Below are 57,671 nucleotides of genomic sequence, written 5' to 3' on the forward strand. Positions count from 1 at the left end.
CATCTCATCTTCAAACTCTACAACTTTGCCACACTTCAAACATACTAAATGATCGTGGTGTGTGCTTCCTGAAAGTTCAAATACTGATTTGCCACCTTCAAAGTGATGACGGCTTACAATACCCGCATCATCAAATTGGTTAAGTACGCGGTATACAGTTGCAAGACCAATTTCTTCACCTAGATCCAAAAGAATTTTGTAAACATCTTCAGCACTGATGTGTTGGTTATCTGGAGATTGTAAAATCTCTAATATTTTAATACGCGGTAAAGTTACTTTTAAACCGGCTTTTTTAAGTTCCAAGTTATGATCAGTCATTAAATCTGTCTCAATTTTATTTGGTTATACTAGACATCTTGCAAAGATGTACACGACACATTAGCAACAAACAGGATAACGTGCCTAAGCGTTAAGTGCAAAGAACAATTGATTTATATTGCCACTAAAGCTTAAAACGCTAACTGTTTGATAATTATTTAAACAGCTAGCGATATATGCAGTAAATTAGTCAGCTAATTCACTTAAACACATCTCTTCATATACTTGAGCAGACCATGCTTTAACACGTTGTTCTGTAAGCTCTGGTTGACGGTCTTCGTCGATACCCAAACCTACAAAATGCTTATCATCAGCCATGCCTTTAGATGCTTCAAAGTCATAGCTTTCGCTCGGCCAATGACCAACAACAATAGCGCCACGCTCAGTAACGATATCGTTGATCATGCCCATCGCATCTAAAAAGTACTCAGCGTAATCTTCTTGGTCTCCACAACCAAAAATAGCAACAAGTTTACCTTCAAAGTCTACTTCTTCAAGTTCTGGAAAAAAGTCATCCCAGTCACATTGTGCTTCACCGTAGTACCAAGTAGGGATACCGAATAAGATTAAATCAAATTCAGCAATCTCTTCTTTAGAGCTTTTTGCAATATCATGAACAGCCACTAGCTTCTTACCCAATTCTTTTTGGATCATTTTTGCTACGTGTTCTGTGTTACCTGTGTCACTTCCGAAAAAAATGCCTACACTTGCCATGGATTTAAAACCTTTTATGTATCAATAGCCAATCTTTCTTGTAAAATCGTTTCAATCAGCGCACTGCGGCTAATATTTTGTGCATCTGCCATATCACTCAATGCTTGATATAACTGCGATGAAACTTTAAATTCAACACGCTTTAAGCCACGTGCTTTATCTCTTTTTATTTGATTACGTTTATTTACCTTTAACTGCATATCCCGTGAAAGGGGATTGGTTTTAGGTCTGCCTGGGCGTTTTTCGTATTCAAATAAATCGAGTGTAGTTCTATCTGTTTCTGACTTCGCCATGCTTAACCTACACCTGCGCCTTGCCAAAATACTTGAATAAGACCTTTAGCAATAAAGCCTGAACAACCTAAAAAGAGCACACCCCAGACAATGTATTGTCCGAACTTAGGCACATTGCCACTTTTTAGTACGTCTTTAATTGCCATGCCGATGAATATGAAAATACCGGCTAAGCCAAAATACAACCCTAGGGTATCAAATTCGTTAATTAACTGACTGACCATCAACGTATAACCTTTAAATTAAACGGCGCGTACTATAGCATATAATTATTCATATATTTAGTGCGCAAAATCAAAAACACGCGATTAAAATTGCTTTAAACCGCAGTTAAAAAGTCGTTTATCGCTTTATTTACGGCAAGTGGCTTTTGAGCATGAAGCCAATGGCCTGCGCCATGAATTATTTTAGCCTTGGTATTTTTAAAGCGAGCTTTAATTGCAGTACGATGCTCGGGCAAAATATAGTCAGAATCATTACCTTTAATGAAAAGAGTATCGCATAAACAAGAATTGTTTTCATTAACATTGGATGTAATTGTAGAATATTTTTCGTCAAGCACATTTAAATTAAATCGCCATGCAAAATGACCTTCCTCATTTTTAGCGAGGCTTTTAAGTAGAAACTGTCGAACTCCCAGCTCTTCTATGTAAGGCTGCATTAGAGCATCAGCTTGTTTTCTATCGTCAATTGATTGTGCTGAAACCGCTTTTAATGCCTGTAATATTTTTGTGTGCCGAGCAGGGTAACTAACAGGTGCTATATCAAGTACAACAAGCTTATTTACAAGTTCAGGATGTGTAAGCGCTAATTCCATTGCCACTTTACCACCCATAGAGTGCCCAACTAAATGTGCTTTATCTATGTTCAAATGTGCTAATAACTCAACAATATCTTGTGCCATTGCTGGGTAGTTCATTTCATCACTATGAGGAGAAAGCCCGTGGTTACGTAAATCAACGTTAATAACAGTAAAGTGTTCACTTAATGGTTTTGCTATTACATTTAGGTTTTCTAATGATCCAAAAAGCCCATGTATCAAAATAACATTAGGACCTTGCCCTTGTTGCTTGTAATTTAACTGCATACCCGCCTCCTGAAAATTTCGCCATAGTTTGCCGAGCATTGCTCTAAAAAGCAAAAAATACAGCGACTATTTATTAAATTGGGCTTTTGTTTGTTAAATCAACAACAATGAGGTAAATATTAATATGTTTACGGGAGTGCTTGTTGTAACTCGCATTTCTGATTGGTTTGGGTATAATCACACGGGAGAAAAAAATGTGACCCGTAATGACAGGAAGAACATGAAACAAATCGACATAGACGACGAGTTATATCAATATATTGCTAGCAATACGCAAAGTATTGGTGAAAGTGCATCCACTATTTTACGTCGTTTATTAAATCTGAGCGGCGAAAAAATTCAAACCGCAAACGTAGAACTAACTCAAAATAATCAAACTGCGACTACGTCTACCGCCACATTAAAAAGCTCAGAGCCATCTGCTGCTGAGACTTCAAAAAAACAAACGCCTGTAGCTCACGCACCCGTGAAGCAAAAAAGCGATAATGTTTTTAATGTATTAAATAAAGAAGAGCTGGCAATGCAAAAAGGTGTTGTTGGACGCTTTTTGTTTATTTTAAGTGCATTTTACCGCACACATAAAACTGATTTTTCTGCGGTATTAGACATAAAAGGGCGTGACCGTGTTTACTTTGCTACTAGTAAAGAAGCTTTAGTAAATAGCGGTAGTAGTATGAATCCTAAAAACATAACCGATAGTGAATATTGGGTTATGACTAATTCTAATACAACGCGTAAAAAAATGATGCTTCATGAAGTTGCTCTTTGCCTTGGATATAGTGCAGAGCAAGCTGAAAAAATTCGCGATTACCTGTAAGGAAATATAATGGCTATTCACTCAGGCGCAGGCAAAACTGCTCCACAATCGGCACTGGTTAACGTACCTAAATTAGTATCTGCGTATTACTTAAATGAACCTGATCTTGAACAAAATCCAGAGCATTGTGTTGCCTTTGGTACCTCAGGCCACCGTGGTTGTTCTTACGATGTTAAATTTAACGAGTCACACATTCTAGCGATTACTCAGGCTATTTGTGATTACAGAAAACAAAATGACATATTTGGTCCGTTATTTTTAGGCAAAGACACACACGCATTGAGTGAAGCCGCATTTAACTCTGCAATAGAAGTACTTGTTGCGAATGAAGTGCAAGTGATCACACAAGAAGATGGTGATTTTACGCCAACACCAGTGATTAGCCATGCAATCGTTAGCCACAATAAGCTACACCCAAATGAATTAGCAGACGGGATTGTTGTTACGCCTTCGCATAACCCTCCTGAAGATGGTGGCTTTAAATACAACCCACCTAATGGCGGACCAGCAGATACCGACGTCACTAAATGGATTGAAGACAGAGCTAATCAACTTTTACTAGAAGATTTAGTTGAAGTTGAGTTATTCCCATTCGCTAAGGCATCGCGTTCTGGCTTTATCCGCTACGAAGATTTAATGACTCCTTATATTGATGACTTAGCAAATATCGTTAATTTAAAAGCAATTAGCGATGCAGGTATTAAAATTGGTATCGATCCACTAGGTGGTTCAGGTATTAATTTTTGGCCAGTCATTGCAAAAAAATATAATTTAGATTTAACCGTAGTTAATGATGTTGTTGATCCACGTTTTGCTTTTATGCCACTTGATAAAGACGGCAAAATTCGTATGGATTGTTCATCACCTTATTCAATGGCAAATCTTATTGCACTAAAAGATGATTTTGATGTGTCTATTGGTAACGACCCTGACTACGATCGTCACGGTATTGTAACGCCAGACGGCTTAATGAATCCAAACCACTTTTTAGCAGTGGCAATCGATTACTTACTTAAACACCGTGATTGGAATGAAACCGTAGAAATTGGTAAAACATTGGTTTCTAGCTCTATGATCGACAAAGTAGCTGCTCGTAACAACCGTAAGGTTAAAGAAGTACCAGTAGGCTTTAAATGGTTTGTTGAAGGCTTAAGCAAAGGCAAGCTTGCCTTTGGTGGCGAAGAAAGCGCAGGTGCTGCATTCTTACGTTTTGATGGCTCTGTATGGTGTACAGATAAAGACGGCTTCATTATGGGTCTACTCGCTGCAGAAATACTTGCTGTGACAGGTAAAACGCCATCAGTCCTTTATAAAGAATTAGAACAAGAGTTTGGTTCTCCAATTTATAAACGCCTAGATGCACCAGCCACAAGCGGTCAAAAATCACGTTTACAAGCATTGAGTGCTTCTGATGTAAAAGCAGATACACTTGCTGGCGAGCCTATTTTGCAAAAATTGACTCATGCACCAGGTAACGATGCTGCCATTGGTGGTTTAAAAGTGGTTACTGAAAATGGCTGGTTTGCAGCGCGTCCATCAGGTACTGAAGATATTTATAAAATATACCTTGAATCATTTAAAGGTGAAGAGCATTTAGCGTTACTTGAAAAAGAAGCTAAAAAGCTTGTAGATTCAGTTATAAGCTAACTTAATCTAATAATTTTAAAACGGCTGATTTATTCAGCCGTTTTCGTTTCTATACCTTGTGTATTTATAAAAATATATGCATAAGAGTCTACTCTCACATTATTTTTAAAGGGCTTATTATATGTCAGCCAATCCATCTTACTTAAATGAATTAAAACAAACAGGCGATTTTTTAACGCTTAGTCGTGACAACGAATGGCATTTAGATGCAGGTGAGTTTGTTTTAGATAATGGGACTCGTGTAAATATACACGATACCGGAGTCATTGAGTTTCAACCTGCTGTTATAACGTCAAAAGATGTAGTTTATTCAAGCGCTGTACACGGTAACGAAACTGCGCCAATTGAAATTTGTGATGCACTTATTAAACAAATTATAAAAGGCGAGCTGATACTTAAGCAGCGTGTTTTGTTTATTTACGGTAATCCACAATCAATTAATATTGGCCTGCGTTTTGTAGAAGAAAACTTAAATAGATTATTTAATGGTCACCATACAATTGAAGGTGTACCAATGAATAATGAGCGAAACCGCGCTGCAAAGCTTGAGCAGTACGTAAGCGATTTTTATACACGTGGCGAGCAAGGCAGTACGCGATGTCATTACGACTTACACACTGCAATTAGAGGCTCTAAAAACGAAAAATTTGCTGTGTATCCATTTTTACATGGTAAGCCATGGAAAAAGTCGCAGCTACAATTTTTATTGAGTTGTGGTGTAAATACCGTGCTTATGATGAAATCTCCTGCAACAACATTTAGCTATTATTCGTCATTTATACACGGTGCTGATTCTTTTACGGTAGAGCTGGGTCAAGTTAAGCCATTTGGTCAAAACGATATGGCTCGCTTTGAAAAAACAAAGCAAACCTTAACTGCATTAATTAGTCAAAATGAAGTTAAATATCCTGAATTTAATGCAAACGATTTTGAATTGTTTGCTGTCCATCGCACAATAAATAGAACGCAGAACGATTTTAGCTTTCCTTTTTCTGACGATGCCGAGAACTTTACTGGCTTTGCGAAAGGTGCACTACTTGCAACCGACGGTGATACAGCGATTTACGCTGACGTTGAAGGAGAGGCTATTATTTTTCCAAATGCGAGCGTAGCATTAGGGCAAAGAGCACTCCTTACTGTTATTCCAATGGATATTGATAGCAATTTCGTCTAATTTAACTCATCAGACCACTAGTAACTTAAAGTTAACTATATGATTACTATTAATTAAAGTAACCGTATCGTTAACTTGCCACTTATTTAACCAGTATTTGCTTTTGTTTCGTCCCAGATCTGTTGAATAACACTTTACGTTAACGTAAAGTGTTGGCAGCTTTAATTAAAGATAGTGCAGATGTTGCAAAGTTTAACCAGCAACAATCACCCACAATAATAATTTAAAGGGGCACTGTTTTACCGACAACAAAAGAAGGTAGGTTATGAGTAATCCAAATAACGTATCGCTGAATATTAACCACGAGCTTGAATTTATTGATGGTCAAGCGCTTAATATTCCAACCCTTAGTATTTTAACTGAGGACGGCGACATTCATCCTAGTGCAACCGCACCTGACATTTCAAAACATACCGCTATTAAGTTATATGAAACAATGCGTTTTATACGTTTGTTAGATGAACGTATGCAAGGCGCGCAGCGCCAAGGCCGTGTTAGTTTTTATATGCAATGCCTAGGCGAAGAAGCCGCAGTTACAGCCTCTGCTGCTGCACTGGATCAAGACGATATGATCATGGCTCAATATCGTGAACAGGCAGCCCTGCATTATCGTGGCTTTACTCTTGATCAATTTATGAACCAAATGTTTTCAAATGAATTGGATTTAGGCAAAGGCCGTCAAATGCCAATTCATTATGGGTCTAAAGCGCTAAACTACATGACGATTTCATCGCCATTGGGTACGCAAATACCACAGGCAACGGGTTATGCATATGGCCAAAAAATAAAGCACATCGACGCTAAAACAGGCGAGCTTGCCAGCACAATTGATAATGTGACTATTTGTTACTTTGGTGAAGGTGCTGCATCTGAAGGTGACTTTCATGCCGGTTTAAATATGGCCGCTGTTCACAAAGCGCCGGTTATATTTTTTGCACGTAATAACGGCTATGCCATATCTACCCCTGCTGATGAGCAGTTTAAAGGCGACGGTATTGCGTCGCGTGGTGTGGGTTATGGCATTAAAACAATTCGTGTTGATGGCACAGATGCACTTGCTGTTTATGCGGCAACTAAAAAAGCACGCGAAATAGCCTCAACACAAGGTGAACCTGTACTTATTGAATCGATTGCTTATCGTTTGGGTGCGCACTCTACGTCAGACGATCCAAGTGGTTATCGCTCTAAAGATGAAGAAGCGAATCATCAAACGTGTCCTATTGATAAATTTAGAAAATGGCTGGTCAAGCAAGACTGGTTAAACGAAGAAGACGATATAAAAGCAAAAGAGTCGATTCGTGAAGAAATTTTAGCAGCGCTTAAACGTGCTGAAGTTGTTGCAAAGCCCGCTTTAGAAGAACTGGTATCTGACGTTTACGATACACCAATTCCATTACTGCAACGCCAGTACGAGCAACTAAAAGAACATATAAAACAGCATCCAGATGCTTACCCAGTAACCGCAGGGAGAATTAAGTAATGGCTAAAATGAACATGCTCCACGCAATTAACTCTGCTCTCGATATTACGATGAATGAACACCCTCAAGCCTGTATTTTTGGTGAAGATGTTGGTTACTTCGGTGGTGTATTTAGAGCAACATCGGGCTTGCAAGAGAAGTACGGTAAACATCGTGTTTTTAATACGCCTTTAACCGAGCAAGGTATTTTAGGTTTTGCTAATGGTTTAGCTGCTTTTGGTGCGCCTGCATTGGCAGAAATTCAATTTGCTGATTATATTTTCCCAGCGTTTGATCAAATAGTAAATGAAGCCGCTAAATTTCGTTATCGCAGTGGTAATGAATTTAATGTCGGTAACTTAACTATTCGTACACCTTATGGTGGCGGTATTGCCGGTGGTTTATACCATTCACAATCACCCGAGGCGTATTTTGCGCACACACCTGGTTTGAAAGTAGTTGTACCGCGTAACCCTTATCAAGCTAAAGGTTTATTACGTGCATCAATTAAAGATGATAACCCGGTCATATTTTTTGAGCCTAAGCGTTTATATCGTGCATCAATTGGCGAAGTGCCAGAAGAAGATTATAGTATTGAATTAGGCACGGCTGAAGTAGTACAAGAGGGGGCCGATATTACGCTTTTAGCGTGGGGTGCTCAAATGGAGATTATTGAAGATGCAGCAAAGCAAGCAAGTGAGCAAGGTATAAGCTGTGAAGTTATTGATCTTCGTAGTATTTTACCATGGGATGTTGAAACGATTGCTAAATCGGTTATTAAAACCGGCCGTTTAATCGTGAGTCATGAAGCGCCTATAACCAATGGCTTTGGTGCAGAGATAGCCGCGACAATACAACAAGAGTGTTTCTTGCATTTAGAGTCGCCAATTTTACGTGTATGTGGTCTAGATACGCCATACCCGCTGGCACTTGAAAAAGAATACGTACCGGATGCACTAAAAGTGTTGGCTGCAATTAAACAATCAATGGATTTTTAGGGGTTACCATGGCTAAAGATTTTATATTACCCGATATTGGTGAAGGCATTGTTGAATGCGAAGTAGTTGAATGGCTAATACAAGAAGGCGATACCGTATCTGAAGATCAGCCAATTTGCGATGTTATGACAGACAAAGCATTAGTACAAATTCCGGCAGTGCATGATGGCGTTATTTCAAAGCTATATTATCTAAAAGGTGAGATTGCTAAAGTACATGCCCCTTTATTCGCTATGGATGTAGCAGGTGAAAGCATTAGCAATGAAGTAGTACAAGAGCCAGTACAAGCTGAAAATAAAACTAATGATGCAGCTGATGTGGTTGAGGACTTTATATTACCGGATATTGGTGAAGGTATTGTTGAGTGTGAGATTGTTGATTGGTTAGTTGCTGAAGGCGACGAAATAGAAGAAGACCAAGCGGTTTGTGACGTAATGACCGACAAAGCATTAGTACAAATTCCGGCAAAATATACAGGCACAGTAAAAAAACTATATTACCAGAAAGGTGAAATAGCAAAAGTACATAGCCCGTTGTTTCAAATGACAATTGCAGGCAGTGCAGCAAAACCAAATGTTGATATAAACCAAGCGGTCGTAAAGGCTCAAACTAATGCCGTCGCTGAAAAAGTTGCCCCTGTTAAAACACAGCAAACTGCTAAAGTTATCAATCAAAAAGCGGTTGCATCACCTGCGGTTCGTCGTAAAGCACGTGAGCTAGATGTTGATTTAACCTGTGTACCAGGTAGTGGTAAAAATGGACGTATTTACAAGCAAGATATTGAAGAGTTTGTAAAAGGCGAAGTGCCAAATACTATTGATACTTCACCGCTTAATAGCGATGCTTCTCAAAGTGCAGTACAAAACCAAACACAGAATCAAAGCGGTGGCGTACGAGTAGAGCAAATTAAAGGTATTAAAGCGGCCATGGCCAAGCAAATGGTAGCTTCGGTTTCAACTATTCCGCACTTTACGTTTAGTGATGAAATAGACTTAACACAGCTTATAGCTTTGCGTAGCGCTTTAAAAGAGCAGTATAAAGCACAAGGCGTTAAGCTCACCATGATGCCATTTTTTGTAAAAGCACTCTCGCTAGCAATGAAAGAGTACCCTGTACTTAATTCAAAAGTGAACGATGAATGCTCAGAGCTTACCTATTATAACGATCATAATATCGGTATAGCGGTTGATTCTAAAATTGGCTTGTTAGTGCCTAATATTAAATCGTGCCAGAGTAAAAGCATTGTTGATGTGGCAAATGATTTAACCCGTTTAACTCATTCTGCGCGAGAAGGCCGTGTTGCACCCGATGATTTAAAAGGTGGGACAATTAGCATCTCTAACATTGGTGCTATTGGCGGCACTATCGCGTCCCCTATAATTAATAAACCAGAAGTGGCTATTGTTGCGCTAGGTAAACTGCAGCATCTACCGCGTTTTGATGAAAGTGGGCAGGTTGTGAGTAAAGCTATTATGCAAGTGAGCTGGTCTGGCGATCATCGCGTTATTGATGGCGGCACTATTGCTCGCTTTAATAACCTATGGAAATCGTACTTAGAAAACCCATCGGCAATGATGATGGCTATGAGTTAATAGCTAAATTGTTAATATGTAATAAAAACCAGCTTTTAGCTGGTTTTTTGTTTTAATGTCAGCTGTTTTTAATTAAGATACAAATGTTACTAAAAAGTAATAAAGTTAACCCCGTTAGGGAATATAAAAAATAACACTAAGGAAATTTCATGGAACATTATATGAACGCGTTGCGTAGCTACGCAGATTTTTCAGGCCGTAATCGTCGTAAAGCATTTTGGATGTTTATGCTAATTAATATTATTTTTTCGCTTTTAACAAGTGTTATAGATGGTATTACAAACACAATGTTCGTAAGCTCAATATATAGCTTAGCTTTATTGATCCCTCAATTGAGTGCGGGTGCACGTCGTTTACACGATACAGGCCGTTCAGGATGGTGGCAGCTACTTTGGTTAGTGCCAGTAATCGGCTGGATTGTTTTAATTGTTTTCCTTGCTCAAGATTCACACGAAGGCGAAAATGATTTTGGTCCAAATCCAAAAGAATTAGCAGTAGAACCTGCAACTTTATAAGTAAGAATAACTTAACATGTTAAAAGCTCAGCAATTGCTGAGCTTTTTTGTGTTTTTTAAATCTCATTTTTTAAATTTCAGCAAAAAAATACAACCCATAACCAACTATTAATGCGGGAATAGATGTATAAAGTGTAGCTATAACTGCAGCTTTGGGCGCCATTGCTATTGCTGGAAATAACGCATCACCATCGTTAGAAATTGCGTTTCCTGCTAAAGCACTAAAGGGAATAATGCCTTGAATATAAAGCGTTGTAACAATTATTTGCGGGCCACAGCCGGGTAAAAATCCAATAAGCACTGCAATTAATGGGGCTAAATAGGCGTAATGTACAAACCACGTTTTTAAATCAAGTCCTGCAATATTAACCAAAATCTCAAATAGCATAAAAGAGGCTACAACCCATGCCGTTACAAAATGGGTATCTTGTAATACTTTTATTATTTTAGAAGGGGGGTTACATGCATCGTCTTCTGACGTTACTTCTTGATAGCTTTCACCTCTTGACGAAAGTGCCCAAATACTAACAATAAATAAAGCCATTAATGCACCAAATAGCGTAATTACAGTACTTGTGCTTGAACCAAACTGTGAAAAATCAACATTAAACGCAATCAAAAAGGCAATTATAAGGCTTGGGATAATTGCTGCCATCCAAACCGGTTTGCTGATTTTAATAATGTTAGTTGAGAGTATTTTAATTTGGTGGTTTTGTTCTTGCGCTGTTGGGCGTAAAAAGTCTTTTTTGTGTATTGTATTAACCAGTAAACCACTGAATGTACCCACAACTAACCCTATTCCCATAATTAACAAGCCTTCAGTAGGGCGGGTAGCAAGTAATAAAAATGCTGCATCTCCCATTGTAGCTGTTAGCACAGCAACAATAGCACCAAAGCTTGCTTGGCCTTTTGTAAATTGAGTAACCACAATAATAGCGCCACCACAGCCAGGTAATGCACCTAAAACCGCTGCAAAGCTAATTTCTAAAATAGGGGACTTGGCACTTAAATAACTAAGCTCTAATTGAGGTAAGTGTTCTATAGCGTAGTAATAAATTAAAAGGGTAGCAGCAACAAACACACTCACTTGAAAAAATGCATCACTCAGTGCGGTCATTGTTATTTCGCGTAATTGCGGTATTGCAAGGCAAGTTAAAATAAATAAAGGCAGCAGTAAGCGTTTATTTTGGCTCAAAAATCGTTTTGAGGCAGGAGTAATAAAACCAATGTGAGGGAGTGAAATCATACAATGCGACCTAATAAATTAACTAGGTCACACTGTATATTTTAATTAAATGATAATCAATATCATTTACATCTATTTAAATCGATTACTCACTTTGAATTTTTCGATAAGTAAACTCAAATAAGGCTACTTACGCTGAAATTCAGAGTTTGTATTCCATGTTGGCCACTGTTCTGTTTCAGAAATATCAAAACCTACTTTATAAAATAATTGTAAGTCTTGAACAGCACCCGATAAATCCCATTCATCACGGTAGCGGTCGCACGGTTGATGGTAACAACCGCGAAGTACTAAGCTCATGCGTTTACGATAATTAGCTGTTTCTTCATCAGCAGCCACAGTTCCACCGCCTGCATACATTGCCGGAATACCCATATTTGCAAATGCAAAGTGATCAGAGCGGTAGTAACCACCCGATGATGGTTTAGGATCGCCAGATATTGTTCTGCCTTGCTCTTTAGCTGCATTAGTTAAAAACTCATCCATTTGAGATTTACCAATACCAACCACGTTCATATCTTTTACTTTGCCTAATAAATTTAAGCTATCCATGTTTATGTTAGCGACTGTTTTATTCGCTGCAATCACAGGATTTGCCGCATAGTATTTAGACCCTAATAAGCCTTGCTCTTCAGCAGTTACCGCTAAAAAGGTCATCGAGCGGCTAGGATGCTTAGGTAATTTAGTAAAAGCTTCAGCTACTTCAATAAGACCCGCTGTACCCGTTGCATTATCGTGAGCACCGTTATAAATTTGATCGCCTTTACGTGTTTTATCTGTGCCTAAGTGATCCCAATGAGCTGAGTAAATAACATGCTCATCTGGTTTTTCACTACCAGGTAAAGTGGCGATAAAGTTATATGACACCGATTTTTTAATCGTGTTTTTAATAGTAACAGAAGCAGTTAAATCGCCCATATCAACATGGTAAGCACCTTTGGCAGCATTCGTTTTAACGGTATCAAAATCTAAACCTGCTTTAGTAAAGAGCTCTTTTGCTACGTCAGTTGTAACCCAGCCTTCAACAGCTACACGGTCCATGTTGTTGTTTTCTTTTTGAAAACCAAACTGCTCGCCGCTCCACGAGTTTTCAACAACCGACCACGGATAAGATGCAGGTGCTGTTTCATGAATGATAATTGCACCTGCGGCACCACGGCGACTCGCTTCTTCGTATTTATATGTCCAACGCCCATAATAGGTCATCGCGTCGCCAGTAAATAAAGCAGGGTCTTTTGTTGCAAAACCCGGATCGTTAACCAGCATTACAACCGTTTTGCCCTTAACGTTTAAACCTTCGTAATCATTCCAATTGTATTCAGGTGCATTAACGCCGTAGCCCACAAATACAAGTTCAGAGTTTTCTATGCTTTCTTGAGCACTTATCCGACTGCTACCCATAACCATGTCTTTTTTGTATTGGTAGTCTTTACCGCCAATACTAAGCACCATGTTCGAATCAGCTTCTAAAGAAACTAATGGCACTTCTTGTAAGTAACTGTCGCCATTACCTGGTTTTAAACCTAAAGCTTTAAACTGCGCAGTTAAATAATCAAGCGTTAGCTTTTCGCCTGGTGATGAAGGAGCACGACCACCAAATTCGTCCGATGCAAGTACTTTTACATGTTTAGCCAGTTCATCAGCTTGGATACTGTTATAACCATTTGTTACATCAGTAGGTGTAATACTTGTTGTTGCGCAACCTGCTAAAACAGCGGTAGCGAGGAGTGTGAGAGAGAAATAATGTTTCATGTCAGCTCTTTTTTTGTTTTAAGTTGTGATTAGTATATTAACTTCTATTAAGTAGAACCAGTTTTTGCGGTAAACTTCTCGTAAATTATAGGCATAAATTGTTAAAGGTTTAAATGAAGCGTTTTACTCCCCCCGAGCAGTGGCAAATCAGTAGTTTAGAAACAGGTGCATTTGCGCATTTACGTGAGCTGTTTAAAGTTAACGAACTAACAGATTGGCCGGCGCCGCAGTGGTTTTCTCCATTTTTAACCGCTATTAATGCGAATAATATTCCTATTACTTTTGAAGATGATGCAAAGGTAGATTTTGGCGATCGTTATTACGAACAAGTTATTTTTGAAACGGGTGTTGTACCTACACGCAGTGAGAACTGGCATGACTTATTTGGTGGCTTTATTTGGTGTTTATTTCCTAAAACTAAAGCACTTATAAACCAGCGGCATGTACAAGATATAGCTGAACATGGATTACAACAGCGTACCAAACATCGTAATGCATTAACGCTCTTTGATGAATGTGGTGTTGTATTAGCTATAAGTGAGAGTAAATGGCAGCAGTGGCTTTGCGATCATCAATGGAAAACAGCATTTGTTGAACACAAACATGAGTGGGGTAAAACAATAAAACCTTTTATGTTTGGCCATGCTAATTATGAAATGCTCACCAAACCTTATATAGGTTTAACGGGTAAAGCATTGTTTGTTTGTGTACCGGATGAAATATTTTGTAAAGATTTAGTTACTCAATATCAGTACCTAGACCAAGCCCTTTATGAGATGATTAATACAGATAACTGCTTAGCCGATAACAAACAGCTTTCACCACTGCCTTTATTAGGTGTGCCAGGCTGGCATGACGAAAACAAAGACGACTCTTTTTACAACAATACAGATTATTTTAGAGCGAAACGAAGGATACGAACATGATAGAAGTTGCTGGGCTTAAAAAGAAATTTAAGCTAACTAAAGATCACAAAAAAAATAAAATAGACGACATCGACCCTCGTGAAGATAAAGATTATTTTCACTCAGTACGAGATGTGAGTTTTAGCTGCGCAAAGGGTGAAGTACTTGGATTGCTAGGCCCAAATGGTGCGGGTAAAACAACTACACTTAGAATGATTTCAACCGCGTTAAAGCCCGATGAAGGCTCAATAACAATTGCCGGAAACGACATTGTAAAAAAACCGCTACTGGGGCGTAAGTCTATCGGTTTTTTATCGGGCTCTACCGGTTTGTATGGCCGCTTAACTGTAAAAGAAAACATAGAGTATTTTGCAAAGCTCCACGGTATGAGCAAAAGCGATATTGCATCGCGTTGTGATGAGCTATTTACATTGCTTGATATGCATAAGTTTGTAGATAAACGCGCAGAAAACCTATCAACAGGTATGAAGCAAAAAGCAAATATAGCGCGTGCTGTTGTGCATCGCCCAGCAGTTGTTGTGCTTGATGAGCCAACAACGGGTCTCGATATAATGACCACGCAAACCGTTATTCAATTTATTAAGGGTTTAAAGGCGCAAGGTACTCCTGTTATTTTTTCTACCCATCATTTAGATGAAGTTGCACTTTTATGTGACCGAGTAGCTGTAATTAACGAAGGTATTAGCTGCTTTGACGGAACAGTAGATGAATTTAAACAAGCAGGTAATAGTGATGAGCTTAATCAAGCGTTTATGAACATATTAACGGAGAAACATGATGTTTGAGGTATTTAAAAAGGAATTAAGAGAGTTATTACGCGACAAAAAAACGCTATTATTTGTTGTTGCGCTTCCTGTCGCTATATTTCCGTTATTGTTTGCCGTAATGGCATTTATAAGCTCACAAGCAGCAATGGACGCAGAACAAAAAGTAAATACGTATGCCATTATTAATGGTGAATATGCACAAGAATTTACTGATAAAGTGTTTTATCACAAAAGTTTTGAGCTTTATAAAGGGGCTAAAACCTTTAATAACATTGAAGAGCTTAAAGCTGGTGTTATAGCTGGCGATATTGATATGGGTATTTATTTACCAAGCCATGCTGAGCAAACACTAGATAATGGTGAACAAAGTCAGTGGCAGGTTGTTTTTAACGATTCAAAATCTATTAACTTTTTATTCGAACGCGTCAAAGAGCTAGCAAAAGAATACAGTGACGTACTGCAAACTCAAAAGCTAATCAGTTTTGGTATTGAAGAGTCTGTTCAAAAATCTATTCTTAACCCAATTGAAGTAATTAAGGTGGATACAGCCGATAAACGTGAAAACCTTGGCGAAAAAATTGGCGGTTTTTTACCTTACTTACTTATACCATTAGTACTAATGGGGGCTACTTATCCCGCTATTGATTTAGGCGCTGGCGAAAAAGAACGCGGCACGCTAGAAACACTCCTACTTACACCTATTACGCGTACAGAGCTGGTGCTTGGTAAATTTATAACTTTGTTAACTACATCCATTGCCTCCACAACCATAACGGTCTTAAGTATGGGCTGCTGGATAGCACTGGCGTTAGCATTTGCCGATCTAGATTTTATTAAAGCGGCATTTAGTACATTAGCGGTAACCGATTTACTGATGATATTTGTATTGCTACTGCCTGTGGCTGCTATATTTTCGGCTTTGGCACTGGCTATATCTATTTATGCACGTACGTTTAAAGAAGCACAAAACTATATGGCCCCCTTAAGTATGGGCGTGTTTTTCCCTATTATTATTTCAATAATGCCAAATATGGAGCTTACTGCTAAAACAGCATTCATTCCTGTTACAAACGTGGCTTTAGCAATTAAAGAAATAGTAAAAGGGACTGTTGATTACACATTTGTAGGCTTAATATTTTTAGCAACTGCAATCATTGCAGCCGGACTACTGGCATTTTGCGTTAAATGGTTTAACAGAGAAGATGTGCTGTTTAGATAATAATATAGATTTAGCACTCTAAAAATATATAAAAGGTAGCATTGGCTACCTTTTATATTTTAAAGGAATGATTGCTTGAAAAAACTATTTTATAAGCTGCGTGAGTCGATATGGGTACTCTCATTCATTTATAATTCATATAGAGAGAGTGCTCTAAATAAAACTAATGATTTAGTCTTTTTATTATAAAAATTATAACGATAACCGATTAGTTAGGTGGTCCAATTCTTTCGTTAATGCTCTATACTAATAACAATAAAAATTTATGGTGAAGGTAAATGTTGAAAAAGAATAATTTTTTGAATGTGACAAAAAATAATAGACTAATGCTCGTTGCAACAATAATATTTGTTCTTATAGCTTTACCATCTCTGTATTTGTTTGACCAAAAAGTAAGAAGTGATGTTTATAATTCAGCCCAAATAGAATTAAAACGTGAGCTTGAAACAAAAAGCCTTTCACTAAAAAACCATCTTAAAGATAGTGTTACCGCTATTCGCTTTTTAGACGCAACGCCCCCGATTAAAGGCATTACTCGCGCCACTGAAAACAAGAAAATAGATCCCCTGTTAGGCACGCACATCGACGTTTGGGAAGAGCGCTTAGCGAGTATTTTTAGTGGTTTTATGCGCACAGACGACAGCATACTTCAGGCTCGCTATATTATTCTCGCAGATGGTGGGCAAGAAGTTGTCAGGGTTGATAGAAACCAACTCGGAGAAATTAATCGACTGCAAGGTCTGCAATTACAAAAGAAAGGCCAACGCGATTACATGATAAAAGCGAGTATGCTCGATAATAAAAGTGTTTATATTTCTCCAATTAACTACAACCGTGAAAATGGGCAGATACAAGAACCTTATATAAGTACTTTTCGTGTAGCTAAGCCTGTTTTTGATGAAAAAAATAAAATTTTTGCAATATTAGTCACTAACTACTTTGCTGATAAATTAATAAAAAGTTTAACGGTTGAATCTCCACAAGGAACACAAATTTACCTAATGAATAATGAAGGTGAATTTTTATATCATCCAAACTCTCAATTACGCTTCGGTTTTGAATTTAATAAAGCAAAAACATGGACTGAAGAATTTTCCACTGCAAGCACAATGGCAGAGCAAGGCACTTTACCGCTAAGTAATTACCCAATTGCTTACACGTTAAAAAAACGTATTTCGTTTGATGGTGATATTGCGATGTTACCTTTAGAGCTTGGTGTAAGTGTTGATACTAAAACGTTGTTTGCAAAGGTGAACGAAAGGCGTCAAAACTTTATTGCAATGCTAGTGGTATTCTTTAGCGTATTTTTAGTTATTGCCTTTTTATACCAACGTTTTATAAACCGTAAGTTGTTAATTAATTCTCTAAAAGAGCAAAACAATAAAGTAATAGAAAATTCTTTGGATGCTATTTTTACAATTGAGCAAAACGGCGAAATTGTTCACTTTAATAATACAGCTAAAGAGGTTTTCGGTAATTCAATCTCAGGCACTAGCCCTGACTTTGTTTCTTTATTTAACTTAAATGAAGCCGATAATAACTGTATAGAAGAGACTATTTCAAACGGATCAAAAATGCCGTTTGAAGCTATCTACACAGATGGTTATGGCAACAAACAATACTTTTCAATTACACTCAGTAGTATTTTTGATGTCTACAATAACCGTTATCAGGTAGCGGCTATTTTAAGAAATATTAGCTCATTAAAAAATACTCAATCAGAGCTTGAAGGCTTAAACAGTACTTTAGAGCTAAAAGTATCACAAAGGACTGTTGAGCTAGAGCGAGCAATTGATCAAGCATTAGCAGCGAGCCAAGCAAAAAGTGACTTTGTAGCAAATATATCTCACGAAATACGCACACCGATGAATGGCGTTTTGGGTATGCTTGAAATGCTCAAAGAAGATGGCTTAAGTGAACAACAATACCATTACTTAAAATTAGCTAATAGTAGTGCTAACTCTCTGATGAATTTGATTAACGATATTCTCGATTTTTCTAAAATAGAAGCGGGTAAGCTTGATATTGATAATCATACATTTGATGTTGTTACAGTATGTAGCGATATGATTAGCTCTTTAGCGTTACAGGGCCAGCGCAAAGGTCTTGAAGTGTTTTTAGATACAAAAGATGTAGTAGATAGAATGGTTATTGGCGACAGCCATCGACTTAAACAAATTTTAATTAACTTAGTTAATAATGCATTTAAATTTACTCACCGAGGTGAAGTAAGTTTAACTGTCGGCTCTAAGTACATTACCGACTCAAAGTTATTAATGAGCTTTACAATAAAAGACACGGGAATTGGTATAGCGCCAGAGAACATAGACAAACTATTTGAAGTGTTTACACAAGAAGATTCAAGTACAACCCGCCATTTTGGTGGTACAGGCTTAGGCTTATCTATATGTAAAAAACTTGCTCAGTTAATGGGTGGTAATATTACGGTTATAAGTGAAAAGGGTGCTGGTAGTACCTTTACCGCAACAGTTGAGCTACATGTAGCACAAGAGAAAAAATTAAACACAGGTATTGAGCTTGCTACAAGTATTAACGTAGCGGCATTAATAGCGCGCGATAACGTTTATAAAAACGTGTGCGATTTATTGCTACTAACCTGTAAAGTAAATGCAGAAAACATTGTAAGACTCGACTACTTTAGTGAGCATAAAGAGTTTGAAGCTGACTTATTATTGATTGACGATGAGCATCCTCAAATTGATGCGTTAATTGATTACTGTAAGCAGTTTAATAAAAAGTACGTCTTAATTTTACGCGACATGGTGACCGATAAACCGACTAAAATGATATTACCTGAGGGTAGCCACATTCTAAATAAACCGCTTACCCAAGATCAATTTAGCTATAAGTTAGCCAGCTTATTTGGTGCCAGTAATGATTGTATTATAGCGCCACCAAAAGGCTTAACAGAAGAACAAGTAGAGCCTGATTTGTCTGCTTATCATATATTATTAGTAGACGATAATATGATTAATATTGAAGTTGCTAAGGCGATTTTAAAACGCACTAAAGTAAAAATCACCTGTGCATCAGACGGTGTAGAAGCATTAGAAGCATTGAGAGAAAACACAGAGCAAGCTTTTGATGTTATTTTAATGGATTGCCAAATGCCTAATTTAAATGGCTACGATACAACAAGTGAAATCAGAAATAGTAAGGCCGGGGTAGACTACACTTACATACCTATTATTGCTATGACAGCAAGCGCAATGGAAGGTGATAGAGAACGTTGTTTAACTGCAGGCATGAACGACTATATTACTAAACCAATCAAACCAAGAACGCTGAAAGATAAGTTAATCACCTGGCTAAGTTAATCGTTATTAGATGAGAATCAGCTGCTTATGCAGCTGATTTTTTTGGTTTAGCATCCGTTGATATATTTAACCTTGTTATGTCGGCGCTATCGAGTACGGTTTGTGTGTCTGACCAATGTAGTAATTCAATTTTTCCATCTTGCTGCTCTACCAGCGCCGTACAACTCTCAATCCAGTCTCCATCGTTACAATACATAATTCCGTCATCTACTTTTATTTTGGGATGATGAATGTGTCCACAAATAATACCGTCTACGTTTTGCTTTTTAGCTTCATGAATTGCGGCATCTTCGAAGGCTTTAATTGCTTCACGTGCTTTGTGTACGCGAGCTTTTATCCATGATGCAAGCGAGTAGTAATTACCACCAAATAGCTTTCGAATACGATTGGTCCAGCGGTTTAAAAATAATAAAAAGTCGTACCCTGCATCACCTGCGATACTAATAAGTTTGTTATAGCGTGTCGCGGAATCAAAGTCATCACCGTGTACGAGTAAAAAACGTTTATTAGCTTTAGTGGTGTGAATAAATTGCTGGTGGATTTCAATACCAAATAACGTTTGATTTATATAGTTTCTAAACGTTTCGTCATGATTACCGGGAATATAAATGACGCGTGTACCGCTAGCTGCTTTTTTTTGTATAGAGTTTAATACTTGATAATGCGAAGGGTGCCAATAAAACTGACGTTTCATTGACCATAAATCAATAATATCACCCACTAAATAAAGTGTGTCGGATTCTACCGAGTTTAAAAAATCGAGTAAGTAATCTGCTTTACAGTCTTTGTAACCTAAATGAACATCAGATATCCAAATAGCAGGGTAGTGTTGCTTCTTAGTGTTTGCGCCATTACTCATTTTCATTCCCTAAAGTATCGAGTGTAATAGTTAAATAACCTGAACTCTGGTTAAGAGATTTACTAAGGTATTGAATCATGGTGATATTTAAATTTATTTTCTCTAGCCAGAGATTTTCAGTGAAAACAAGGCGAATTTACGCGTCAATAGCGAGCCTATTGCAAGTAAATTCAACGCAGTTAGCGCTGAAAATAGCTGCTCGAGATAGATTTATTATCCAGAGTTCAGGTTAAATACTTTAGGGAATAAAAATGACAATTATACGACAGTAATACTAAAGCTAAATGACACATGTAAAATTTAGATATAAAAAAACCGCTTTTAAAAAGCGGTTTTAAAATTACTTATAAGTATTTTTAGCTTAACCTTTAACGGCTGCTTTAATTGCATCAATTGCTGTATCGATATCAATCATTAGCTTTTCACCTGTACGGCGGTTTTTAAGCTCAATTTTGTTTTCGTCAAGGTTACGCTCACCAATTACTAGCGTAAATGGCACACCAATGAGTTCCATATCGTTAAACATAACACCAGGGCGCTCTTTACGGTCATCAAATAACACATCAAGACCTGCATCTTTTAAACCTTGGTAAAGGTTATTTGCAATATCAGGAATACGATGCGATTTGTGCATGTTCATTGGAACAATTGCTAAATCGAATGGCGCGATTGATTTTGGCCAAATGATCCCGTATTGATCGTTGTTCTGCTCAATAGCAGCAGCAACAATACGTGAAACACCAATACCGTAACAACCCATAGTCATGGTTTGGTTTTTACCACCTTCGTTTAATACACCCGCTTTCATCGCTTCTGAGTATTTAGTGCCAAGTTGAAAAATATGACCTACTTCAATACCACGTTTAATTTGTAAAACGCCTTGGCCACATGGGCTCATATCGCCTTCAACAATATTACGAATATCAGCAACTTCGTAATCAGTTACGTCACGATCCCAGTTAATACCGCTGTAATGCTCGTCGTCTTTATTTGCACCGGCAACAAAATCAGCAAGTATGTTAGCTGCTCTATCAACAATAATAGGCATTGATAAGCCGACAGGACCTAATGAGCCAGGTTTTGCGCCAATAGCAGCAACAATATCTGCCTCTGTTGCCATTTCAAGCGGAGAGTCTACTAATGGGTGCTTTTCAGCTTTTAGTTCATTTAATTCGTGATCGCCACGCAGTACTAAAGCTACTAAACCGCGTACTTCGTTTTCATCAGGCGTACCATAAACAATTAACGTTTTAACACCGCGATGTGGCTTAACACCGTAGTGTTTTTTAAGCTCGTTAATCGTTTTAGCGTCAGGAGTTGGAAACGCTTTAAGCTCTTTTGATGCTTCAGGGCGAGGCTCGCTTGGTGCCAGTGCTTCTGCTTTTTCAATATTAGCGGCGTAATCACTGCCATCACTAAACGCGATTGCATCTTCGCCCGACTCAGCAAGTACATGAAACTCGTGCGATACGCTACCACCAATAGAGCCTGTATCGGCTATAACAGGGCGGTAATCAAGGCCTAAACGCTCAAAAATATTACAATATGCTTTGTGCATCGCTTGATAAGTCGCATCTAAACACTCTTCACTTAAGTGAAAAGAGTAGGCATCTTTCATTGTAAACTCACGAGCACGCATTACACCAAAGCGAGGACGACGTTCGTCGCGTACTTTAGTTTGTACTTGGTATAAAGTAACTGGTAATTGCTTGTAGCTGCTTATTTCTTTACGTACGAAATCAGTTATTACTTCTTCGTGTGTTGGGCCAAGTGCAAACGTACGGTTATGACGGTCTGTAAAGCGCATAAGCTCAGGACCAAATTCATTCCAACGGCCAGACTCTTCCCACAAATCAGCAGGTTGAATAACAGGCATTAGCATTTCAATTGCACCCGCTTTGTCCATCTCTTCACGTACAATGTTTTCTACTTTACGTAGCACGCGTAAACCAGAGGGTAACCAAGTGTATAAACCCGAAGCGACGCGACGGATCATACCGGCTCTAAGCATTAACTGATGCGATACGATTTCAGCATCTGATGGCGTTTCTTTAAGTGTTGCGAGTATATATTGGCTTGTACGCATGTTTTTTCCGAAATAGAGTAATTATATTCTTTTAATAGAGCTTAAGTTTACCAGCGGATGCTTTTACACTAAAGCGCTAAGTGAGTTATTTAGTTTTTTTCTATGCTTGTTACTAAGTTATGTGCATCATTAACCTGCCAGCGAATATTAAAGTCATAGAGAGTCATCCCGTAGCTTTGCATTTCTTCTTTTTGTTTTTTATAAGCAGGGCGAGGATCTTGTTTTAAAACATTGGCTATAAAATCATGTAAGTCTGGGTATTGTGTTTGGGCATTAACAAACTCAATTGCCTGAGGGCTAAATTCAACCGTCATTTGTGTTTCAGGGCGCGTGTCAGCAAAGCCAGCACTTGCATCCGGCATAGAGTCTGAATACGGCAAATACGGTTTTATGTCAATAATCGGTGTGCCATCAAGTAAATCAATGCCAGCGAGTAATAAGCTAAGTTGTCCGTTTTTATATTCAATACCTTCAAGTTTTACGGCGCTCATTCCAATTGCGTTTGGTCTGAATGTAGCACGGGTCGCAAATACACCTTTTCGCTCATTGCCACCCAAACGAGGCGGGCGCACCATAGCAGAATAACCTTTATCAGCTGTTCCATGAAAACGAAATAACAACCAAATATGAGTAAATTCATCTAAACCACGTACAAACTCTTCGCGATTAAAATCGGGGGCAAATATAAGCTTTGCTTTAGCTTGTGGCACTAAACGTGGTTGCCTAGGTATAGCAAACTTTTGTTTATAAGGAGATTGAATGTGGCCAATAGCCGAAATGGTGTAATCGCTCATAGTACTCGGGTACAAATAAAATAGAGCGCTATTCTACCCGCATTTAGCATTTATGGCATTAATGTAAGCAAGTTTATTGCGTATACCAATTTTATTAAAAATATGATTATTCTACTGCATTAAATAGCGCACTTACTTTGTTAAAAATTATTCTTAGTTGACTGTATGGATGCAGGAGGTAGAACAATGCAGGGAGCAATTAGTGATAACAACTATATATTATAATTTTGCCTTGTTATTGCGCTATTTTCTTAGTGCTATAATAGAACACCTATTTAATGCACTTGGCATTATAGAGCAAACGGTTTAAAGTTTTTTATTAGACTGATTGGTTTATATTAATATATTTAAAAAGAGCCTAAAACAAAAAAGGTAAGCCCTTGGGCTTACCTTTTATACATGCTAAAGACTAATTAAAACATGTATTGAACTGATACAGACGCTACATCCATATCTGGGTCAATATCGTCATCAAGTTTATAGCGTTCGTACTCTAAACGAAACTGTACATTTGTTGTAAGCGCGTATTCAATACCAGCGCCGTAAAATGCATCACCACCATCTGTAGACGCTGATACGCCACCTACTGGTAAATCTTGTGTGTAATCTGCATCCCATTCAAGCCAACCGCCTTTTGCATACACAGAAAAGCTTTCTGTTATAGGGTAGCCCAAACGTGCGGCAAGCGATACGCCATCAATTTCAGCTTTGCTGTCTATATCACTTACTTCATCAAAGTTTTGATAAGCAAGCTCTAAGCTTAAGTACTCGTTAAATTGTGCACCAACGTAACCCTTAAGCATTTGTGCATCGTCGTCAAAGTCAGTGTCGTTGTCACTGTCTTCAAATTCAAAAGAATATTGACCGTAACCGATACCAGTATAAATACGTGGAGAATCGAAATCAGAAATGTCAGCGTGTGCTGCAGAGTTAAAACCCAGTGTTGCTAGTGCAATAGCTGAAAGAGAAAGTGTTTTAATCATTGAATAGCTCCTTTACAAAAAATAATCAAATGCTTGATTTCATTAATCAAACTTCAATTATCTACTTGCAGCGAGCGTGCCAATATTAAAATGAATTAAAAACACGCCTTAATTAATTCTTTTGTATTGGTTTTTACGGTGTTTAGCGTGTTTTATAATCAAAGTGAACTTTTGTGTAATTGAGTACTCTAAAATAAGTTGTATCTTTTACAAAGTATAATGAGTTTTTTACATAGCCTGACTTTATTTAAACTAGTAATTACACTGTATGAAGCAAGTTTTCTGTTTCAATTGCTATTTCTTTCATTTTTATAGCGTAATTTTCTAATTTAATATCTTCTTCTGTTACAGCTTTAAACGAAGGCACTTCTATTGGGTAGCCCGTTTCATCCATAGCAATAAAGCTGATAACACAATGATTTGTTTCAACCATATTTTGTGTTTTAGGATCGCCACAACGCACTTGTATAAATATTTGCATACTACTTCTACCCGTATGGGCAATTTTAGCTTCTACTTCGACTATTTGACCTACTAGAATTGGGCGTCTAAATTTAACACCCGCAACTGAAACCGTTACGCAGTAGTGACCACTCCAACCCGCAGCACATGCATAGCCTGCTTGGTCAATCCATTTCATGACGGCCCCACCATGAACTTTACCACCAAAATTAACATCGGTAGGCTCTGCTAAAAAACGAAAAACAACTTTTGACGACGGCATAGATAACACTCTTATTATTAAAACTACTATTAGCATAACGTAAAAAAGGGGCCGAAGCCCCTGCAATTTAGGATATGTTTATAATTTATATGTAAAAAAAGTGATTATATGTGTATATAACGCATAATTTAGTTACATATTAGGGTAGTTTGGCCCACCAGCACCTTCTGGGGTTACCCAAGTAATGTTTTGGCTTGGGTCTTTAATATCGCAGGTTTTACAGTGCACACAGTTTTGGGCGTTAATAACAAACTCTTTATTGCCTCCTATTTCTTGTACTTCGTAAACGCCTGCTGGGCAATAACGTTGTGCGGGTTCATCAAATTTAACTAGGTTTACGTTAATAGGAATTGACGCATCTTTGAGCTTTAAATGACAAGGCTGTGATTCTTCGTGGTTAGTATTTGATAAAAACACACTTGAGAGTTTATCAAAGCTAAGGTGTCCATCTGGCTTTGGGTACGCTATTTTGTCAGCGGCGTTAGCATCAACAAGGGTTGAATGATCGGGCGTATTATCTTTAAACGTAAAGGGTAAACCACCATTAAAAATGTTTTGATCAAGCGTGTTATACGCACCCCCTATAAACTTACCGAGTTTGTGCATTGCAGGGCCAAAGTTACGAGATTGATATAACTCTTTATATGCCCACGATTTCTCAAACGCAGTTTGATAATGAGTTAAATCGGTATTTGCCAACTCATTTTGCAATGCTTCAAAAATAACCTCAGCGGCAATCATTCCCGATTTCATTGCAGTGTGATTACCTTTGATTTTTGCAAAGTTAAGTGTGCCTGCATCACAACCAACAATTAAGCCACCCGCAAAATGCATTTTTGGTAATGAATGCAAGCCACCTTTAGCAATAGCACGTGCGCCGTAAGCAATACGTTCGCCACCTTCTAGTACGTCTTTAAATACTGGATGGTGCTTCATTCGCTGAAACTCATCGAACGGGCTTAAATGTGGGTTCGAGTAATTTAAATCAATAATCAATCCAACAACAACTTGGTTGTTTTCACTGTGATACATAAATGCACCACCATTAGTATCGCCGCTAAGTGGCCAACCTGTACCATGAACAACTTTGCCAAGCTCATGCTTACTTTCATCAATTTGCCAAATTTCTTTAAAGCCTAAACCGTAATGCTGCGGCGATGAATCTGCATCAAGTGCAAACTCATTAATTAGCTGCTTACCTAAATGACCTCGGCAGCCTTCTGCAAATATGGTGTATTTTGCACGAAGCTCCATACCTGGCATGTAACCGTCTTTTTCATTACCGTCTTTGTCGACACCCATATCGCCAGTAATAATCCCTTTTACTGCTTTATCTTCAATTATTAAAGAGTGAGCACTAAATCCTGGAAAAATCTCTACGCCTAAGCTTTCAGCTTGCTCTGCTAGCCATCGACATACATTACCCATAGATACAATGTAGTTACCATCATTATGAAATGTTTTTGGCGTAGCAAAGTGGGGGATTGATGTCGCTTTTTGCTCGTTATTAAACCAATAAATTTCATCGTTGGTTACTTTGGTTGTAACCGGTGCGCCAAGCTCCTGCCAATTTGGTAGCAGTTCATCCAAAGCTTTGGTTTCAAAAACAGCACCAGAGAGTACATGTGCACCCACTTCAGAACCTTTTTCGACTACGCAAATCATGCACTCTTGTTGTTTTTCTTGTGCTAGTTGCGCGAGTTTAATTGCACTTGAAAGCCCCGCAGGGCCAGCGCCAACAATTACTACATCAAATTCCATGGTTTCACGTTCGACCATAATAACCTCTTTATCTATGACGGACTTATTCGAATGTTTACTACGCATTTAAATAAGGTGTACAGCCTATTTTTAACCTTGCAAATTAAACGTTACAGACTGTGAATAGTTAAAGGTTATTTTAGGTTGACGTTTACGTCAACAGGAAGTAGTCTAATTTCATAAAATAAATAAGTTGACGTGCACGTTACCTTGTAGGTTTAAATAATTATGGAGTTCCTATGAAAGTTCTCGTACCAATAAAAAGAGTGATTGATTACAACGTAAAAGCACGCGTTAAAAGTGATAACAGCGACGTTGATTTAACTAACGTAAAAATGGCAATGAATCCGTTTTGTGAAATTGCCATAGAAGAAGCCATTCGCCTTAAAGAAGCTGGTACAGCCAGTGAAGTTATTGCTGTTACTATTGGTCCTAAAGCATCGCAAGAGCAATTACGCACAGCATTAGCACTGGGTGCCGACAAAGCCATTCACATCGAAACCGATGAAAAGCTCGAGTCACTCCATATTGCAAAGCTCTTGGCTAAAATTGTTGAGCAAGAGTCTCCTGAACTTATAATTTTAGGTAAACAGTCAATCGATTCAGATAATAATCAAACAGGTCAAATGCTTGCTGCGCTTACTAATCGTGGGCAGGGTACATTTGCATCCAAGGTTGTTATTGAAAATGGCAAAGTAAACGTGACCCGCGAAGTTGATGGGGGCCTGCAAACGGTAGCACTTAATTTACCGGCGGTTGTTACAACTGATTTACGCTTAAACGAGCCTCGTTACGCATCACTGCCAAATATTATGAAAGCCAAACGTAAGCCGCTTGAAGTAATAGCAGCTGATTCGCTTGGTGTTGATTTAACACCGCGTATTCAATTAATAAGTGTAGAAGAGCCAGCTAAACGTACCGCAGGAATTATTGTTGAAGACGTTGCACAGCTTGTAGAAAAATTAAAAACAGAGGCAAAGGTGATTTAAATGAAAACACTCGTAATTGCAGAGCACGACAACGGTGCCTTAAAACCAGAAACCTCAAAAACGATTAACGCTGCAGTAAAAATAGGTTTTCCTGTTGATGTGCTTATTGCAGGGAACAGCCTAAGCGCAATGAGCTCACAAGTGGCCAGCATTGATGGCGTAGCTAATGTTTTAGTTGCCGATAATAGTGTTTATGAACATCAGTTAGCTGAGAGCATGACCGATTTAGTTTTATCGCTTAGCGACACCTACAGCCACATTGTTGCAAGTGCAACGACAACAGGCAAAAACTTTATGCCACGTGTTGCTGCGTTATTAGATGTTGCGCAAATTTCTGAAATTATCGCAGTAGTGGACGCCGATACATTTAAACGTCCAATTTATGCAGGTAATGCAATCGCCACGGTTAAATCACTCGACAGTAAAAAAGTAATTACCGTACGTGCCAGTAGCTTTGATTTACAAGGTGAGCAATCAGCTGCTGCTATAACAAGCATTGATACAGTGTCTGATTCGCAATTAAGTAGCTTTGTAAGTGTTGAACAAACAGAGTCTGAACGACCTGAACTTACGGCTGCCACTGTGGTTATATCGGGTGGTCGCGGTATGCAAAACGGTGAAAACTTTGCACTACTTAATGGTATTGCCGACAAATTGGGAGCAGCCATTGGTGCGTCGCGCGCAGCAGTTGACGCAGGCTTTGTACCTAACGATATGCAAGTAGGGCAAACAGGTAAAATTGTAGCGCCTAATTTATACATTGCAGTAGGGATTAGCGGTGCTATTCAGCATTTAGCCGGTATGAAAGACTCAAAAGTAATTGTCGCGATTAATAAAGACCCTGACGCACCTATTTTTCAAGTTGCAGATTACGGGTTAGTGGCTGACTTATTTGAAGTACTGCCACAGCTCGAAAGTGCTTTATAGCGCTTAATTAAGCAAAATTTATTCTGGTTGAAAGCCGTGGTGCTCTTTGAGTGCTGCGGCTTTTTTATTCGGTAAATCAAAGACACAAAAAAACCAGCCAATTGGCTGGTTTTTAGTATTTATAAACGGCTAACTTAGTATTAGTAAGTTGCGCTGCCTTTAGTACGAGGGAAGGCAATAACGTCACGTACGTTGCCCATACCTGTTACATAAGCAACTAAGCGTTCAAAGCCTAAACCAAAGCCTGAGTGCGGCACGCTACCGTATTTACGTAGATCGCGGTACCAGCTGTAATCTTCTTTGTTTAAGCCCATTTCTTCTAAGCGTGCATCAAGTACATCAAGGCGTTCTTCACGTTGTGAACCACCAATGATCTCACCAATACCTGGTGCTACAATGTCCATTGCGGCAACGGTCTTACCGTCTTCGTTTTGGCGCATGTAGAATGCTTTAATGTCACGTGGGTAGTTTTTAATAACTACCGGTGCTTTAAAGTGCTCTTCAGCTAAGTAACGCTCGTGCTCAGACTGTAAATCTACACCCCATTCAACAGCGTACTCAAACTTTTTACCACAGTTTTTAAGGATCTCTACTGCTTCAGTGTAATTTACCTGCGCGAAGTCTTTTTCTACAAATTCTTCCAAACGCGTAATTGCAGTTTTTTCTACACGTTGCGCAAAAAATTCCATGTCATCACGGCGCTCTTCAAGTACAGCTTTAAATACATACTTAAGCATGTTTTCAGCAAGTTTTGCGATATCTTCTAAATCAGCAAAAGCTACTTCAGGCTCTACCATCCAAAATTCTGCAAGGTGGCGAGATGTATTTGAGTTCTCTGCACGGAACGTAGGACCAAACGTGTAAATTTTTGACATTGCAGACGCGTAAGTTTCGCCATTTAACTGACCCGATACAGTAAGGAATGCTTCTTTACCGAAGAAATCTTCGCTGTAATCAACTTCGCCTTTGTCTGTAAGCGGTAAGTTTTGCATATCAAGCGTTGATACACGGAACATTTCGCCAGCGCCTTCACAGTCACTTGCCGTAATGATTGGCGTGCTGATCCAGTAAAAGCCTTGCTCGTGATAAAAACGGTGAATAGCTTGTGCTAAACAGTTACGTACACGTGTTACCGCGCCAATCATATTTGTACGAGGGCGAAGGTGAGCGTGCTCACGTAAGTACTCAATGCTATGGCGCTTTGCCGACATTGGGTAAGAATCTGGGTTTTCTACCCAACCTAATACAGTCACAGTATTAGCTTGAATTTCGAAAGACTGACCTTGGCCAGCAGATTGCACTAAAACACCAGTAACCGACACAGAACAACCGGCTGTTAAGCTAGTAACTTCATCATAATTATTCAGTGAATTAGGAACTACCGCTTGAATAGGATCAAAACACGAACCGTCATGAACGGCTAAAAATGAAATTCCTGCTTTTGAATCGCGGCGAGTACGGATCCAGCCCTTAATTGTTACTTGGCTGTCTACCGCAACATTGCCTTTTAATAGCTCTGAAATCGCTAAATGGCTCATCTTCACTCCAATGATATAAGTTGCCTAACTATTTTATTTTAACTGTGCGCAGCACTGTGGCATAAATTGCACATAAACGGCGCTGCACTTGAACCCTGTATCTTACCTAGTAAAGTTGAATAAAAAAACTATTGTGGGCAACTCTTTAAAAGTTTTTATGCATGCGGTTTATTTTTAAACAGTTTTTAGCGTTTAATTGCCACTATTGTTATTTGTTACTCTTAAATTTAATGATTTTGTGGCATTATTAACACACAAATTAAATTAATATTTATTCACACTTAAAAAATCGATGCTATGAAACAAGTTTTTATTTTACGAGGACTACCAGGAAGTGGTAAGTCTTATTATGCGCAAAGCCTTGCTGACGAATTAGGTGGAGTTGACGAAAGCCAATACCTAATCTGCTCAACTGATGATTACTTTATTAACGAGCAGGGCGAATATCATTTCGATAAATTTAAATTGTCGCAATTTCATAATTTAAACTTAGCGCGTTTTATAAATGCACTTGCTCAAAATATGCCATTGGTAATTGTAGATAATACCAATATTAAAAAGTGGGAATTTATAGCGTACTCGCAAGCCGCTATTGCTTTAGGCTATCAAGTAAAAGAAGTGATAGTGGGTGAAGTGAAAGACAAATCAATGCAGCACTTATATGCTAAACGTAACTCGCATAATGTCCCGCTTAAAACAATAAGTAAAATGGCCTACATGTTTGAGTGGTAGTGCTGAATTTTAGACAGCACGTCTAAATTATTTTGAGTTATAGTATTTAAATGAGCAGTGATTTTATCATTGCTCCAATCTCACCAAGATATATCTAGCAGCGTATTTATTGTTTTATCGTCAAATATAAAAACCTACTTGAGGAAAACCTTCCATTGGTGAAGGATTATTGGGGTTTGGTCCGTTCATTGGGTTTTCTCTAATTAATTATGGACGTGTTACTTTTCAGCATACTTTTGTTTAATTGCTAAAATTTCTTCTTGAACTGCAAAAAAAGCATCCACTACTGCGGGGTCAAAGTGCTTCCCACTACCTTCTTTAATAATGGCAAATGTTTTTTCTTGTGAGAATGATTTTTTATAAGGACGCTTTGACGAGAGAGCATCAAATACATCAGCAATAGCAACTACGCGTGCTGCAATTGGAATTTCACTACCTTTTAAGCCATCAGGATAACCAGAGCCGTCCCACTTTTCATGATGTGAGCGTGCAATAATTTCACCGAGTTTAATAACCTCAGAATCAGAACCCGAAAGTATGCTAGCGCCTACAACGGTGTGCTGTTTCATTATTTCCCATTCTGCAGCATCTAATTGTCCTGCTTTTAGCAAAATATGGTCAGGTGTAGAAATCTTTCCGAGATCGTGCATCGACGCTGAAAATAAAATATTTTCAACTGTTCCCTCATCTAACCCTACACTGCGTGCAACGGCCTCAGAATACAAACTCATGCGTTGAATGTGCGCACCCGTTTCTTCATCTTTGTATTCAGCAGCTTTGGTTAGTCTATTAATTGTTTCTAGTGATGCGGCTTTAATGCTTAGCATTGCTTGCTTTAATGATTCAGTTCTTTGAGCAACTTCAGCTTCTAATTGTTTCTGATAATTTGTTCTTAAATCGTTATAGTCTTTAATCTTAAGAAGGGACTTAACGCGCGATAATAGCTCGTTTTTATCTACAGGCTTTGTAATAAAATCATCGCAACCAGCATCAATCCCTTTAACTCGCTCTTTTGTCTCTCTTAAAGCAGTAATAAGGACGATAGGTAATAGCTTTAATAGGGCGTCTTCTCTAACACGGCGTGTTACTTCAAAACCGTTCATACCGGGCATCATTATATCAAGTAAAATAAGGTCTACAGGTTGTTGTGCTAAGATATCTAATGCTTGTTGCCCGCCAGTCGCTGTTACTGTTTTATATCCCTTGGGTTCAAGATAAGCTTGCATGAGTTCAATATTTTGAAGGTTGTCATCTACAACCAAAATTAAAGGGCTATCTTTCATTAACTGTTCCTGTGTATCAAGGTTTAAATAATTGTAGTCATTACTTTATATATAAACTTATTTGTTGAGCAAACGTGCGTGTATCTATAGGTTTAGAAATATACGCACTGTTAGGTATACACAGTAATTGGTCTATATCTGCGGGTAAAACAGAAGCGGTAACAAAAACAATAGGAATATCTGCCGTTTCTTTTTCATCACGCAAAATTTTTGCAACTTCTGTTCCAGACATATCTGGGAGTTGGACATCTAATATAATAATTTTTGGAGTTTCACGCTTTATTGTTAAAAGCGCATCTCTTGCATTCATAGCAGTGAATACTTCAAAATTTGCCATGAGTAAAAGATCTTCCTCTAGCAATAGGTTATTCGCATTATCATCAACTATAACTATTTTGGTTTTCATTATGCTTTACCACAGACTTTTGTTTAATTGGCAAAGTTATACGAACCGATGTGCCTTTATTAACACCTTCAGATTCAATAACAAACTCGCCTCCATGCAACTTTACTAGACTTTTTGCGATTGGCAGCCCAAGTCCTGTACCTTCTGTTAATCTAGAATAGGGGGTTTCTATACGGAAAAAACCTTCAAATATTTTTTCCATATTTTCAGCAGCAATACCTATACCCGTATCCCAAATTATTATTTCTATTTCTGTATCAGTATGTCGTGTTTTAACGCCAATTTGACCCTCATCGGGTGTAAACTTCACTGCATTTGAAAGCAAATTATAAAGTATCTGTTTAACCTTAAGGGAGTCAGCTTCAATTGGTGGCAAGTCATCAGCAATATCAAGACACATATTTAATTTTTTCTGGTTAGCTGTATCTGCTGTAAGCCCTGTAATTTCGTGCAATACTTGGCGTATCGGCAAATGAGAGATGGTGAGACTCATTTTGCCTGCTTCAATCTTTGCCATATCCAGTATTTCATTAATAAGTAACAGTAAATGTTTGCCGCTCACCAATACATTTTTAACATACTGTTTTTGTTTGTCATTTAAAGTGCCAAATGTTTCATCGTAGAGCACCTCAGAAAAACCATTTATAGAATTAAGTGGGGTTCTCAGTTCATGCGACATATTTGCTAAAAACTCTGATTTAACTCGAGCAGCACTTTCCAAGTCACTCGTTAGCACTTCTAGCTCTTTATTCGCTTTTACGAGTCCTTCTTGAATTGCGTTACGTTCAGTAATGTCCTCGATAGACAATAAAATAATACGATCTTTTGACTGAGTACGTTTAATTTGCCTTGCGTTGAGCAGCATTGTACGCCAACCAATTGTTTTAAAATTGTGCTCAACTTTATAATCATCAAAGCTCGTTTTTTGAGGCAATATGGTTTCTAATAATTCACGAAGCTTGGGAATGTTCCATTGATTATTACCAAGGTTGTATATTAGTTTCCCGACTGTGTCTTTATGATTAGCGCGAAAAAACTCATAAAATGAGCGGCTTGCTGTAACTACTCTTAAATGTTGGTCTAAAACAATCAGTGGTTCTCGAACCGTGTTTACAATACTTTCGGAGTATTCTAAGAGTTCTTTCTTGGTACTTATTTTATTCACTATCTAGTTCCTTTGTACCATTAAGGGCTGAACAATTTTATAAACGTTTAAAGGATAATTAAGGTTCAGCAATACTTGAATATAGCTTTATTTTTATAATTCGTTAGCTAAAAGCAATGCTTAATAATGTGTTTCAATGTTTGTGTGTGGTTTTAACTAATATAAAAGGCGTAACCTGATAAGTGATATCTGAGAGGAACTATTTAACATTAATCTTTGTTCAGTAAACAGCAACAGCTGATTAATAGCAAGAGGTTCATAATTTAACCTGCATATTATTGTTGTTTATTGACTATAGTGAGTTTTTTAAAGGTAAAAAGTATTAGTTTTAAGCGAGATAGGGTTTTAACGGGGAACGTATTTAAACTGAATTTTGGGTCTAAATAGTAAGTATTGATGTAGGTATTAATGTTTAAATTAATGCCTACATCAATATTTTAATCAGTCTATAGATTTATAAACCGCTAATGGGTGCGAGGTACTTAGTGATACATGCACTTCGTCGCCAGGGTTTACCACAACTTCATGGCTTACTCGGCTAGTTACAACCGTAGAGCACGCAAGTTTTACAGCGCACAAGCGGCTGCCACCTTCAAAACGTACCCAAATTACTTCGCCGTTATTGCCAACACTGCTTTGTACAAGTAACACATCATCTGGTCGAAGTAGTACATCAACGTCGCCACTTTCACAGTCAACGCCATGAGCGGGAGCATTACCAATTGAGGTAGTGGCTTGTCCTTGGCTAAATTGGCCGCTAATAAAGCTGGCTTCACCTAAAAAGCGTGCCACAAAGCGATTATTTGGGGTACTAAAGCAGCGCTCGGGTGTATCGATTTGCTGAATTTTGCCGCCTTTAAGTATACCAACACGATCGCCAACTGAGAGTGCTTCTTCTTGGTCGTGTGTTACCCAAATCGCAGGTACGCCAGCTGCTTTAAGTGCGTTTCTAATATCCCAACGAAGCATGTCTTTAAGGGCGGCATCTAAGTTTGAAAGCGGCTCATCAAGCAATACAAAATCAGGTTGGTGGGCAAGGGTTCGCGCAAGTGCAACACGTTGCTTTTGTCCGCCAGAAAGCGTTGCTGGTTTTTTATCTCTAAAATCGCTCAGTCCAAGTAGGTTTATCCAATACTCAGCAGGGGCTGTATCTTTTAATCTAAAGCAAATGTTTTGCTGTACGGTTAAGTGCGGAAATAACGCAAAATCTTGAAAAACCATACCTACACTGCGTTTTTCAGGAGGTAGTGTTAATTTGGGTGTAGCGCGCCATTTACCTGTGTTTATTTCGCCTTCGCTAATAGGTATAAGGCCAGCAAGGGCTTGTAAAATTGTACTTTTACCACAACCTGTTGGCCCTACAAGCATAAGGATTTCGTTTTCACCCAGCGATAAGTTTAAATCGCTTACTACGCGGTTACTGCCATAATCTATAGACAACTGACTTACAGATAGCATTGTTTCTTAAATCCTTAATGTTCAAACTGGTTGCGTTTTTCGCCAGACATCATAATAGCTAACCCGCAGGCAGATATCACTACTAACAATAATCCAGGAATAGCAGCGCGACCAAAATAGCCCGCTTCGTATACACGCCATAAATATGTAGAGAGGGTTTCAAACCCTGTTGGGCCAAGTAGTAGCGTGGCTTCGAGTTCGCGCATTGACTCTAAAAATACCAGTGCTGCACCGGCGATAATACCGCGCATAGTTAAAGGCAGTGTTATACGAGTAAATACTTCACGTGGGCTTGCCCCTAATACGCGCGCAGACTTTACTAAGCTTGGATCTAAGTGTTCGGTGCTTGTTCTAACAGAGCCTACAGCAAGTGGTAAAAACCGCAGCATATAAGCAATAATAAGCAGTCCTAGTGTTTGGTATAAAAACGGCAACTGCAATCCACCGTAAACAAGCGCTGTGCCCATTACTATACCCGGAATACCAAAACCAAAGTAAGTAACACGCTCCATTATACGACCCGCTTTTCCACTCAGTGCGGCATGTGCAACGGGGATCGCAACGATAACGGCTACAATTGCCGCAATACCCGACGCATACGTAGAGTTCCACGCAATATTAAAATCAAATGAGCTAAAACCATCACGAGCTAACCAAAGCGAAAATATAGCCAAAGGCAAGCCAATAGCGAGCAGTAAAACAGGTGCAAACGTAATAAATATTGCACTTAACTGTAGTTTGCTTGGGAATAAAATTAACGGGCGACCTTGGCGCTCAGGGGCTGTTTTTATTTGTGATTCAACTAAAAGTAAAAAGCCAACAATAACCATCAGTTGAAGCGAAAGCATGGCTGCACGGCCCAACGCAAAGGCGTTGTATTCAACGTATATAACACGGGTAAATGTATCTAAACGCATCATTGCGGGTGTACCAAAGTCTGACAACGTATAAAGCGCTACCAGCAATGAGCCTGCGGCTATGCCGTTTACTACACGCGGTAATATGACTTTAAATATGCTTTGTGTCATCGACATACCCAGTGTACGCGCGGCGTTAACCATACTTGCATCAAGGCTTAGTAAGGACGAGCGAGTGGTCATCATTACAAATGGAAATGTGTATAAGGTCATTACAATGGCGGCGCCCGTTAAACCATACATAGAAGGGGTTTCTATACCGGTTAACGTGTTTATTTCGCCGCCCGGACCAAAGGCCGCGTACAAGGTAAACGCACCTATATAACTGGGAACAGCTAAAGGCGCTGCAAAAAATACCAGCCATAGTTTTTTAAATGGTAAATGCACATACGCACTAATAAAGGCCAGTGGCACACCAATTAAAATGGAGCCTAAAACCGTTAACCCCATTAGGGCTAAGGTATTACCTAAAATTTTTAAATTATGACTATCAAAAACGGAACTTGCATCGCTTGCAAGCACTATTAATACATAAACAGGGGTAAGCGCAACAAGCGCTGCAAGCAGCGCCATTGGATAAGAGGCAGGTATTCTCATTACAATACGCCGCTGCTACGCATCAAATCTATAGTAGGGCGTAAATCAGCAAGCTGTGTTAAATCTACTTTAGGTGGAGAAATATTAGCAAGTGATGGTAAACCCTCAGGTTGGGTAATACCATTTACTAACGGAATTTCGTACGCTTCACTGGCTAAGTAACCTTGTACTTCTTTACTTAGTAAGTAACGCATAAAGTTAGTAGCAAGCGGGTCGTCGTTAAGCGCTAATACACCCGATGCATTAACTAAACAGCCCGCATCATTTTGTGTAAATGCTAAATCAAGCTTAGCATTAGGCTTGCCTGATTTTAAACGCAATGTGTAATAGTGATTAGCAAAACCAATATCAACTTCACCGCGCTCAACGCCCATAACAACACCTAATTCTCCAGCGTATGTTTTAGCGCGTTTTTTAATCTTTTTAAGCCACTTAGCGGTTTTGTCGTCGCCTTCTAAAATTCGCATTGCGGTTACAAATGATTGAAAAGAAGCGTAGGCGGGCGCCCAACCAATACTTAAATCGCTGTCGGCAATTTCCATAATACTTGTTGGAATTTTATCTTTGGTCAAACGCGATGTGTTATATGGCAATGTACGAATACGGCCAGTTACTGGAGCCCACTCTTTATATCTAAATTGTGGTTGTAACTGAGCAGATAAATCACTTGGGATAGGTTGTGCAAGGCCTGCATCGGTTACTAAACCAATCGCGCCTGAATCAACCGCCCAAAATAAATCAGCGCGGCGAACGCCGGCTTTAGCTTCTGCAACAATCGTATTTGCTAAAGCAGCAGTAGGACCTCGGCGTATACCGAGTTTAAAGTCTGGATTTTTTTTCTGGATTGCTTGCAATACGTTTTCATACAAACCACCTTCGCCTCGGCCTAAATAAAGAGTTAACTCGCCTTTAAGCTTTGGTAAATCATCAACAGAAACTGGGTTTGCTATATCAGCGGCTAGCGCACGAGAAAGAGGCAGTGGCAATGAGCCAACCACCCCTAACGCAGCTAGGCCTTGAATAAAGGTCCTACGCTTCACTTAAAATACATCCTTACGGGCTTTTTCGGCTTTTTCTATTAAAACCTTAGCGCGGTCTAATTTTGTTTGCATATCACTGATCACATCGCGTACTTCATCTACGCTTTTGCTGTTTTTAATTGCTAGTGGCAGTGTTACGTTAAAGTCTTTTTCCAGCACTTCAACTAGGTTAGCGTCTTGCTCAATAAGTGTACCTTCAACGCCTTCAAACAGGTGTAGATAAGTATCGTGAACAATTTCAGTTGCTTCGTCTTGTAAACGCTCAGCAAATTTAGCTACTACACGGTCTAATTTGTGCTTAATTTCATCAATTGTGGCACTTTGTGTCATTTCTTTTGTAGCGGTAGCTTTTACAGTGTCTAACAAGCCTTTTTGCTGGAATTTTGCAGCAAGCTTAACAGCCCCAAGGCCTTGCCACAAGGCTATGTTCATCGCTTTTTGTTGTTTACGAACTTCCTCAGCAGGCTGTTTATTATCAATGGCCATTTTTACGCCATAAAGACCCTGCCAAATAGAAGCGTATACCGGTACGAAGTTAGTTTCTATTGCGCTGTGAAACTTAACTGATTCCCAATATTCAATTAAATCATCAGTTTTTACAGCTTTAGCGCCTTTAGTGTCGTAGTCGCTTACCATGGTATCAACTTTGCCTACCATCCATTCTACTTCTTCTGCGTAACTTTTAAGGTTAGCTTGAAGATGATTAACATGCTCGCCAATAGGGCCGTTAGCTAATACTGGTTGAGCCATAAACGCCGAGGCTAGTAAAAGGCTTGCACCTAAAGTTTTGGCTGGTTTAAATAGTAATTTCATAGCAAAGAAGTCCAAAAAGGTAATTGTAAATGATAGACATTATCATATAGCTAATAGTTAACGAGATCAATAACCACAAACTCGCTTAATAGATAAAAACACTAAATGTAGCGGTAGGTTACAGAAAATAGCCCTATAACCTGTATTAGGATTAGTTATTGAGACCGGCTATTAAGCGTAATGCTTGCCTTTAATGGCATTGTAAATGGCATCACACAGTGTTTTTATACTGGTGTCGTCACTTATATACGGTGGCATAAGGTAAATTAGTTTACCGAATGGACGTATCCATACGCCTTGCTCTACAAAATAAGCCTGAATTTTAGCAACATCAACATTGCCAGCAGCCTCGTTTAGCTCAACAACACCAATAGCACCTAAGGTACGTACATTGGCAACCGCATCTAGTTCACTGCATTTATTAAGTTGTTGTAGTTGGGTATTTATTTGCTTTATTCGTTGTTGCCAGTTTTGCTCAAGTAATAAATCAATACTTGCGCAGGCCGCAGCACAGGCAAGCGGGTTGCCCATAAACGTAGGGCCGTGCATTAAAACACCTGCTTCACCTTCGCTTATGCCAATGGCTATTTTATCACTTGTTATAGTGGCCGATAGCGTCATTGATCCGCCTGTGAGGGCTTTGCCAATACACATTATATCGGGTTCAATATTGGCATGTTCTACGGCAAATAATTTACCTGTTCTGCCAAAGCCTGTGGCAATTTCGTCGCAAATGAGCAGCACATTATATTGCGTACAAAGCTTGCGTGCGCAGGCAAGGTAATCGGGGTGATAAAAGTTCATTCCACCCGCGTTTTGCACAATAGGTTCAATTATAAATGCAGCTACTTGGCTATGGTGGGCTTGAAAGTATTCTTCAAGCGCTAGGGCTTCAGCTTGGTTAAACTCGCCCCCAAATTGACTAACCGGTGCAGGTACAAAAACGTGTTCAGGTAAAAAGCCTGAATATAAACTATGCATTGAGTTAACGGGGTCGCATACGCTCATGGCTGCAAAGGTGTCGCCATGGTAGCCCTTGTAAGGCGTCATTAATTTTTGTTTTGTTGTAATGCCTTGGCTTAACCAATACTGCAGCGCCATTTTTATTGCTACTTCAACACTTACCGATCCGCTGTCGGCTAAAAACACTTTAGTTAAACTCGGCGGCGTTATATTTACTATTTTTTTGCAAAGCTCTACCGCGCTGTTATGTGTAATACCGCCAAACATAATGTGGCTCATATTATTAATTTGCTCAATCATGGCGTTATTTATAACAGGGTGGTTATAGCCATGTATTGCGCTCCACCACGAGGCCATGCCATCGATTAATTGCTCGCCAGTTTCAAGGTGAATAATGTTGTGATTTGCATGTGTAACGGGATATACCGGAATTGGCTTAGTCATAGATGTATATGGATGCCAAATGTGCTCACGATCAAAATCAAGGTCAATCGCATTCTTTTTAATCATATGTAAACTTTAACTTGGTGGGCTTCGTTGACAATGTTACTTCAACTCGTAGACTAAGCCAATATCACCGTTGAGAAAAAATAAGAGAGTATTATGGAACTTGCACCTGTTCGTCACAATTGGACCCACGCTGAAGTTAAAGCATTATTTGAAATGCCATTTAACGATTTACTTTTTAAAGCCGCATCGGTTCACCGTGCTAACTTCAACCCAAATGAAGTGCAAATTTCTACGTTGTTATCAATTAAAACAGGCGCTTGCCCAGAAGATTGTAAGTACTGCCCGCAGTCGGGGCATTACCGAACAGATTTAGAACGCGAACGCTTAATAGAAGTAGAAAAAGTAGTAGAGCAAGCGCGCCTTGCAAAACAAAAAGGCGCGACCCGTTTTTGTATGGGCGCTGCATGGTCAGATCCAAAAGACAGAGACATGCCATACATTTCGCAAATGGTTAAAGAAGTAAAAGAGCTAGGGTTAGAAACCTGCATGACGCTGGGTAAACTCACTAACGAAAAAGCTCATGAACTTCGAGACGCTGGGCTTGATTACTATAACCATAACCTCGATACATCGCCTGAGTATTACGAGCAAATTATATCAACCCGTACTTTTCAAGATAGATTAAATACCATTGACCACGTACGCGATGCCGGTATGAAAGTATGCTCAGGCGGAATAGTCGGCATGGGCGAGCAAGCAAGCGACCGCTTTGGACTACTTATGCAACTAGCTAATTTACCACAACAGCCAGAAAGCGTGCCTATTAATATGCTCGTTAAAGTTAAAGGCACACCGCTTGAAAACGCAGACGATTTAGATCACTTTGAATTTGTACGTACCATTGCAACAGCGCGCATTATGATGCCACACAGTTATGTGCGTTTATCGGCAGGGCGTAACGCCATGAACGAGCAAATGCAGTCAATGTGCTTTTTTGCAGGCGCTAACTCAATATTTTATGGCGACAAACTTCTTACCACCGAAAACCCAGACGCTGATGCCGATATGAACCTAATTAAAAAATTAGGTATGAACCCAGAAAAGCGTCACGACTATTCAGACGAAGCAGTTGAAGCCTCGCTTTCATCGCAAGTAGCCGACAAAGCAACGTCTGAATTGTTTTACGAAGCGTAGGCTTTTATCTATGCCTTTTGATTTTATAAATACGCATCTGCAAGCTCGCCAGCAAGATGCGTTACTTCGTAAGCGCCACGTAGTGCAACATGCAACAGCGCGTACCATAACGGTTAATAATAAAACCTATCTTAATTTTGCCAGTAACGATTACTTAGGCTTTGGAGATGTGGCTGTTAATCTTGATGACTCCCAAGCATTAGGCAGCCACAGCTCCGCATTAGTGACAGGTTATCAGGCGCAGCAAAAAGCGCTTGAACAATACTTATGCGAGCAATTTGGTTATGGCGCAGGGATGCTATTTAACTCAGGGTTTAGCGCTAATAGCAGCGTAATTAAGGCGTTGTTTCAAGATAAAGCCGCTGCACAAAACAGCGCTATTTTTCAAGATAAGTTAAATCATGCAAGCCTGATTGACGGTGCTCTGCATTGTAACGCGGCTTTAGTCCGTTTTAATCATAACGACATGAACCATTTACGCTCACGGCTCGAAAAATCAAAAGCGCAAAACAAGCTAATTATAAGCGAAGGCGTGTTTTCGATGGATGGCGATACCGCGCCTCTTAAAGAATTACTCGCACTTGCAAAACAGCACAACGCATGGCTAATGATTGACGACGCACACGGCTTTGGCGCATTAGGTAAAACAGGTTTGGGCAGTTGCGAAGCATTTATTACTCAAACGCTTCCAGATATATTAGTCATTACCTTTGGTAAAGCAGCGGCTAGTAGTGGTGCGTGTGTATTAGGCAGTAAACAGTTTATTGATTACATGCTGCAGTTTAATCGCGATTACACGTATTCAACCGCCATGTCACCGCTTATGGTAAGCCACACACTAGCGCGTATTAAAAGCATAAAAATAGCTGATGATAAACGCGATAAGCTTAATGCTAATATTGCGTTATTTAAGCAACTCGCTAAAACCCATAAGATTGCTGTAATTGAATCAAACACCGCCATACAGCCCATTGTATTAGGCTGCGCTGAGCAAACATTGCAAGCGGCAGATAAACTTAAACAACAGGGTATTTGGCTTACTGCAATTAGACCGCCCACGGTTGCACATAACACCTCACGTTTGCGCGTTACTTTAACCGCCGCACATACCGAGCAAGACATAACGCACCTAGTTAAGCATTTAGTAGGTGCAATAGCATGACTGCTCAGCCAGTATTAAAAACAGACCTAGTGCAAACACAACTTGTAAAACCGTGCCTAGTAAGTAGCGAATTGGATATAGAGTTAAACAAGGAGCTAAATAAGGAGCTTAAAAAGTCCACACAAAGTAAATTTTCAAAGGCGGCGGCGAGTTATAACACCCATGCAAATGTACAAAAACATGCTGCGAGCGATCTATTTTCACTCATAAAACCAGGCATTAATAAAAATAAGCTTTGTGTTGATTTAGGCGCAGGCCCACTTGTTAATACACATACCTTACAAAGCGTATTTGAAAGCGTTGTGGCAATGGATTTGAGCTTAAATATGCTGCAAAGTAGTGATTTAACCGCACCAAAAATATGCGCCGATATGGATAACTTACCGCTACAAGCAAACAGTGTTGATGTAATTTACAGTAATTTTGCAGTGCAGTGGTCTGCTAATTTTTCGGCTTTAATGCAATCACTTTACAGCATATTAAAACCAGGCGGGCAGGCGTACATAAGCGCTGTGGTAGAGGGCTCACTTAACGAAATAAAAACAGCCTTTGCAGCGCTTGATTCTAACAGCCACATAAATACCTTTAATAGTGAGTTGCATATAAACCAATCAGTCCAAAAAGCAGGGTTTACTATTAACAGCGCTCAAAAACGTATTTACACCGATGAATACACAACACCTTTAAAAGCTATTGCCTCAATTAAAGCGATAGGTGCAACTACGCAAAATCATACCAATACACGTCAAGGGTTACTTACTAAATCGGCGCTACAAAAAGTATGCAGTTCGTATCCGCTTATAAATAACAAAGCATGTGTGTCTTATCATGTGGTGCTGTTATCATTACAAAAAAGCGATTAATTGCTAATTTAACCAAAGTTAGATTCAGATCATAAGGCAAAGTAATGAAAGAATTTTTTATAACAGGCACCGACACCGATGCCGGAAAAACCCACGTTACCAGTTTGCTATTAAAGTTACTTGCCCAGCACAAAAAACAAGCCATTGGCTTTAAACCTCTTGCTGCTGGCTGCGAAATGGCATTCGATCAGCTAGTAAATGCCGATGCCCTCATACTAATGGAAAGCGCAACAGTCAGCGCTAAATACGACGTAGTAAATCCGTTTGCGTTTGCACCCCCTATTGCGCCGCACATAGCCGCTGAGCAAGTTGGGGTTAGTATTACTGTAGATAAACTAAGTGATGCTTATAAAGGTGTAAAACAACAGAGAGCTAATTATATACTTACCGAAGGCGCTGGTGGCTGGGCGTTACCTATTAACAATACGGAGTATTTATACGACTGGGTTAAAGCAGAGCAACTGCCGGTAATACTCGTTGTTGGTATGAAATTAGGTTGCTTAAATCATGCGTTACTAACCGCTGCGCATATGCAAAGTATGGGTATAAACTGCGTTGGTTGGATCGCAAACCAAGTCGATAAAAACATGGACGAGTATCAAGCAAACCTTGATTCACTCAAAGCACGTTTACCGTTCCCAATACTTGCTATAAGCCCATACAGCGAGCAAACTCCTAAGTTACAAATATACAAAAGCTTGCTTAGTGCATTATCTATAAACACTTAAGTGGTTTAAAAAGATTTACTTTTTTAGGTAAATCTTGAAATAGTCAGCCTTAGTACACATATAAACATTTATAAATACATAGCTTGCTTAAAGACAATGTTACTAAGTTACTAAGGACATAACGACTATATGACGCACCCATTTATTGAAAGCTACGCCCCTGATGCGCACGTAAGCGCTGAGCCAAAAGCACTAAACTATGGTTTACCTAAAAAACGCGTAGGCATAATTGGTGGGGGTACAGCAGGCGCCACAATTGCCATTAGGCTTGCTGCGTTAGGGTTAGAAACTTATGTACTTGAAAAGAAAAAGTCGTTAATTGATGGCCCTCCAATGTGCCATTTGCATGCAGGTGGCAACTTATACCGTGAAATACCCGACGAAGACTGCATAGATTTACTCAAGCAATGTATAGATATTGCGCGCCTTTATCCTCACACTATTGATGTTCGCCCTACAGTATTTGCAGTGCCTAAGCGCGATGACGACTCACCCGAGGATTTATTTCCGCGTTTAAATAAATTAGTAAAAGCCTACAGCGAGCTTGTTGAGCAAGATAGCGCTAACAAAATATTAGGCGAGCCAGAGCATTATTATCAGTTATATAGTTATGAGCAAATGCTAAAGCTTGCTAAGCAAAAACAAGTAGCGAAGCCCACGTCGTTAGATGAGTGGATGATACCCGTGGCTAAGCATTTAGATTTAGATAAGTTAAAGTTTCCGCTTATTGTTGCACAAGAATATGGTTGGAATATATTTCGTTTATCGGCCAGTGCACAACTAGCACTTGCACAGTACAAACACGCTCACGTTTTAACAAGCACCAGTGTTAAAAATGTATCGCCAGTTATAAATACCAATAATGATAAGCAAACACTTAAGTGGCGCATTGAATACCAATCAGAGCCAAGCCTTGATGAACAACCTGATACTCAAACCGATACACAAGTCGATACACAAACGATTGAGGTAGATTACCTTATTAATGCGTGTGGTTTTCAAACCGGTATTATTGACGACCTGGTTGGGGTAGATGTAAAACGCATGGTCGAATTTAAAGCCTCTTACATTACTCATTGGCAAGGTGCTGGTGGGCAAATACCCGAAATAATTATTTATGGTAACCGTGGTACGCCAGAAGGTATGGCGCAGCTGACGCCTTACCCTAATGGTTACTTTCAAATACATGGAATGACTAACAACATTACATTGTTTAATGATGGGTTAGCTGATGCAACGCCAATGAGCGCACAACCTAAACTTCCCAATAAATACCTGCATTATATTAAAGATGGGTGGGACAAAGCAGCATTGCAAACACGCACCCAAACAGCAATTGATTATGTAGCCGAGTTTGTACCTGCGTTTAAAACTGCTAATAAACAAAATAATGCCTTGTTTGGCGGGCAACAAATCCCAGGTGATGACGACACTTTGCGCGTAGCCGATGTAAGTTTATATTCGCATATTAATTATGCACGGGCCGAAAATGTTAAAGCATCGTCAACGTTAATAGCGGCAGATCAAATAGTGGGTGAGTTTATAAAATTGGGAATAATAAGCAGTGATCCTGCTGTAAATCATCACCGCAGTACTCATCAATGGTCTTACCTTAAACATAATAGCTGCGAAAGTATTGACGAAGTTGCGCGCATATTGGCACACGAGCGTGGATTTCCAATTGATATGGCAGAGCTAAATAACAGCTTGTAATAAGCTGATTTATAAAAAACTTCATATTTAAAATTGCTGTAAAACTCTTCTTAAAAAAATTATCAATAAACACATAAATAACTCTTGTGTTATGACATAGTTTGTCACAAAATAGCGCTAACGTTATGACATAGTGTGTCATGGCGCAGTGATTGCTTTAACCTAATTTAATTTTATGTTCGGTGATCAAACCTATTTTTGTGAGGACAATATGAAACGTGTATTTTTGTTTTTATTAACTAACCTAGCGGTTATGTTGGTATTAGGTGTAGTGCTTTCAATAATCATGAGTGCGCTGGGTTTAAGCCATCGTAGCCTTGGCGGAATTTTACTTATAGCTACTGTGTTTGGTTTTGGTGGATCGTTTATTTCGTTATTTATGTCGAAATGGATCGCTAAAAAATCAACAGGCGCGCATGTAATTACGCAGCCTCGAAACGAAACCGAACATTGGCTTGTACAAACGGTATCTGCGCAAGCACAAAAAGCAGGTATTAAAATGCCAGAAGTGGCAATTTACGACAGCCCAGAAATGAACGCGTTTGCAACGGGCCCAAGTAAAAACAACTCATTAGTGGCAGTAAGCACAGGCTTAATGCACAACATGACCAAAGAGCAAGCCGAAGCCGTACTTGCCCACGAAGTATCGCATATTGCTAACGGCGACATGGTAACGCTTACGCTAATACAAGGCGTGGTAAACACCTTTGTAATATTTGCCGCAAAAGTGCTGGCTGGCATAGTAGATAACTTTATTAATAGCGATGAAGAAGAGGGTGGCAGTAGCTGGACTTACTTCTTATTCGATATGTTATTCCAAGTATTATTTGGCGTACTTGCTAGTATAGTGGTTGCAAGCTACAGCCGTAAACGTGAGTTTGCAGCCGACAGTGGTGCAGCTAAATTGGTAGGTGCAGACAAAATGCGATCAGCGCTTGAGCGATTAAAGCAAAACCACCCATCGCAATTAGAAGGTTCAATGATGGCCTTTGGTATTGCAAGTGGCAAAGGTATGGCTGAGCTGTTTTCATCTCACCCACCGCTTGATGCTAGAATAGACGCACTTCGTAAGTAGCTATGTAAGTAACTATATAAATTAGTAAATATACTAAGCCAGCTTAACCGCTGGCTTTTTTGTGTTTACGTTAAAATGCTAAAAACAAGCGCACTGTGTTTATATACAGTTATTTTTAATGGTTGCTAAAATCGTTACTTATTTAAGCTATTTGTATTTACGGATATTCTTTGCATGCGTACACTTAAACTCCTTAAAAGTCAGCACTGCTGCTGGTTTTAATACTTAACAAGGATGCTTATTGTAATGGTAGATATTCAGCAAACTAAAGAATGCATTATGTGTTTTAGCTCAATTGATTCACGCGCTAAAAAATGCCCGCAATGCACCTCTCTTCAAGCTAAGTATTCTAACTTAGAAAATAATCCCATAATTATTGGTGCATTGGCCTTAAGTATCGTTGGTATTTTTGGGTCTGTTTTTTATCAAAATATTTATGTAGCAGGGCTTGAAGAACAAGCACAAAAAAACCTAACTGCTAATGTAAGCCAAATAAGCACTAAAAATGAAACCGATGGTTTGTATGTTGCGTGTATAGGGCAAATAAAAAATGAATCAGACTTTTCGTTTAAAAATATAAAATTTAAAGTCGACTTTTTATCAGAGCAAAACGCACTAGTCGATACGCTATCAATAACCGACGAAGACCTAATAATAGCGAATGGCTTAACTAATTTTAGAGTAAGAGGGATAGCCCAAAAGTCAGCTACTAGTTACAACAAGTGCCAAGTGTTTATAACCGATGCCTGGGCTTATAAATAGAGATAAATTTTACAAGTAAAACAAAAAAACCAGCAAAAAAGCTGGTTTTTAATATAAACAAATCAGTAGTTACTGAGAAAGTATAATCTCGGTAATTCCCTCAGCAGAGAGTATTTCAATCCAGTAGCCGTCAGGGTCTTTAATAAACGCGAGGCCTTTCATTGAGCCATCATCTGGCTTTTTAACAAACTCTACATCGTATTTGGCAAAGCGCTCACTTGCTTCGTAAACGTCGGGCACGCTAATACCAATATGGCCAAAGCCTTTTGGTTCTTGGTTACCACTGTGGTAGCCCTCAAAACTGTCATCGTTTTCAGTGCCCCAGTTATGGGTTAACTCAATTAGCGCAGGGCGGCGAAACACCCATTCAGCTTTTGCTTTATCATCGCCTTCTGGCAGCTCTTGCTCGTAGCCTAAAAAGTAAAGCGTAAACTTCATACCAGGAAAGTCATACTTACCTAACAGCTTCATACCTAATACATTTTGGTAAAACTCTAAAGACGGCTTTGGATCTTTAATACGCAACATTGTTTGCTGCATTACATAGCCTTGCGTGGCTTGTTCAATTTGCTCTGGAGATTCGTTATAGCTAGACATGGCGATCCTTTCAAAATAATAAAGCGAAAATAGAGATATAGTACTTAACTAATCATAATCAACCGTACGATAAATTTAAACCACTGCTTAATATTTTAACCATTAATAATGGGTTTAAGCTCGTAAATGGTGTTTTATAAATAGCACATGTTATTTGCTAAGCCATTTTCCTAGATTGATTAGGAATATGGATGATTTTTTACTTTTATAATTACTATTAAACTCTTTACAACTAGGACGTTGAGATACAAATATGACTTTATTGGGTGAAAGTACAAAAGAATTTGGCAGCATGAGCGTATTACTTCATAACATTAATACAGCAAGTTATTGTATTGAATGGTTTAGTAAAATGACTGGAGCGTCAATTACCTTAGTAAGAATGGAAGCTGGCAAGTATTTAGTTACCCGAAAGTGGGCAGCAGGGCGAGAGCTAGACGATGTTACTAGTGATTTTAGCCGTGCTAACCAAGCCATTATTCATTTTTTGAATAATGTTGATATAGCTAAAATGAACGAACAAAGAGTTGCCGCAGCTAAACTTTATTGCATAAATTTATTTGTTAAAGCAGAAGGGTTAAGACCTGTTACTAACCCTAATTTACCAAAGCCAAGGCTGCAAGACGCTATAGGCAAAAAGGTGGTTGTAAAATCAACCTTAGGCAATTGCCAAATAGCGACCGGGTTATTGCTACAGCTGGTGGGCAACCAAGTTGAAATACAGGTAAACCCCGATAACGCATTTGATGACCAACCAAGGCAAAAGTTTTACACTAAGCAAGTATCAATTTGTTAAAGCGTTTAACGCCCAACACTTATAGGCAGTTTTACTTTAATGTTAAAGCCGCCTTGATCAGTAACCTTAAAGCTACCCCCTAGCGCAATAGCGCGCTCTTCCATAAATGCTAAACCATAGTTACCTGAATTTTCAGTCGGTTTTACTTTGCTTCCGTTATCACTAATTTCTAATTTTATAAACTGACTATCCGTTTTAATATTTATAATAAGATTGCCCGCATTACTGTGCTTAATGCAATTGGTCACGGCTTCTTGGCAAATTCGGTAAACGGCAATTTCATGCTCTTTTGTCAGTGCATTATCTACATTAAAATTAACCTCGTAGCTAATATTTGCTTTGGTAAGTAAGCTTTTTAATCGCCCTTGGGTCATCGCATTTTGTAGCCCTAATTCGTCTAGTTCACGAGGACGAAGGTAATGCATTAATTGATAAACAGAATCGTACATAGAGTTTGCATTGCTTTTTAACGTAGCCACAAACGATTGCGTTTTTTCATCACTAAGGTGCGACAAAATAGCCAAATCGGTTTTTAAAGCCGTTAAGTTTTGACCAAGTTCGTCGTGTAACTCTTGTGACAGATGCTTTCGCTCGTTTTCTTGTACGCTCACCATTTTAGCCCCAAGAAGCGTGTTTTGCTCAAGCTGCTTTTTAAGCACGCGGTTAATCTTTTTTAATTCAGTATTTTTACGTTTAAGCTCTGTAATAGCCGCGCCTAACACCATACTGGTAATCGCATTAGCTAAAATAAACAACTGGCTAATATAGGTATTGCTAGGCTCATGGGTAATACTTGCTTCAACTATTATTATTGCATTAATAAGTGTAGCGCTAGTTACCGCGCCTAATACGCCAAAGCGATACGAAAACCAAATAATAGGTAATAACGATGCAAGGCGAAGTAATGGGTAGGTATCAGGGCGTATCAGGTATACAAGCATCATAACAAGTAAAACGGTAGCCAACGTAACCATTAAATTAGTGATTTTAAGTAATGCAGGGCGCTTTAACGGAAGGTTTAAAGAATGAAGTAGCATAATAAACGGCGCAATTAATAATGAGCCAGTTATATCGCCAAGGCACATATTTAACTGATACTGTAATAGCTCTTTAGCAACCAATATGTTTGTAAATTCAAACGCACTGGAAAACAAAAACCACTTTATTGAGGTGCTCGCAACACACAATAAAATCAACGAAAGTATACCTAAACTATTATTAATGCTCGGCGGCCAGCGGCTATGTTTAAACGCATACACAAGGGCAAAAAAGCAAAGCTCCTGCCAAAAACCATGCAGTAAATTAAACTCCCATGCGCCGGTCATTGTATACCCAAAGTGAGCAGCCAAAGCACGAGACGATACCCACAAAGTAATCCAATACCGAGTTGGCGAAAGTAAATAAAAAGCAATTTTTATCCCTGCAGGAATAAATATAGCACTACTTTCGGGCACTGTTTCTAAATTAGATCCTACCCAAAAAGCAGCAATGCAGGCAATAAAATAAATTACACCAACCAAAAGCTGCTTTGTAATTTCTTTAACGGTCGCTGTAATAGTAAAGTTAAAGGCGGGCAGTGTACTAGGTAAGTTCATCTAGCTTTATTACTCCCGCATCAATAGCTATTTTTAACAGCTCAAACGAGGTTGTAACATTAAGCTTGCTGTAAATATTGGCCTTATGCACGTGCGCTGTTTTAGGCATTATTTCTAATTTTTGCGCTATTTGCTTTGCATTAAAGCCCTTTGCTAACAGCGGTAAAGCTTCAAGCTCGCGGTTAGTTAAAATAGTTAATGCTAAGTTTGGTGTATTTAAAGCAAAATTTACGTCTTCACTTATGTAGCGTTTACCTAATGCAACCGATTTAACGGCATCAATTAACTCCTCCGACGCAGAACGCTTAGACACATAACCAAGCGCGCCTAGTCGTAGTGCATTACTTACATAAGGTTCGTAATCGTGCATAGAGGCAACAATAGTTTTAATTTCAGGGAAATTTTCGTTAAGGTAGGTTAAAAATGTAAGGCCGGTTTCTAATTCATTAAGTGATATATCAACAATAAATATATCGGGTTGTTCAAGCTCAACAGCCAGTTTTGCTTGGCTAACGTTGCAGGCTTCTATTATTACTTCCCAGTCTGCTTGTAGCTCTAGTAGTTTTTTAAAACTGTCGCGTACTAATTGATGATCTTCAATTATTCCAATGTGCATGTATTTCTCCCTTTAAATTTATTATACATTGAAATACATAACCATCAGCCAAAAAATTTATTAAATTTAATTACCTAGCAAAAATGTACACTGTAAAAATTAAAGGAGCAATAACGCTCAGTATTTATATATTTAAACGGAGGCTCTATGAAAACACTAAACATTATTTTTGGACTCGCATTACTCTTTACTATTACAAATGCTAACGCAGTAGAGGGGCTAATTTCAGTAAAAAGCCCATTAAGTGCAAAAGCCACTATGGATAAGTTTGAGAATTTGGCAAAACAAAAAGGGCTAAATATATTTGCAAGAATAGATCACGCAGCCGGTGCTAAAAAAGTAGATAAGGAGCTTAACCCAACAGAAGTACTTATATTTGGTAACCCTAAAGGCGGCACACCACTTATGCAGTGCGCACAAACAATAGGTATTGATTTACCGCTAAAAGCACTGGTATGGGAAGACGCACAATCGCAAGTGTGGTTAAGTTACAACGATCCTACTTATATAGCTGCGCGCCATAATGCTGTAAATTGTCCAGCGGCTAAAAAAATAAGCAAAGTATTACACTCACTCGTAACAACTACGGTTAAGCAATAAATTAAAAAAATGTAAGCAAGTAACGAGCACTTACATTAAGCGTTAAAATAGAAAAGGAGCCATTATGTTTTACGATGACATGCAGGGGTTATTACGTGTACTTATAATTGGTGTGCTGGGTTATATAGCACTGGTGTTTTGGCTGCGTATATCGGGTAAACGTACGCTTTCAAAGTGGAACGTGTTCGACTTTGTAGTTACCATTGCGCTGGGCTCTATATTAGCGTCTGTTATTATTTCTCAAAGTGTCCCGCTGTTTGAGGGCATTCTTGCTTTTGTAGTATTGATAGGGCTGCAATATGTTATTACGTGGCTTAGTGTACGCTCGTCAAAATTTGCAGCGCTTGTAAAAGCAAAACCCACGTTATTATTAAGTAATGGCGAGTATTGTGATTCAGCCCTTAAATCACAACGGGTAACAAAGTCAGAAATTCGTGCTGCAGTGCGAGGCGCAGGTATTATTGCAATAGAAGAGGTAGCCGCAGTTGTGCTCGAAACAGACGGCAGCTTTAGCGTAATGCCACACAGTAACAGTGGCTCTAAAACCGCGTTAAGCGATGTAGTGTGAGTATTAAATAGTAAGATCATTAAAGAGAAGACAGGCTTTATTGCCTAGCAGATTCAAGCCTGTCTCATATAACTATTTTATCTACTTAGCTGGTTCTAATAAACTAAACGTAGGTAAGCGCCATTTAAAGCGTATTGACGCCATACGTATTAAGTATCCCGCAACTAGGCTTACAATAATGCTTATGTTGTCGTCTATATTGTAATGGTGCAGCGCTAAGTATAAGCACGCTACAATTAGCGATACGCTGGCATACAACTCGTTGTGCAATACCAACGGCGCTTGACGACATATTAAATCACGCAGTAACCCACCAAATACGCCAGTAACAACCGCAGCCACAACACAAATACCATAGTGCAAGCCCATATTTAGCCCCACTTGACAGCCAATAATACTAAAGGCAGCTAAGCCAAGGGCGTCTAAGCGCATAAATATGCCTTTAAATTTAACTACCCACTTAGCAAGCCATGTAGTAACAATACCGGCAATACAAGTAATTAATAAATACTCAGGGTGCTGAACCCACGTAAGCGGGTAATTGCCTAGTAATATATCTCGAACGCTACCACCACCAATTGCCGTTGCACTGGCAACCAGTACAACACCAAACCAATCCATTTTCATTCGCCCAGCGCTAAGTGCGCCAGTCATGGCTTCTGCTGTAATACCAATAATATAAACAATCGTTAATAGCATGAGATAATCACTTGAAATACGTACGTAAAAATAAGGTGTGGATTGTATAGATAAATTAAGTAAATAACGAATGAAAAATCATACTAAAAAAGCTTCATTCAGATAGAAATAACTAATAACAAAATCTAGTGTAAACAAGCTGTTAAGCCATTGTGGAGGTGCGGGTTAATTATTAAAATTTAAAGGACATTTATCCGTTAGCCATAAAATAAAGCAGGCTGATTTTTCACTTGGTTTTAGCTCTGTGAGCATTGTTAGGGCACTTGCTTTAGTGCTTTAATTAATAGCTAAGCTTAATAATTAAGTTTAGTAGGTAGAGCGTAAAATTAACGCAATATGAATAAATAGTTGCATGGTTTTAATTTAGGGACGTATAATAACAAGTGTTAACTAAATGGAATTTGCGTAAAACGCAGCTTAAGCAGAGCAGGTGGATACATGAACAAAGGATTGTTAAAGTCGTGGAAATCAGACAAAGGTTTTGGTTTTATTAAATCAGACACCCTAGAACACGATACGTTTATACACATATCTGCGCTCAAACACATGAGCCGCAAGCCTAAAGTTGGCGACACTATCTATTTTGAAGTAGCAACCCAGCCCGACGGTAAAACCAAAGCAATTAACTGCCGCATAGAAGGCGTTGCAGAACTTAAAGTACCTTATCAAAAACGCACACAACAGCCGCATCGTATTGCTAAATCTAATTTTGCCAGTAGCTTTTTAGGTAAAACGGCCTCAATTGGTCTTACTGTGCTTTGTTTATATGCGTTTACTAAATACAACGCTCACTCAAGCAGCCAAATACCTATTATCACCAATGACGATTTAGCTACTAATGATGATTTAGTCACCTTTGATGAAAAATACCCAAAAATCGTTATTCCTAAAAGCAAGCAAAATTTTACGTGTGATGGCAGGCAGCATTGCAGCCAAATGAATTCGCGTGCCGAGGCGGTGTTTTTTATTAATAACTGCCCGAATACAAAAATGGATGGCGATAGGGATGGTGACCCTTGTGAGAGAGATACACGGTTTAAAACTGAGTGGTAATTTTATAAATCATTTAGTTAAAGGTTAGGGTGAATGAAAATAAATTTAATTAATGGCTGTGTATAAATACAGTTTTGTAAATTTTAATCCATAACATTATCAAAAGTCGTTTTGGGATGTTATAGCCCCAAAAGTGGTTTGAATGAGTTGTTAGGACTCATCCTTCAATTTCTAAGAGGTAATTATGGATGATTTTGTAGATCTAGCGATGAAATTTATTGTTCCGTTTGTGGTGTCAATACCTACTGCAATAATCTCTGTAAAGCTTGCATTGAGAAAATTCAAATCAGAAAAATGGTGGGATAAAAAACTAGCTTGTTATATTGGATTATCTGAAGCTTTTAGTGTAATTATTAATTATGCCGATATTGTGATTGATATTAAACTTGACGGCGTAAAGCACGATAAAGAAGAGCTCAATAATCGCAAACTAATGTTTAATAAATCAATGCTGAAATTACAAACTCAAGTATATTCAAGCGTTCTTTTTATGGATAAGACCTCACATGAGTCATTGTTACGATTTTATAATGAACTATTCTGTATGGAAACAAGCTCGGAAGACCCAGAAAAACTAGCAAAATTAAGGACAAATGCTGAGTTCTGTTTAAATATAATTACCAAAGAAGCTAAAAGAGAATATAGAAGTCAAATGTAAAAGCCCTAATAAGGGGTTGAGGTTGTAGAGTTTTCTCAACAAAAACAGCTCATTCTAAAAGCAATTTTGACTGTTAGTATTGTTTAGCCGCCTCGTTAGGCTCCTCTCAAATCTTTAGTTAACATTAAATAATTTTAAATTGTAATTAATAGGGATTCAGATGGCAAAAATTCAATTATCTCAAAGAATGTATAGCATTTTAGATATCGTTCGTTTACTAGATAGCGGTGAGCTGTCAATTCAACCAAAATATCAAAGAAGAAGGACCGCATGGCCTATTAATGCAAAAACCGCTTTGATGGATACAATTTTAAATAATTTCCCTTTACCTCCAATATATCTGAGGGATTATATCGATGATAACGGAAAAAGAAAAAAAGAAATTATTGATGGTCAACAACGTATTTCAACGATATTAGAATATTATAAAAACGAATTTACATTATCAAAAAATATTTTTGATGAAGAACTTTATAATACATCATTTAAAGAGCTACCTCCTGAAGAGCAGTTAATGATTGAAGATTTCGAGGTTTCTTTTATTTCTATAAGAGGTGCGTCAAATGGAGATATTATTTCTATATTTTCTCGATTGAACTCATTTAGCCTTCCGCTCAATACTCAAGAAAAAATGAATTCTTTATATGCAGGTGAAATAAAAACCTTAATTTATGAGTTAGCATCAGAATACAACACTTTTTGGCTTGATTTTAAGATTTTAACTCCTGCGGTAATAGCTCGAATGGCAGATGCATCTTTAGTATCTGATATTTTATACACTATCATCTACGGGAGACAATCTTCTAATTCAAAGCTTTTAGAGAAAATGTATCGAGAATTTGATGATGACTTCCCTCTTAAAAATACAATTAATTCTAACTTTAATAAAACAATAAGTATTTTAGGCAACTTATTAGAGTCCCCTGATATATTAAAAGTATTTAAACCTAAGTTTATGTTTTACTCACTATTTTTAGTAGTTTATGCACGTCTATTTGGCTTTAAAGGGGAAGAGGACGAAAAAACTGGTAAATTGGATGTTGAAAAAACAAAACAGAAAATGGAAGAGTTTTGTATTCAATATATCCACCCTCAGTTTGATCCAGTTTTGAAATCCCAATTTAAACAAAGCACCGGTAATGTTGGACAGAGACGTTTCAGGCATGAGGAAATTGCTAAGTTGGTAGTGTAAATATGGCCTATGTATTAAAAGCTACCTATGAGTTATTTAAAAATGATCTAATAGAGTTAAATAAAACCGTTCTAGCCCTTTCTGAGAAGGCTGAAAGTATAGAGAGAGATACTCATATAGAAGGATGCTTTATCCGCTTGGTTGTTAGCTGGGAATGTTTTGTTGAAGAATACTTTTTAAGGTGTATGTGTAAAGCAAAAACACGTGGTAAAGCAGAGATAAAGCCTCAGGGGGTAGCTTCAAAAAACATTAATGAAGCATTTAAAAAGATAAATAAAAACAGAAAAGATCGTGAGAAAGATTTTACAGATTGGCTTGATGCTAAAGTATTGCAACAACGTATAGATGACTACTTTCGAAAAAATTCTAGAGTTCAAAAGATATGTGATGCACCTGAAAAAATGTTTGAACTCAGAATTATACGTAATGCTATTGCGCATAGATCTCTTTCTGCAATTACAAAATTTGAGAAATATGTCAAAGATCAGATGGGCTATTTAGTCAATGTAAAGCCAACGATGGCCTCATTGCTTGTTCAAAAACGTCGGAATGACAATGAGCTTATATTTACAATTTTATCTAACTATTTTATGCAATTATCTGATGATTTAACAAAGTAGAGAAAAATTATTAGGGTCACCCATTAGCAGAATTGACTCCCAAATAAACAAGACATATATGGACGCTCCCTTGAAGTCAAGACGAGCTAATGTATAAGCATAAAATTGATGCCTTTATTTTATTATCATGTATCCCATTTCACAGTCATGATGCGTCACAAGCTTGCTTAAAAGCAAAGGTACTGACATATATTCGAGCTATGGTGCCATGATTATCATGCGCCATGCTCCTAATGAGCTTCGTACCAAGGGACCTAAAAAATATTCACCCAAACGAGATTGAATCTCGTGTCTTTATCTGGTTAACCTTGGTTAGCGTGCGCTTTTTATTTCATTATAAGTGAAGTACATACAGGATAAGCGTATGTTACGACTTAAGTGCCCAAACACCCACTCAGGTTTTAAAACCTATGTCTTCGACGGGCTGTCTTAAGTCGTAAACTCGGGTGTGATTGGCGTGTAAAATACGCATAATTAAGCATCCTTTTGTGTATTTTGCACAAACTGAGGTGAGTAGAGAGTTTGCTTGGTCAGCAATATCCACATCAGTCGAGCCAATCTGTGCGCGGTGGCGACCACCACACAATTAAAGTGTTTTTTCTCGCGTAATTGATTTATCCACTGGCTTAGCGCATCTGTTTTATGGTAACCAGAATTAACAAGACACCCAATCTAAATTTTGCACTTTTCGAAGTTAGAGGCTAGCCTTTATTTAGTGCAAAAAACAAGCAGGGTGTCTTATGGCAATTGCAAGAAAGCGTCAAGTAAGTTTGGTTGATACAAAATACTACCATTGTATTTCGCGTTGTGTTCGTCGTGCATTTTTATGTGGA

The 57,671-nt window shown here is 38.6% G+C and carries 54 protein-coding genes and 1 pseudogene (2 of these 55 cut by a window edge); 29 read left to right on the forward strand and 26 right to left on the reverse strand.

What is annotated here, in order from left to right; genetic code table 11:
- From fur to I6F48_RS10080, 5 genes are all read right to left on the reverse strand, one after another.
- Positions 1-318: the 5' portion of a ferric iron uptake transcriptional regulator gene (fur, locus tag I6F48_RS10060; RefSeq protein WP_007586857.1), read on the reverse strand. Its footprint begins 126 nt before the window's first position; the window shows 318 of its 444 coding nt (coding positions 1-318); the start codon lies at positions 316-318; the stop codon falls past the left edge of the window.
- A 186-nt stretch (positions 319-504) separates the two neighbouring features.
- Positions 505-1,032: a flavodoxin FldA gene (gene fldA / locus I6F48_RS10065; RefSeq protein ID WP_007586856.1), complete on the reverse strand. Its 528-nt coding sequence runs from the start codon at positions 1,030-1,032 to the stop codon at positions 505-507.
- Between the two features lie 14 nt (positions 1,033-1,046).
- Positions 1,047-1,325: a LexA regulated protein gene (gene ybfE, locus I6F48_RS10070; RefSeq protein WP_002962928.1), complete on the reverse strand. Its 279-nt coding sequence runs from the start codon at positions 1,323-1,325 to the stop codon at positions 1,047-1,049.
- Between the two features lie 2 nt (positions 1,326-1,327).
- Positions 1,328-1,549, reverse strand: coding sequence for a DUF2788 domain-containing protein (locus tag I6F48_RS10075; RefSeq protein WP_002962930.1), 222 nt, complete (start codon positions 1,547-1,549; stop codon positions 1,328-1,330).
- 95 nt (positions 1,550-1,644) lie between these two features.
- Entirely contained in the window at positions 1,645-2,412 is a 768-nt protein-coding gene (locus tag I6F48_RS10080) for an alpha/beta fold hydrolase (protein WP_007586854.1), read from the reverse strand.
- A gap of 220 nt (positions 2,413-2,632) precedes the next feature.
- On the opposite strand from I6F48_RS10080, the gene seqA reads away from it, so the two are divergent.
- From seqA to I6F48_RS10115, 7 genes are all read left to right on the forward strand, one after another.
- Entirely contained in the window at positions 2,633-3,229 is a 597-nt protein-coding gene (gene seqA / locus I6F48_RS10085) for a replication initiation negative regulator SeqA (RefSeq protein WP_024589204.1), read from the forward strand.
- A gap of 9 nt (positions 3,230-3,238) precedes the next feature.
- On the forward strand, positions 3,239-4,876 hold the full coding sequence (pgm, locus tag I6F48_RS10090) for a phosphoglucomutase (alpha-D-glucose-1,6-bisphosphate-dependent) (protein ID WP_165741148.1): 1,638 nt from the start codon (positions 3,239-3,241) through the stop codon (positions 4,874-4,876).
- A gap of 121 nt (positions 4,877-4,997) precedes the next feature.
- Positions 4,998-6,050 (forward strand): succinylglutamate desuccinylase, encoded by a 1,053-nt coding sequence (gene astE / locus I6F48_RS10095; RefSeq protein WP_165727887.1) that lies wholly within the window; start codon positions 4,998-5,000, stop codon positions 6,048-6,050.
- A gap of 265 nt (positions 6,051-6,315) precedes the next feature.
- On the forward strand, positions 6,316-7,530 hold the full coding sequence (locus I6F48_RS10100) for a thiamine pyrophosphate-dependent dehydrogenase E1 component subunit alpha (RefSeq protein WP_024596866.1): 1,215 nt from the start codon (positions 6,316-6,318) through the stop codon (positions 7,528-7,530).
- A complete protein-coding gene (locus I6F48_RS10105) occupies positions 7,530-8,507 on the forward strand; it encodes an alpha-ketoacid dehydrogenase subunit beta (protein WP_008171214.1) in 978 nt (325 codons plus the stop codon). The genes I6F48_RS10100 and I6F48_RS10105 overlap by 1 nt, the downstream gene beginning before the upstream one ends.
- A gap of 8 nt (positions 8,508-8,515) precedes the next feature.
- The gene (locus I6F48_RS10110) at positions 8,516-10,099 is read left to right on the forward strand and encodes a dihydrolipoyllysine-residue acetyltransferase (protein WP_197119331.1); all 1,584 of its coding nucleotides are present in this window, start codon (positions 8,516-8,518) and stop codon (positions 10,097-10,099) included.
- 149 nt (positions 10,100-10,248) lie between these two features.
- Positions 10,249-10,614, forward strand: coding sequence for a DUF805 domain-containing protein (locus I6F48_RS10115; RefSeq protein ID WP_197119332.1), 366 nt, complete (start codon positions 10,249-10,251; stop codon positions 10,612-10,614).
- Positions 10,615-10,684: 70 nt separating this feature from the next.
- Here I6F48_RS10115 and I6F48_RS10120 read toward each other — a convergent pair whose 3' ends face one another.
- Together I6F48_RS10120 and I6F48_RS10125 are read right to left on the reverse strand one after the other, a co-directional pair.
- Positions 10,685-11,860, reverse strand: a complete 1,176-nt coding sequence (locus tag I6F48_RS10120) for a putative manganese transporter (RefSeq protein WP_197119333.1) — start codon at positions 11,858-11,860, stop codon at positions 10,685-10,687.
- A 126-nt stretch (positions 11,861-11,986) separates the two neighbouring features.
- Positions 11,987-13,612: a M28 family metallopeptidase gene (locus tag I6F48_RS10125; RefSeq protein ID WP_197119334.1), complete on the reverse strand. Its 1,626-nt coding sequence runs from the start codon at positions 13,610-13,612 to the stop codon at positions 11,987-11,989.
- 113 nt (positions 13,613-13,725) lie between these two features.
- Here I6F48_RS10125 and I6F48_RS10130 point away from each other — a divergent pair, with 113 nt between their 5' ends.
- The 4 genes from I6F48_RS10130 (at position 13,726) to I6F48_RS10145 (ending at position 19,862) form a co-directional block, all read left to right on the forward strand.
- Entirely contained in the window at positions 13,726-14,538 is an 813-nt protein-coding gene (locus I6F48_RS10130) for a DUF3025 domain-containing protein (protein WP_165741322.1), read from the forward strand.
- Positions 14,535-15,323, forward strand: a complete 789-nt coding sequence (locus I6F48_RS10135; protein ID WP_007586825.1) for an ABC transporter ATP-binding protein — start codon at positions 14,535-14,537, stop codon at positions 15,321-15,323. The genes I6F48_RS10130 and I6F48_RS10135 overlap by 4 nt, the downstream gene beginning before the upstream one ends.
- On the forward strand, positions 15,316-16,524 hold the full coding sequence (locus I6F48_RS10140; protein ID WP_008171197.1) for an ABC transporter permease: 1,209 nt from the start codon (positions 15,316-15,318) through the stop codon (positions 16,522-16,524). The genes I6F48_RS10135 and I6F48_RS10140 overlap by 8 nt, the downstream gene beginning before the upstream one ends.
- A 278-nt stretch (positions 16,525-16,802) precedes the next feature.
- The gene (locus tag I6F48_RS10145) at positions 16,803-19,862 is read left to right on the forward strand and encodes an ATP-binding protein (protein WP_197119335.1); all 3,060 of its coding nucleotides are present in this window, start codon (positions 16,803-16,805) and stop codon (positions 19,860-19,862) included.
- A 25-nt stretch (positions 19,863-19,887) separates the two neighbouring features.
- Here I6F48_RS10145 and I6F48_RS10150 read toward each other — a convergent pair whose 3' ends face one another.
- The 6 genes from I6F48_RS10150 to I6F48_RS10175 form a co-directional block, all read right to left on the reverse strand.
- On the reverse strand, positions 19,888-20,721 hold the full coding sequence (locus tag I6F48_RS10150; protein ID WP_165741799.1) for a UDP-2,3-diacylglucosamine diphosphatase: 834 nt from the start codon (positions 20,719-20,721) through the stop codon (positions 19,888-19,890).
- A 361-nt stretch (positions 20,722-21,082) separates the two neighbouring features.
- Positions 21,083-22,807, reverse strand: a complete 1,725-nt coding sequence (locus I6F48_RS10155) for a proline--tRNA ligase (protein WP_165741928.1) — start codon at positions 22,805-22,807, stop codon at positions 21,083-21,085.
- 89 nt (positions 22,808-22,896) lie between these two features.
- Positions 22,897-23,601 (reverse strand): tRNA (N6-threonylcarbamoyladenosine(37)-N6)-methyltransferase TrmO, encoded by a 705-nt coding sequence (gene tsaA, locus I6F48_RS10160; RefSeq protein WP_165741930.1) that lies wholly within the window; start codon positions 23,599-23,601, stop codon positions 22,897-22,899.
- 413 nt (positions 23,602-24,014) lie between these two features.
- Entirely contained in the window at positions 24,015-24,584 is a 570-nt protein-coding gene (locus I6F48_RS10165) for an outer membrane beta-barrel protein (protein WP_007586810.1), read from the reverse strand.
- 259 nt (positions 24,585-24,843) lie between these two features.
- Entirely contained in the window at positions 24,844-25,308 is a 465-nt protein-coding gene (locus I6F48_RS10170) for an acyl-CoA thioesterase (RefSeq protein WP_007586808.1), read from the reverse strand.
- 132 nt (positions 25,309-25,440) lie between these two features.
- Positions 25,441-27,087, reverse strand: coding sequence for an electron transfer flavoprotein-ubiquinone oxidoreductase (locus I6F48_RS10175; RefSeq protein WP_165741278.1), 1,647 nt, complete (start codon positions 27,085-27,087; stop codon positions 25,441-25,443).
- Positions 27,088-27,308: 221 nt separating this feature from the next.
- Here I6F48_RS10175 and I6F48_RS10180 point away from each other — a divergent pair, with 221 nt between their 5' ends.
- Complete coding sequence (locus I6F48_RS10180) at positions 27,309-28,058, forward strand: electron transfer flavoprotein subunit beta/FixA family protein (RefSeq protein WP_165728683.1); 750 nt, start codon at positions 27,309-27,311, stop codon at positions 28,056-28,058.
- Positions 28,059-28,985, forward strand: a complete 927-nt coding sequence (locus I6F48_RS10185) for an electron transfer flavoprotein subunit alpha/FixB family protein (RefSeq protein ID WP_024589219.1) — start codon at positions 28,059-28,061, stop codon at positions 28,983-28,985. It begins immediately after the preceding gene.
- Between the two features lie 140 nt (positions 28,986-29,125).
- Here the strand turns inward: I6F48_RS10185 and asnS are convergent, their stop codons facing one another.
- Positions 29,126-30,523, reverse strand: a complete 1,398-nt coding sequence (gene asnS / locus I6F48_RS10190) for an asparagine--tRNA ligase (protein ID WP_024612616.1) — start codon at positions 30,521-30,523, stop codon at positions 29,126-29,128.
- Between the two features lie 297 nt (positions 30,524-30,820).
- Between asnS and I6F48_RS10195 the strand changes: the two genes are divergently transcribed.
- The gene (locus tag I6F48_RS10195) at positions 30,821-31,255 is read left to right on the forward strand and encodes an AAA family ATPase (RefSeq protein WP_166419606.1); all 435 of its coding nucleotides are present in this window, start codon (positions 30,821-30,823) and stop codon (positions 31,253-31,255) included.
- Positions 31,256-31,473: 218 nt separating this feature from the next.
- On the opposite strand, the gene I6F48_RS10200 is transcribed toward I6F48_RS10195, so the two are convergent.
- The 8 genes from I6F48_RS10200 to bioA form a co-directional block, all read right to left on the reverse strand.
- Positions 31,474-32,538, reverse strand: coding sequence for an HD domain-containing phosphohydrolase (locus I6F48_RS10200; RefSeq protein WP_165728680.1), 1,065 nt, complete (start codon positions 32,536-32,538; stop codon positions 31,474-31,476).
- Positions 32,539-32,578: 40 nt separating this feature from the next.
- A complete protein-coding gene (locus tag I6F48_RS10205; protein ID WP_010552738.1) occupies positions 32,579-32,944 on the reverse strand; it encodes a response regulator in 366 nt (121 codons plus the stop codon).
- Positions 32,919-34,109 carry a sensor histidine kinase gene (locus I6F48_RS21500; protein WP_010552739.1) on the reverse strand — a complete coding sequence of 397 codons (1,191 nt, stop codon included), beginning with the start codon at positions 34,107-34,109 and terminating at the stop codon, positions 32,919-32,921. The genes I6F48_RS10205 and I6F48_RS21500 overlap by 26 nt, the downstream gene beginning before the upstream one ends.
- 441 nt (positions 34,110-34,550) lie before the next feature.
- Positions 34,551-35,567 carry an ABC transporter ATP-binding protein gene (locus I6F48_RS10215; RefSeq protein WP_197119336.1) on the reverse strand — a complete coding sequence of 339 codons (1,017 nt, stop codon included), beginning with the start codon at positions 35,565-35,567 and terminating at the stop codon, positions 34,551-34,553.
- A gap of 14 nt (positions 35,568-35,581) precedes the next feature.
- The gene (locus I6F48_RS10220) at positions 35,582-37,081 is read right to left on the reverse strand and encodes an ABC transporter permease (RefSeq protein WP_165740748.1); all 1,500 of its coding nucleotides are present in this window, start codon (positions 37,079-37,081) and stop codon (positions 35,582-35,584) included.
- Positions 37,081-38,121, reverse strand: a complete 1,041-nt coding sequence (locus I6F48_RS10225) for an extracellular solute-binding protein (protein ID WP_165740747.1) — start codon at positions 38,119-38,121, stop codon at positions 37,081-37,083. The genes I6F48_RS10220 and I6F48_RS10225 overlap by 1 nt, the downstream gene beginning before the upstream one ends.
- Positions 38,122-38,934, reverse strand: coding sequence for a hypothetical protein (locus tag I6F48_RS10230; protein WP_007586790.1), 813 nt, complete (start codon positions 38,932-38,934; stop codon positions 38,122-38,124).
- Between the two features lie 171 nt (positions 38,935-39,105).
- Positions 39,106-40,407: an adenosylmethionine--8-amino-7-oxononanoate transaminase gene (bioA, locus tag I6F48_RS10235; RefSeq protein WP_197119337.1), complete on the reverse strand. Its 1,302-nt coding sequence runs from the start codon at positions 40,405-40,407 to the stop codon at positions 39,106-39,108.
- 93 nt (positions 40,408-40,500) lie between these two features.
- Here bioA and bioB point away from each other — a divergent pair, with 93 nt between their 5' ends.
- The 7 genes from bioB to I6F48_RS10270 all read left to right on the forward strand — a co-directional run bounded on the left by bioB (position 40,501) and on the right by I6F48_RS10270 (position 47,844).
- On the forward strand, positions 40,501-41,541 hold the full coding sequence (gene bioB / locus I6F48_RS10240; RefSeq protein ID WP_197119338.1) for a biotin synthase BioB: 1,041 nt from the start codon (positions 40,501-40,503) through the stop codon (positions 41,539-41,541).
- A gap of 10 nt (positions 41,542-41,551) precedes the next feature.
- Positions 41,552-42,703, forward strand: coding sequence for an aminotransferase class I/II-fold pyridoxal phosphate-dependent enzyme (locus I6F48_RS10245; protein ID WP_197119339.1), 1,152 nt, complete (start codon positions 41,552-41,554; stop codon positions 42,701-42,703).
- Positions 42,700-43,566, forward strand: coding sequence for a methyltransferase domain-containing protein (locus I6F48_RS10250; RefSeq protein ID WP_197119340.1), 867 nt, complete (start codon positions 42,700-42,702; stop codon positions 43,564-43,566). The genes I6F48_RS10245 and I6F48_RS10250 overlap by 4 nt, the downstream gene beginning before the upstream one ends.
- A 44-nt stretch (positions 43,567-43,610) precedes the next feature.
- Positions 43,611-44,294, forward strand: coding sequence for a dethiobiotin synthase (bioD, locus tag I6F48_RS10255; protein WP_197119341.1), 684 nt, complete (start codon positions 43,611-43,613; stop codon positions 44,292-44,294).
- 129 nt (positions 44,295-44,423) lie between these two features.
- A complete protein-coding gene (locus I6F48_RS10260) occupies positions 44,424-46,007 on the forward strand; it encodes an FAD-dependent oxidoreductase (protein ID WP_197119342.1) in 1,584 nt (527 codons plus the stop codon).
- 211 nt (positions 46,008-46,218) lie between these two features.
- A complete protein-coding gene (gene htpX / locus I6F48_RS10265) occupies positions 46,219-47,082 on the forward strand; it encodes a protease HtpX (protein WP_197119343.1) in 864 nt (287 codons plus the stop codon).
- A 246-nt stretch (positions 47,083-47,328) separates the two neighbouring features.
- Complete coding sequence (locus I6F48_RS10270; RefSeq protein ID WP_197119344.1) at positions 47,329-47,844, forward strand: hypothetical protein; 516 nt, start codon at positions 47,329-47,331, stop codon at positions 47,842-47,844.
- A gap of 69 nt (positions 47,845-47,913) precedes the next feature.
- Here I6F48_RS10270 and gloA read toward each other — a convergent pair whose 3' ends face one another.
- Positions 47,914-48,441, reverse strand: coding sequence for a lactoylglutathione lyase (gene gloA / locus I6F48_RS10275; protein WP_165728670.1), 528 nt, complete (start codon positions 48,439-48,441; stop codon positions 47,914-47,916).
- 253 nt (positions 48,442-48,694) lie between these two features.
- On the opposite strand from gloA, the gene I6F48_RS10280 reads away from it, so the two are divergent.
- A complete protein-coding gene (locus I6F48_RS10280) occupies positions 48,695-49,237 on the forward strand; it encodes a hypothetical protein (protein WP_197119345.1) in 543 nt (180 codons plus the stop codon).
- A 5-nt stretch (positions 49,238-49,242) separates the two neighbouring features.
- Here I6F48_RS10280 and I6F48_RS10285 read toward each other — a convergent pair whose 3' ends face one another.
- Positions 49,243-50,832 carry an MASE1 domain-containing protein gene (locus I6F48_RS10285; protein ID WP_197119346.1) on the reverse strand — a complete coding sequence of 530 codons (1,590 nt, stop codon included), beginning with the start codon at positions 50,830-50,832 and terminating at the stop codon, positions 49,243-49,245.
- Positions 50,819-51,448, reverse strand: a complete 630-nt coding sequence (locus tag I6F48_RS10290) for a response regulator transcription factor (protein ID WP_197119347.1) — start codon at positions 51,446-51,448, stop codon at positions 50,819-50,821. Before I6F48_RS10290 ends, I6F48_RS10285 begins: the two co-directional genes overlap by 14 nt.
- Before the next feature lie 147 nt (positions 51,449-51,595).
- Here I6F48_RS10290 and I6F48_RS10295 point away from each other — a divergent pair, with 147 nt between their 5' ends.
- Complete coding sequence (locus tag I6F48_RS10295) at positions 51,596-52,048, forward strand: DUF302 domain-containing protein (protein ID WP_197119348.1); 453 nt, start codon at positions 51,596-51,598, stop codon at positions 52,046-52,048.
- Between the two features lie 64 nt (positions 52,049-52,112).
- Positions 52,113-52,616 (forward strand): DUF421 domain-containing protein, encoded by a 504-nt coding sequence (locus I6F48_RS10300; protein WP_197119349.1) that lies wholly within the window; start codon positions 52,113-52,115, stop codon positions 52,614-52,616.
- Positions 52,617-52,697: 81 nt separating this feature from the next.
- On the opposite strand, the gene I6F48_RS10305 is transcribed toward I6F48_RS10300, so the two are convergent.
- Positions 52,698-53,315 (reverse strand): trimeric intracellular cation channel family protein, encoded by a 618-nt coding sequence (locus I6F48_RS10305; RefSeq protein ID WP_165742095.1) that lies wholly within the window; start codon positions 53,313-53,315, stop codon positions 52,698-52,700.
- A gap of 438 nt (positions 53,316-53,753) precedes the next feature.
- Between I6F48_RS10305 and I6F48_RS10310 the strand changes: the two genes are divergently transcribed.
- The 5 genes and pseudogenes from I6F48_RS10310 to I6F48_RS10330 all read left to right on the forward strand — a co-directional run.
- On the forward strand, positions 53,754-54,368 hold the full coding sequence (locus I6F48_RS10310; RefSeq protein ID WP_197119350.1) for a cold shock domain-containing protein: 615 nt from the start codon (positions 53,754-53,756) through the stop codon (positions 54,366-54,368).
- Between the two features lie 184 nt (positions 54,369-54,552).
- Entirely contained in the window at positions 54,553-55,026 is a 474-nt protein-coding gene (locus I6F48_RS10315; RefSeq protein ID WP_197119351.1) for a hypothetical protein, read from the forward strand.
- Positions 55,027-55,186: 160 nt separating this feature from the next.
- On the forward strand, positions 55,187-56,218 hold the full coding sequence (locus tag I6F48_RS10320; protein WP_197119352.1) for a DUF262 domain-containing protein: 1,032 nt from the start codon (positions 55,187-55,189) through the stop codon (positions 56,216-56,218).
- Between the two features lie 2 nt (positions 56,219-56,220).
- The gene (locus tag I6F48_RS10325) at positions 56,221-56,838 is read left to right on the forward strand and encodes a hypothetical protein (RefSeq protein ID WP_197119353.1); all 618 of its coding nucleotides are present in this window, start codon (positions 56,221-56,223) and stop codon (positions 56,836-56,838) included.
- A gap of 740 nt (positions 56,839-57,578) precedes the next feature.
- Positions 57,579-57,671 (forward strand): annotated as a pseudogene (locus I6F48_RS10330) (transposase); its annotated part runs 54 nt beyond the window's last position; the annotation flags it as partial.

It is taken from the genome of Pseudoalteromonas sp. SWYJ118, from assembly GCF_015864505.1.
In the GTDB taxonomy this organism is placed as follows: Bacteria; Pseudomonadota; Gammaproteobacteria; order Enterobacterales; family Alteromonadaceae; genus Pseudoalteromonas; species Pseudoalteromonas arctica.

Excerpts from the sequence above, each read along its gene's own strand:
- I6F48_RS10215 (WP_197119336.1), bottom strand. The coding sequence starts at position 35,567 with ATGCTATCTGTAAGTCAGTTGTCTATAGATTATGGCAGTAACCGCGTA.
- I6F48_RS10175 (WP_165741278.1), bottom strand. The coding sequence starts at position 27,087 with ATGGTCGAACGTGAAACCATGGAATTTGATGTAGTAATTGTTGGCGCT.
- I6F48_RS10280 (WP_197119345.1), top strand. The coding sequence starts at position 48,695 with ATGACTTTATTGGGTGAAAGTACAAAAGAATTTGGCAGCATGAGCGTA.
- I6F48_RS10110 (WP_197119331.1), top strand. The coding sequence starts at position 8,516 with ATGGCTAAAGATTTTATATTACCCGATATTGGTGAAGGCATTGTTGAA.
- I6F48_RS10170 (WP_007586808.1), bottom strand. The coding sequence starts at position 25,308 with ATGCCGTCGTCAAAAGTTGTTTTTCGTTTTTTAGCAGAGCCTACCGAT.
- pgm (WP_165741148.1), top strand. The coding sequence starts at position 3,239 with ATGGCTATTCACTCAGGCGCAGGCAAAACTGCTCCACAATCGGCACTG.
- I6F48_RS10310 (WP_197119350.1), top strand. The coding sequence starts at position 53,754 with ATGAACAAAGGATTGTTAAAGTCGTGGAAATCAGACAAAGGTTTTGGT.
- I6F48_RS10115 (WP_197119332.1), top strand. The coding sequence starts at position 10,249 with ATGGAACATTATATGAACGCGTTGCGTAGCTACGCAGATTTTTCAGGC.
- I6F48_RS10145 (WP_197119335.1), top strand. The coding sequence starts at position 16,803 with ATGTTGAAAAAGAATAATTTTTTGAATGTGACAAAAAATAATAGACTA.
- I6F48_RS10125 (WP_197119334.1), bottom strand. The coding sequence starts at position 13,612 with ATGAAACATTATTTCTCTCTCACACTCCTCGCTACCGCTGTTTTAGCA.
- I6F48_RS10305 (WP_165742095.1), bottom strand. The coding sequence starts at position 53,315 with ATGCTATTAACGATTGTTTATATTATTGGTATTACAGCAGAAGCCATG.
- I6F48_RS10325 (WP_197119353.1), top strand. The coding sequence starts at position 56,221 with ATGGCCTATGTATTAAAAGCTACCTATGAGTTATTTAAAAATGATCTA.
- I6F48_RS10205 (WP_010552738.1), bottom strand. The coding sequence starts at position 32,944 with ATGAAAACCAAAATAGTTATAGTTGATGATAATGCGAATAACCTATTG.
- I6F48_RS10180 (WP_165728683.1), top strand. The coding sequence starts at position 27,309 with ATGAAAGTTCTCGTACCAATAAAAAGAGTGATTGATTACAACGTAAAA.
- ybfE (WP_002962928.1), bottom strand. The coding sequence starts at position 1,325 with ATGGCGAAGTCAGAAACAGATAGAACTACACTCGATTTATTTGAATAC.
- I6F48_RS10245 (WP_197119339.1), top strand. The coding sequence starts at position 41,552 with ATGCCTTTTGATTTTATAAATACGCATCTGCAAGCTCGCCAGCAAGAT.
- I6F48_RS10290 (WP_197119347.1), bottom strand. The coding sequence starts at position 51,448 with ATGCACATTGGAATAATTGAAGATCATCAATTAGTACGCGACAGTTTT.
- astE (WP_165727887.1), top strand. The coding sequence starts at position 4,998 with ATGTCAGCCAATCCATCTTACTTAAATGAATTAAAACAAACAGGCGAT.
- tsaA (WP_165741930.1), bottom strand. The coding sequence starts at position 23,601 with ATGAGCGATTACACCATTTCGGCTATTGGCCACATTCAATCTCCTTAT.
- I6F48_RS10120 (WP_197119333.1), bottom strand. The coding sequence starts at position 11,860 with ATGATTTCACTCCCTCACATTGGTTTTATTACTCCTGCCTCAAAACGA.
- htpX (WP_197119343.1), top strand. The coding sequence starts at position 46,219 with ATGAAACGTGTATTTTTGTTTTTATTAACTAACCTAGCGGTTATGTTG.
- I6F48_RS10155 (WP_165741928.1), bottom strand. The coding sequence starts at position 22,807 with ATGCGTACAAGCCAATATATACTCGCAACACTTAAAGAAACGCCATCA.
- bioA (WP_197119337.1), bottom strand. The coding sequence starts at position 40,407 with ATGATTAAAAAGAATGCGATTGACCTTGATTTTGATCGTGAGCACATT.
- I6F48_RS10220 (WP_165740748.1), bottom strand. The coding sequence starts at position 37,081 with ATGAGAATACCTGCCTCTTATCCAATGGCGCTGCTTGCAGCGCTTGTT.
- bioD (WP_197119341.1), top strand. The coding sequence starts at position 43,611 with ATGAAAGAATTTTTTATAACAGGCACCGACACCGATGCCGGAAAAACC.
- I6F48_RS10185 (WP_024589219.1), top strand. The coding sequence starts at position 28,059 with ATGAAAACACTCGTAATTGCAGAGCACGACAACGGTGCCTTAAAACCA.
- I6F48_RS10075 (WP_002962930.1), bottom strand. The coding sequence starts at position 1,549 with ATGGTCAGTCAGTTAATTAACGAATTTGATACCCTAGGGTTGTATTTT.
- I6F48_RS10195 (WP_166419606.1), top strand. The coding sequence starts at position 30,821 with ATGAAACAAGTTTTTATTTTACGAGGACTACCAGGAAGTGGTAAGTCT.
- I6F48_RS10100 (WP_024596866.1), top strand. The coding sequence starts at position 6,316 with ATGAGTAATCCAAATAACGTATCGCTGAATATTAACCACGAGCTTGAA.
- I6F48_RS10320 (WP_197119352.1), top strand. The coding sequence starts at position 55,187 with ATGGCAAAAATTCAATTATCTCAAAGAATGTATAGCATTTTAGATATC.
- I6F48_RS10135 (WP_007586825.1), top strand. The coding sequence starts at position 14,535 with ATGATAGAAGTTGCTGGGCTTAAAAAGAAATTTAAGCTAACTAAAGAT.
- I6F48_RS10315 (WP_197119351.1), top strand. The coding sequence starts at position 54,553 with ATGGATGATTTTGTAGATCTAGCGATGAAATTTATTGTTCCGTTTGTG.
- I6F48_RS10105 (WP_008171214.1), top strand. The coding sequence starts at position 7,530 with ATGGCTAAAATGAACATGCTCCACGCAATTAACTCTGCTCTCGATATT.
- asnS (WP_024612616.1), bottom strand. The coding sequence starts at position 30,523 with ATGAGCCATTTAGCGATTTCAGAGCTATTAAAAGGCAATGTTGCGGTA.
- I6F48_RS10130 (WP_165741322.1), top strand. The coding sequence starts at position 13,726 with ATGAAGCGTTTTACTCCCCCCGAGCAGTGGCAAATCAGTAGTTTAGAA.
- I6F48_RS10260 (WP_197119342.1), top strand. The coding sequence starts at position 44,424 with ATGACGCACCCATTTATTGAAAGCTACGCCCCTGATGCGCACGTAAGC.
- I6F48_RS10285 (WP_197119346.1), bottom strand. The coding sequence starts at position 50,832 with ATGAACTTACCTAGTACACTGCCCGCCTTTAACTTTACTATTACAGCG.
- seqA (WP_024589204.1), top strand. The coding sequence starts at position 2,633 with ATGAAACAAATCGACATAGACGACGAGTTATATCAATATATTGCTAGC.
- fldA (WP_007586856.1), bottom strand. The coding sequence starts at position 1,032 with ATGGCAAGTGTAGGCATTTTTTTCGGAAGTGACACAGGTAACACAGAA.
- I6F48_RS10250 (WP_197119340.1), top strand. The coding sequence starts at position 42,700 with ATGACTGCTCAGCCAGTATTAAAAACAGACCTAGTGCAAACACAACTT.
- I6F48_RS10165 (WP_007586810.1), bottom strand. The coding sequence starts at position 24,584 with ATGATTAAAACACTTTCTCTTTCAGCTATTGCACTAGCAACACTGGGT.
- I6F48_RS10080 (WP_007586854.1), bottom strand. The coding sequence starts at position 2,412 with ATGCAGTTAAATTACAAGCAACAAGGGCAAGGTCCTAATGTTATTTTG.
- I6F48_RS10270 (WP_197119344.1), top strand. The coding sequence starts at position 47,329 with ATGGTAGATATTCAGCAAACTAAAGAATGCATTATGTGTTTTAGCTCA.
- I6F48_RS10200 (WP_165728680.1), bottom strand. The coding sequence starts at position 32,538 with ATGAAAGATAGCCCTTTAATTTTGGTTGTAGATGACAACCTTCAAAAT.
- I6F48_RS10140 (WP_008171197.1), top strand. The coding sequence starts at position 15,316 with ATGTTTGAGGTATTTAAAAAGGAATTAAGAGAGTTATTACGCGACAAA.
- gloA (WP_165728670.1), bottom strand. The coding sequence starts at position 48,441 with ATGTCTAGCTATAACGAATCTCCAGAGCAAATTGAACAAGCCACGCAA.
- I6F48_RS10300 (WP_197119349.1), top strand. The coding sequence starts at position 52,113 with ATGTTTTACGATGACATGCAGGGGTTATTACGTGTACTTATAATTGGT.
- bioB (WP_197119338.1), top strand. The coding sequence starts at position 40,501 with ATGGAACTTGCACCTGTTCGTCACAATTGGACCCACGCTGAAGTTAAA.
- I6F48_RS10150 (WP_165741799.1), bottom strand. The coding sequence starts at position 20,721 with ATGAGTAATGGCGCAAACACTAAGAAGCAACACTACCCTGCTATTTGG.
- I6F48_RS10230 (WP_007586790.1), bottom strand. The coding sequence starts at position 38,934 with ATGAAATTACTATTTAAACCAGCCAAAACTTTAGGTGCAAGCCTTTTA.
- I6F48_RS10295 (WP_197119348.1), top strand. The coding sequence starts at position 51,596 with ATGAAAACACTAAACATTATTTTTGGACTCGCATTACTCTTTACTATT.